The sequence below is a fragment of the Paracoccus cavernae genome (assembly GCF_042430175.1).
GTDB lineage: Bacteria > Pseudomonadota > Alphaproteobacteria > Rhodobacterales > Rhodobacteraceae > Paracoccus > Paracoccus cavernae.
This window is the reverse complement of sequence record NZ_JBHMDZ010000041.1, coordinates 1-43,670: the sequence shown is the minus strand read 5'-3', so window position 1 is coordinate 43,670 and position 43,670 is coordinate 1. Positions and strand designations below refer to the sequence as shown.

Below are 43,670 nucleotides of genomic sequence, written 5' to 3'. Positions count from 1 at the left end.
CCGCAACCAATATCCAAAAAAACAGCGCCCAAAATGGGCGCTTTTTGCGTTCATAAATGCCGAAGACGTGTGAATCCGTGAGGTTTTGACCTGCCACTGAACTTTCATCTCGGCAGTGGGGCGGGTTTTGGTTCGATTCAGCACCCGTTCGCGTTCATCGTCCGCACCCGTTCTGACCTGCCCCCCGTTGGTCCCTCATTCATAACGAGAGTCTGCCGGTTTGTGATTGGTAGCTGGGTCGGTGGTTCTGGGCAAGCGCGCCGGGCGCGGCGCCATCAGTTAGCGCAAGCGTCCGGCGCGCTTCGAGCGGCGTCAGGTTGCCGAGCGAGGAATGCGGTCTGACGGCGTTGTAGTCGTAGCGCCAAAGCGCGATCTTGCGGCGGGCGTCATCCAGGGTGTCGAAGATCTCCTCGTTCAGCAGTTCGTCGCGCAGCCTGCCGTTGAAGCTTTCGATGAGGGCATTCTGCTGTGGCTTGCCAGGGTCGATGTAGTGCCAGGCGACGTCATTCTTCTCGGCCCACTTCAGGATGGCGTGACTGGTAAACTCGGTGCCATTGTCGCTGACGATGCAGGCCGGCTTACCATAGATCCTGACCAGCGCGTTCGGCTCACGCGCGACCCTTGCGCCCGAGATGCTGGTGTCGGCGATCAGGCACAGGTTCTCTCGGCAGCAATCGTCGATCACGACCAGGGTCCGGAACTTGCGCGACGCCCCGAACGTGTCGGCAACAAAGTCCAGCGACCAGCGCTGGTTCGGCATCAGGGCGAGAGGCATCGGCGTGCGTGTGCCACGCGCCCGCTTGCGGCCGCGCCTGCGCCGGACCGACAGCCCTTCGTCGCTAGAGCCGATACAGCTTCTTTGGGTTCATCAGCATGTCTCTGCGCTCCAGCAGCAGACCGATCCGCCGATAACCGAACCGTCGGCGTAGCGCCGCAATCTCCTGCATAGCCTTGCGGATCTCCGGGTTGTCGGGCGGCCACTCGCGCCGCCCCGTCTTCGGATCGACACCGATCAGGAGGTAGGCCCGGCGCTGCGAGATATCATGATCCCGCATCGCCCTGAGCACCGCATCCCGCCGTGCTTTCGGTGTCGTCATGGCTTTCCCAGCAGGCGCTTCAGTTTGCCGTTCTCGTCTTCGAGCGCCCTCAGCCTTTGGGCATCGGACACGTCCATGCCCCCATACTTAGCCTTGAACTTGTAGAACGTCGCTGGACTCAGGCCATGACGGCGACAGACTTCCGCCGTCGCCATTCCGGCTTCCTGCTCCTTGATCATTCCGATGATCTGTGCCTCGGTGAAGCGGCTTTTCCTCATGTCGTTTGCTCCTTCGTGATGAAGCAAAATCTACATTAAACCGAGGGACGTTCTGGGGAGCAGGTCACTACGAGAAAACTCTACGTTTGAACCCCGCTAAATTTTGGGAGGATTACCCCGCCCAGCAATCGTCCTGTTCTGGCTATGAGCCACAATGGGTCCTGAGCCTAGTTAACGATGAAGTCTGCGTGGAGGGCGCCAGCAGCATGAATCGATTTGAGAATATCGATTAGATCTCGTGGTTTAACACCTAGGGAGTTGAGGCCAGCGACGACTTCGGAGAGTGATGCTTCGCCCCTCACTTCAGCTAAGCCAGTCCCAGGCTCATGTGCAATTTCTGCTTCAGTTCTGGGCTGGACTATCGTCTCCCCAAAAGCGAACGGATTGGGTTGGGATGTGAGCGGGGACTCTCGCACGCGGAGAGATAGATTTCCTTGGGAGATTGCTACTCTGGAAATGCGGACGTCATCCCCAAGCACAATTGTTCCGGATTTATGATCGACCACAACGCGTGCGATCGCTTCCGGTTCTACCTTGATACTCTCAATTCTGCCTATCAAACGGGCAGGATTCACGGAACCGAGCTGAGAAAGCTCTACTACAACGGTTCCTGAATCTATGAGAGTGGCTAACCCCGCATTGAAATCGTTGTTAATTGCTGCTTCAATACGCGCGGCCGTGGTAAAGTCAGGAGAGCGTAGAGCAAGCTTAATAGTTTTCATTTCTGAGAATGAAAAGCCTACTTCGCGTTCGACTCTTGCACCCAAAGGGATAGTGCCGGTGGTGGGAACACCGAGTACCACTGATGCCGCCTCCCCTGTGGCCTCTGCACCGCCCGAGAGAACCGCGCCTTGAGCGACGGCGTATACCTCTCCGTCAGCCGCATTGAGCGGTGTCATGACCAATGTCCCTCCAAGGAGGCTTTTCGCGTCTCCGATTGCCGCTACATTTACATCAATTTGTGAGCCGTTTCGCGAGAATGGGGGCAGTGAAGCTGTGACGATGACTGCTGCAACGTTCTTAGGTCTGGTGTTTTCGCCGGCTATGTTAATGCCCAGTCTTTCAAGGAGATTGGCCATTATCTCTTCTGTAAAGGGGCTGTTTCTGAGGCTATCACCAGACCCGCTTAGTCCGACGACTAAGCCATAACCTACGAGATCGTTACCTCGAACGCCTTCGATGTTCACGATATCTTTTATGCGAATGGGTGCGGAGAAAGATGAAAGTGGGAGGAGAATGCTAATTAAGAATAGAGTCACACACCTCATCTGAGATAGTCCGTCAGCCTAAGTGAAGAAAGTCGGGCTGTTAGTGTGTAAAGGTTATTTAGATTGCTTTCCGTTTCCTTCAAGGAAAGGGCCGTTTCAAATGGTTCAGCAGTGATCATGGTATTGCGACTAACAGAGAGTGCGGAGCTTTCGCTAGAATTTTGTGCAATTTCTTTTTTCAAGAGTTCCTCGCTGAAGCCTACGCGCGAGCGCTCGATGGACATCAGGTCATTGCCATGGATTAAAGCCTCTCCGGCAGCGATGAGAAGACCTCTTTGCAGGTTACCATCTTGGTTGGTCTGAGGTGATCCGGCTATTGTATAGAGCGCGAGACCTCTCAGGATCTCTCTTATAGCGGGGCTGGATGCATTGGTTGAAATGTTTATCGTTCGTCGCTCAGACGTGGGGAATTCATGAGAAGTATCGAGGTTTCCCTTGTATATGTTGTCGATGTATCCTGCGCCACCGGCGGGCGCATCGAACCAGTTCTTTATTGAGGTTTCGATATCTGCTAGACTGCTGAGGCCGGATATTTCAAATGATATTTCATCGATGAGCGCGTTAGCTGATGGTAGAGGAGCGGTATCTGTTCGGGATCCGGAAAAGAGGGACTTTCCGGCGAGCGTTGTGTTAAGCGCACGTATGGTCGATGCTAAATGCTCTTTGCTTTGGGCGTTTCGAATATCAATCTGTGCGTCGGAAGATAGACTTGCTTCGCTTATCAAGGCAGGGCCAAGGTCAACGATGGTGTCTTGTATTGATTGCATTGCAAGTTGCATCGCGTTTAGCGTGCCCTCGGCTTCAGTCGTGTTTTTCTTGAAGGCGTCGAGAAGAGCTAGTTTGTGCTCGACCTGATTGATGATTGCTGTATTGCCTCCAAGATGTTTCGCTAAGTCTTTCTTAATTCCGGTAGTCGCTTCGTAGCTCAACGTATTTATTTTACTTTTTGTTGACAGGTTGCTTTGACGTGTGTGATAGAGTCGAGCAAGGTCGCCAATAGATGATAGATTTTTCATGAAATCCTCAAGATGCTATCCAACATATCGTTGACTGCTTGAATAACTTTGGCGTTTGCCGCGTAGGAACGTTCGAGCTGAAGTAACGTTTCCATTTCTTTGTCGCTATCGACTCCGTGTGCGAGCAATGACGACTTTATCGTTGAAGCGTAGGTTGCATCATGGGCCTCGCTAGCTTCGGATTTGACCCGATTGTTTGCAACGAATGATTGTAGGTCGGAAACACTCGAGAAAAGCGACTTCAGAGCTCCAGATGTGCCGGATCCAGTGCTGTATTTTGGTGTCGAGATTGCATCGAGGATGTTCAGGATTCTTCCGCCTTCGCCTGGGGGGCCTGACTGCGTTGCATGCATGCCGTCGCGGATACGCCAAAGCTCACCACCTCCGTCGGGTATGATGGCGTTGTTTACGGCAATGCGGTTGGCGAAACCCAAGGTCGAGTGAGTATCGAGTGCACTTTGAGCATCGGTGAAGAGACCAGCTTCACCAAGAGCTAGGGTGTCGTCGACGGAAGGGTCCGACAAGCGATCGTAAAGGTTTTTTGCGAGTGTATCGAGTTGTTGTTGATATTGTGGCGCGAGGTTGTCACGGATATTAAAGTTCGCGGCCAAGCCGCCGCCTTTGAACATGTTCATCTGCGCCTGGGTGAGGGCGACCCCATCGACCGTGAGGGTGGAAAGTTGGCCACCACTGTTGCTCATTTGGTAACTGACTGTGCCTGCGGATGAGAACTCTATTTTTGCGGGTTTTAGTCCGTCGATGAGCGTCGCGCCGCCCTTTGTGAAGAGCGAGATCATGCCGTTGTCGCGCTGCACCTCTTTGATCGGGACGATATCTGAAATGCCGTCGATCGTGGCTTGTCGGGCGTCAATCAGTGCGGATGCATCTTGACCTTTGGCTTGCGCGATCGTGACGAGACGATTGAGGCGGGCGACTTCGGAAAGGGCAGTGTTAAGGCGACCGACATCGCCTTCGATCGACTTGTCGGCCATGGTTCGGGCTTTTTGCAGTTCGATCGCGATGTAGTTGATCTTGTTGCTCAGGCTGACGGCGCTTTCTGCAACGTTGCGCAGCTCTGCGTCGCTATCGGGAATGGCGGCTGCCGAGGTTAGTGCGGCTTGGAACTCGCTTAGGATCGCTGTGAGGGAGTCACTTTGATTGACGCTGCCCACGGCACTTTCCATGGCGACCTGAAAGCTAGCGAGCGTCGAAGATGATCCCAAGCTGGATTCGGCGATCCTGTGATCGGCGAGGATAGCGGCCGGAACGAGGCGATTTATGCCTTCTACCCGTACACCGCCGCCATTCCCGCCAAGGGTACGGGATGATAGTTGCAGCTCTCTGGCGCCATAGCCCGGTGTAAGGGCATTGGCGAGGTTAGAGGATACGACCTCTGTACCGCGGGAAACCGCGCCCAGGCCCGAAAGGGCGTTTGAAAGTGCGATTGATATGCTCATTCAGCTTCTCCTTGGATGGGCCCGGGGATGTCGGGCGTTAACGTTTGATATTGGTGGTTTCCTGCAGCATCTCGTCGACGGTCTGGATGACCTTGGCGTTCGACGAATAGGCGCGCTGGGTTTGGATCAGGTCGGTCAGTTCGGCTGCGACATCGGTGGTCGATCCTTCGCGGGCATAGCCGACCACGGCGCCGGTCGGGCCGTCACCTGCGTCCCACAGAAAAAACGAGCCCGAGCTGGGAGAGACCTTGTAGGTTTGGTTGTTCAGCGCGATCAGACCGTTGGGATTGGGGACATCGACCAAGGGGACCTGATAGATCGTGCGGATGAAGCCGGTGTCGTAGGTCGCGCGGATGAAGCCGTTTTCGTCAATCTCGACCGCTGTCAGGTTGCCCACAGGCGAGCCGTCTTTGGTGATGTTTGTCGGCGCGAAGTCGTCGCTGAGCTGGGTTAGCCCGTTCGGATCGCCGACACGGCCGATCGCAAGGGTCATCGGTCCACCCTCGACGTTCAGTGCAAGGGTGCCCGTTACGGGGTCATAGGCGCCGCCGGTCAGCATCGTGACTGAAGCGAGGGTGCCGCCGTTGGTCTGGCTGTCGTCAAAGACCAGCTCATAAGTGCCGATGATGTTGCTCGCCGGATCCATGGCGGAGTCGCGGATTTCCATGGTCCATGTATTCGACATGCCGTTTGTGGTGTTCACCATCGGCGTGAAGGTGAAGTTCAGCGATTCGGAAGTGCCGAGGTTGCCGAAATACTCGACCTTCAGCGGCCAAGGTGTGCCGCTCGCGCCCATCATCGTGTCGGTCGCGGGCAGGTTAACTCCGAGGTTCATGTTCTTCGTCGGATCGGCAGAAGTCTGGTTGGCGTTGATGACGACCGGTTGCAGGCCCGATGCCGTGTCGCGGGGCATGACGGGGATCGTGCCGTCGGCGCTGGCTGGCCATCCCATAAGGACAAGGCCGGATTCGGTGCGAAGCACGCCTTCTGCATCGGTCCGGAAGGAGCCGGTCGTGGTCATCATCAGGGGGCGGTCGCCATTCCCGAGCGATGCGAGCGCGACCGATTGGATCACGGGCAGCATGCCGCGGCCCGAAATTGCGATATCGAGCGCGTTTGCCGAGGAAACCAGCGCGCCGCGTTCGTCGATCAGCCGGTTGGTGGTCGCCCGAACGCCACCCGCCGAGTAAACACCGGCTCCGCGCGCCTGGTTGATCACCATGCTTTCGAATTCGGTATTGACGCGCTTGTAGCCGTAAGTCGCGGAGTTCGCGATATTGTCCGAAATACTCGCAAGGCGCGTGGCATTGGCGGCAAGCCCCGCGACACCGGCATTCAAGGCGGAAGAAATCGACATCCGTGGAGAACCTTTCCTGAAATCTACGCCCCAGTTGTGGGGCACGGCAGTTAAGATCGGGCTAACGCCCCAAAGAATTTTCGCCGGTCAGCGAAGCAAAATGACTTCAATGCGGTTGTTGCCCGGATCCATCGGGTTCATCGATCGGTTGCGGCGGTCGGCGAAGCTGGTGACGCGCTGGACGCGTTTGTCGGCGAAACCGGCCTCGCCAAGAAGGTTGCGCAGGGTATGGGCGCGGGCATCCGACAGCGACCAAACCGGCGATTGGATCAGCATTTCGGGATAGGCGCGGACATGGCCCGAGATCGCGACATCGTTTTTCACGCGGCCGAGAACACGGGTGAGGATGCCGGAAAGCTCGCGCAGCTCGGGGCCGGGTTGGGCGGTGTCGCCCACGAAAAGAGGCTCGTTGGTCAGATCGGTGAGCTCGATGACCAGCCCTTCATCGGTCATCCGCGTTACGACATGGCGCAGGATATTCGTCATCTGCATCGATTCGGCGCCACTTCCGGTCAGCTGGTCCTGAACCTCGCGGGCCATCGTCTCGAATTTGGCATCTTCGGAGGATTGCGACTGGCGCGTGTCCTTCGAGGCGCCCTGTCCCTCGCCCGAGCTTTCTTCGGCGGTTTCGTCCTTGCCGCCGAAGGTCGAGTCCGAGCCGCCGTTCTGGGTTTGGATAATGGTCGGATTGAAATATTCCGCGAGGCCCTTGCGCTGCTTTTCCGTAGTGGCATTGAGCAGCCACATCAGCAGGAAAAACGCCATCATCGCGGTCACGAAATCCGCATAGGCCACTTTCCAGGCACCACCATGATGGCCGCCTTCGCCGGATGCGACGACCCGTTTGATGATGATGGTGGAGTTTCCTGAATCTGCGGGCATGAGCCGACCTTGTACTTGGAGTGATCCATGCAGGCTCTCGCAGGGCGGCAGACAGGTCTAGTTAATGGCTCAAATGCGACGCATTTCCTCGAGGATCATGCGCGCACCTTTCTCGGCGATCATGATCGTGGGGCTGTTGGTATTGCCCGAGGTGATGGTCGGCATGATCGAGGCATCGATGACGCGAATCCCCTGAAATCCCCGCAAACGCAGGCGCGGATCGACGATTGCGGCCACGTCCGCCCCCATGCGGGCGGTGCCGACGGGGTGGAAAATCGTCGAGGCGATCTGGCCGGCGGCGCGGGCTAGGTCCTCGTCGCTTTCGCCGACCGGACCGGGCTTGAACTCTTCGGGGCGGTAGCGGGCCATGGGCTCTTGCGCCATGATTTTGCGCGTCAGGCGAATCGATCTCGCGGCGACGAGCTGGTCCGAGGTGGTCGACAGATAGTTCGGCGCGATCTCGGGATGGGCCAGCGGGTCGGGCGCGGTGATGCGGACATGGCCGCGGCTTTCGGGGCGCAGGTTGCACACGCTCGTGGTCATTGCAGGAAAATCGTGGAGGTTCTCGCCAAATGCCTCGAGGCTGAGCGGCTGGACGTGATATTCCAGATCCGGCGTCGCGACATCGGGCGAGGATTTCGCGAAAGCGCCGAGCTGGCTCGGGGCCATGCTCATCGGACCCGAACGGGTCAGGGCATATTGCAGGCCGATCAGCCCCTTGCCCCACCAATGTTTCACCATCTGGTTCAGAGTCTTTCCACCGGAGATCTTCCATGCGCCGCGGATTTGCAGATGGTCCTGAAGGTTCTCGCCGACCGCTGCATCGCGCAGAACCTCGATCCCCATGCGCTGCAACAGCGCGCCCGGCCCGATGCCCGAGAGTTGCAGGATTTGCGGCGTGCCGATCGCACCGGCCGACAAGATCACCTCGCGCGCGGTCAGGGTCTCGTTGCGGCCCTGATGCAGGATTTCGACGCCGGTGGCGCGGCGTCCTTCGAAGGTGACGCGGCGGACATGGCGGTCGGTCAGAACGGTCAGATTGGGGCGCTTGAGGGCGGGACGCAGAAAGGCCTTGGCGGTCGATACGCGCCAGCCGCCGCGCTGGTTGACCTTGAAGTAGCCTACGCCTTCGTTGTTGCCGGTGTTGAAATCATCGGTGGCGGGGATGCCCGCAGCCTCGGCCGCGCGGGCGAAATCATCGAGGATTTCCCAGCGGAGGCGCTGCTTTTCGACCCGCCATTCGCCGCCCGCGCCATGATGCTCGGAGGCGCCGTCGAAGTAATCCTCGGAGGCTTTGAAGAGCGGCCACACATCGTCCGCGCCCCAGCCGGTGCAGCCGAGTTGGCGCCAATGGTCGTAATCGGCGGCCTGACCGCGCAGATAGAGCATCCCGTTGATCGAGGAGCAGCCGCCCAACACCCGCCCGCGCGGATAAAGCAGCGCGCGGCCGTTCAGACCGGCCTCGGGGGCGGTTTTGAAGCCCCAATCGGTGCGGGGATTGCCGATACAGTAAAGGTAACCGATCGGGATGTGGATCCAGTGGTAATTGTCGCGACCGCCGGCCTCGATCAGAAGGACGCGGTTGGCGGGATCCTCGGAGAGGCGGTTGGCCAGAACGCAGCCCGCGCTGCCTGCGCCGACGATGATGAAATCGTAATCCATAGTGCCTCCTCCCGCGTTGGGGCAGATGTGGTCCGGCGCCTCCTCCGGGGTCGTGGTGATGCTTGCCCGCCTCGGCGCGGGGGCGAGCAGGGCGACCGGCATCTGCAAGGGCATAGATCCCGCCCTGTGGGCGAAGATCAAGGGCCGGCAAATGAAAGCACGACCTTGGCGGGGAGACAAAGGTATGTTTAATCTGCGCATATGATGCGCGAACCCAATTATGATCTCAGAACCGGCGAAGGGCTGATTGCTTGTCCGCGCTGCGACGCCTTGCTGATCGACGAGGAGTTGTCCTTTGGCGAGACCGCGCGTTGCATCCGCTGCAATACGGTTCTGGCGCGTCCGCGCGCCGGTGCTTTCTCGCGCATCATCGCCTTGTCGATGACCTCGCTGATCCTGATCGTCAGTGCGATCTTCTTTCCCTTCCTCGAGATTTCGCGGATGGGCTTCGGCAATACGACATCGCTTTTCGGCGTGGCTTTGGCTTTTTCGCATGGCTGGCTGATGCCGCTGACCATCGCGGTGCTTGCCATGATCGTGGCCTTGCCTGCGGCGCGGGCGATCCTTCTGGCCTATACCTTGATGCCTTTGTCGCGGGGCAGGGCGCCCTGGGCCCATGCCGTCGGGGCGTTCCGTCTGTGCGAGGCCCTGCGGCCCTGGTCCATGGCCGAGATTTTCGTGATCGGCACGGCGGTTGCGCTGGTGAAGGTGGCGGGGCTTGCGACGGTCAGTCTCGGGCCGGCCTTCTGGGCGTTCTGCTGCCTGATTCTCGTCAATATCGCCAGTGACGCCTTTACCAGCGCCGCGACCATCTGGGATGCGATCGAGGATGGCGGGCTGTCTACCGACGGCCGCGAGCTGGTCGAGGGGCAAAGCCTGTGAGCATCGAAGTCGCGCATCCGGCCGTTTCGGGCCGCGAGGGTCAGGACGGCTCGGGCCATGAGGGCGCGGACCACGGCGCAGCCGCGCAAAGCGCTGGCGAACTTCATGCCGGTCCGGTCATGACCGCCCACCGCGCGGGTCTTGTCGGCTGCCGCAGCTGCGGGCGGGTCTGGCCGCATGAAGAGACCGTTTGCGCCCGTTGCGGCAGCCATCTCGTGCCGCCCGACCGGCGCAGCCTGCAGGCGGTCTGGGCATGGCTTTTGGCCGGACTGATTTTCTATGTGCCCGCCAACCTGCTGCCGATGCTGCGGACGCAGACTCTGCTGAGCGCGCATGGCGGCACCAATTCCACCATTATCGGCGGCGTGATCGAGCTGATCCGTTACGGCAGCTGGGGCGTCGCGGTGATCGTTCTGGTGGCCTCGGTCCTCGTGCCGATCAGCAAGTTCATTGCCATCACATGGCTTGCACTCGCGGCAGGCCGACCCGCGACCTACGAGGATGCCCACCGGCGTCTGCGTGTCTACGAAGTCGTCGAGTTCATCGGCCGCTGGTCGATGGTCGACGTCTTCGTCGTCGCGATCCTTTCGGCATTGGTGCAACTGGGCTTTGTCGCCGCAATCCATCCGGGTTCGGCTGCGGTCTGTTTTGCGCTCTCTGTTGCTTTCACGATGCTTTCCGCACAAAGCTTCGACCCGAGATTGATTTGGCGGGGTCTTCCCCTGCGTAACCGCAAGAGCCGGAATTGACAGACAATCCTGACGCCCCCGCAAGCCCCATCCGCAAAACCGCCAAACGCGCCGCGCGTGCGGGGACCTCTCTCATCTGGATCGTGCCGATCCTCGCGCTGATCGTGGCGCTGGGGCTGGCATGGAACGCCTTCGCCGGTCGGGGCACGCTGATCAGCGTCGAGTTCTCGGACGCGACCGGCATCACCCCCGGCGAGACCGCGCTGAAGTTCCGCGAGATCACCGTCGGCAAGGTGGAAAGCGTACGCTTTACGACCAATCTGTCGAAGGTCGTGGTCAATATCCGCGTCGACAAGGATATTGCCGATTACATCGACAGCGAGGCGGAGTTCTGGATCGTGCGGCCTCAGGTTTCGACGCAGGGGATTTCGCGGCTTGATACCGTGCTCTCGGGCGCCTTCATCGAAGGGTTCTGGGACGATACGATCGATACGCCCAGGCGCAATTTCACCGGCATGGACCGCATGCCGCTGACCCGCATCGGTGAAAAGGGCACATGGATCGTGCTGTCCTCGGACAGTGCCAAGGGCCTGACCGAGGGCGCGCCGATCACCTTCCGCGGGGTGCAGGTCGGCACGATGCAGAACCTGCGTCTGGGTGAAGACGACGAGACGGTCCTGGCCGATGCCTTTATCGCCTCGCCCCATGACGACCGCATGACGACGGCCTCGGTTTTTTGGGATACGTCGGGCTTTTCGGTCTCGCTCGGCCCGCAGGGCGTGGCTTTGAACGTCAGCTCGGTGGCCTCGCTGCTTCAGGGCGGTGTTGAATTCGCGACCCTGACCAGCGGCGGCCGCGCCGTGCCGCAGGGCCATGTCTTCGCGCTCCAACCCAGCGAGGCGGTGGCGCGCGAGACGATCTTCGTCGATGAAGAGGATCTCGTCCGGCTGAGCGTGCTGATCGACGGCAATGTACGCGGTCTGGCGACCGGAGCGGATGTCAAGTTCCAGGGGCTGACCGTGGGCCGCGTCACCGAACTTTCGGTCAAGGTCGATCCCGATGCCGAAGGCGGCGCGGGCCGGATCGAGCAGCAGGTCGTGATCGCCCTGACGCCCTCGCGGCTTGGACTGCCGGCCGAAACCACGCCCGAAGAGACGCTCGAGTTCCTCAAGCGGCGGGTCGAGCACGGCCTGCGCGCGCGCCTCGCCAGCGCGGGGTTCTTCGGGACTTCGCTGATCATCGACATGATCGACGTGCCCGATGCGCCGCCCGCAACGCTTGATGTCGCGATGGAGCCCTTTCCTGTGCTGCCCTCGGTCGCGAGCGACATTTCCGATTTCCGCGACACCGCCCAAGGCTTTCTGGCGCGCGTGGGCGATCTGCCGATCGAGGAAGTGCTCAAATCTGCCAACGACATGATGAGCTCGATCACCGCGGTCGCCAGCAGCGAGGCGACCCGCGCCATCCCCGAATCCGTGCGCTCGGCGGTGGAGGAGATGAAGGCCACCTCGGCCGAGCTGCGCCTTGCCGTGACCGAGCTGCGCGAAAGCGGGGCTTTGGGTCAGGTACGCGGCTTTGTCGACGAGGCGACGGCTGCGGCCGAGGCCGTCAAGCTGGCCGCTGCCGACGTGCCGCAAATGGTCGAGAATATCGATGCGGCGGCCGTGTCCTTCGACGAGATCGACTTCCCCGGCATCAGCACCGAGGCCAAGGCGATTCTGGCCGATCTGCGCGCCATGCTGGGCTCGGAAGATGCCGAGGCCCTGCCGCGCAACCTCTCCGCGACGCTCGAAGCGGCTGCGGGTCTGCTCAACGATCTGCGTGACGGCAATGCCGCAGGCAGCCTGAACGACGCGCTGAAATCGGCCAAGACGGCGGCCGATCAGGTCGCGGCCTCGGTCTCCCGCATGCCGCAGCTTACCGCGCGGCTCGAGCGTCTGGTCGCAACCGCCGATCAGGTCGTGGGCGCCTATGGAGCCCGTTCCGATTTCAACAACGAGGCGATCAACATGATGCGCGAATTCCGCCGTGCGGCAGATGCTTTCGGCAATCTCGCGCGCTTGATCGAACGCAACCCCCGCGCCTTCATTTTGGGAAGATAACGATGACGCGTAACGCTTTGTTCGCTTTGGCCTGCCTTGCTGCCGTGGGTGCCTGCTCGAACCCGATGAAAACCGGCCGCTATCTGATCGACCCGCCGGTCACCGGCGAGCGCGTGCCCGACCGCATCGGCTCGGCCGAGCTCAAGGACGTGTCCTTGCCGGGCTATGCCTCGGGCGACGAGGTGGCGTGGCAGTCCGGCGATGGTGCCGTGCGTCTGGCCAACCGCAGCCTTTGGGCCGACCAGCCGCAACGCGCCTTTACCCAGACGCTGGCGCGCACGATCTCGGATCTCTCGGGCGCGACGGTGATTGCCGAGCCTTGGCCGCTCTCGGAGCCTCCGCGGAAGAAGCTCGAGGTGCGGGTCGAGAAGGCCTTGGCGCAGGCCGATGGCGTCTATCGTCTCTCGGGCCGCTATTTCGTGGCCGATGATGCCGCTGGCGGCAGCAACCAAGCGCGCAGCTTCGATATTTCGGTGCCGATGGCCTCGGACGAGCCGGCAGCCATTGCCGCCGCGCAATCGACCGCAATTTCCCAACTCGCGCGGCAGATCGCGACGCTGGGCGGGCCGGGCCAGTCGATCCGGACTTCGACCCCGCGCTCGAGTTCGATTTTCTCTGAGGCATTGCCGGGATTCGAGGGGCTCTGACCGGCCCCCCGCACACCGGCGGTCCCGCTTGGGAGGAGGAAAGATCCAGCCGCGCTTAAAGCGGCTGGAACGAGCCGTATTTTCCGGCGGCAAAGACCAGCGGATGATCGTTCGGACCGCCGGTGGTCACGCGGATGACGCGCCCGACCATGATCGAGTGGTCGCCCGCCTCGTGAACCGCGTGGGTGACGCAATCGAACCGCGCGGCGACCCCCGGAATGACCGGCGTGCCTTCGGGGGTGGTCTCGACCGCCAGCCCGTCAAATTGCGGGCCGCTGCGCACGAAACGTCTGCTGATCTCGGTCTGCTCGCAGCCCAGAATATGGACCGACCAGCTGCGCGCATGGGTGAACAGCTCGTAGCGCAGCGACGAGCGGGCAGGGCACCACATCACCAGAGGCGGCTCGAGCGAGACGCTGGAAAAGCTGTTGGCGGTCATGCCTTCGGCGCGTTCCTGACCCGCAGTGGTGATGACGGTCACGCCGGTCGCAAAGCGGCCGAGCGCGTCACGCAGCAGGCGGGCTTCGACGGCCGAAGGGTGGAAGCTGATGGTATCGACAAGGCGGTCGAAGTCGTGTGGAGGCAACCCGGACATGTTTACCCTTCATACTAAGGCCGCATTCGAACGGCAGGCATTCGCGCAGAGATAAATCAATTGCGCCTTAATCGGCAAGCCGCGCCAGAATTTCGCCGTGAAGCCGCGGCGGCGCAATGACCAGCCCGTCGAGTTTCGCGCCCGCCGAGTTGAAGGCCATCGTGCGTCCCTTGCGGTCGGTCACCGCACAGCCCGCCCGCTCGGCGATCAGGCTGCCCGCCGCGATATCCCACTCCCATGCGCCGCGCAGCGAAACCGCCGCGTTGAAGGCCCCTTCGGCGGCAAGGCACAGCCGCCACGCGAGCGAGGGGCGGAAGTCGCGCTTGAAGGGAGGCAGGACCCCGTCCCGCCACAAGGCGGGGTTCAGCGTTGGCTTGTTGGCCAAAACCGTTGCGGCGGCGATATCGGCCTCTTTCGGGGCGATGGGCTGGCCGTTGCGCGTCGCCGGCCCCTGCGCCGAGGCGGCATAGGTCACCTGACGCGCGGGCAAATGGACGACGCCCGCAAGGATGCGTTCACCTTCGGCAATCGCCAGAGAGTGCGAGAAACCTTCCTGACCATCGAGGAACGCTCGGGTTCCGTCGATCGGATCAATGATGAAGACCCGTTTGGCATCCAGCCGCGACGCGTCGTCGGTGCTTTCCTCCGAGAGCCAACCGTAATCGGGACGGGTCGCGCGCAGACGCGCCTCGAGATGGCGGTTCACCTCGAGATCGGCCTCGCTGACCGGACCCTGATCATCGCCCTTGTCCCAAAAGCGCGGCTCGTTGCGCCAATAGCGCATGGCGATTTCGCCCGCTTCGGTGGCGGCGGCCAGCAGGAGGGCGAGATCGTCCTCAGGCGCCGGCAACGGTCATTCCTTCGACAAGCAGGCTCGGGACGACCATCTGGCGCCATTCTGGCAGGTCGTCGGCGGCGGTCACGCGCATCAGCATCTCGCGCAGATTGCCCGCGATGGTGCATTCGTTGACGGCATAGGCGACCTCGCCGTTTTCGACCCAAAGACCGGCCGCGCCGCGCGAATAATCGCCCGTCGTGCCGTTGATCGAGGCGCCGAGCATCGAGGTGACGATCAGCCCGCGACCCATGTCGCGGATCAGATCCTGCGGCGTGTTGCTGCCCGCATTCAGCGTGATATTCGTCAGGCCGGGCGAGGGCGGCGAGGATGTCCCGCGCGAGGCATTGGCCGTCGATTCCATCCCGAGTTTGCGCGCGCTCGACAGATCGAGCGTCCAGCCTTCCAGCCTTCCGCCGTCGACGATCACGCGGCTGGCGGTGGGCAGACCCTCGCCGTCGAAAAGCCGCGAGGCGCCCATGCGGCGGATATGGGGATCTTCGCGCAGATCGAAGCCCTCGGGCAGGACCTGCTCGCCCAGATCATTGCGCAGCCAGCTTGCGCCGCGCGCAATGGCCGCGCCGTTCACCGCGCCCAGAAGATGGCCGATCAGACCGCCCGAGACGCGCTGGTCGTAGAGGATCGGGAATGTGCCGGTCGGGGGCTTGCGCGCCCCGAGCCGCGCCACCGTACGCTCGCCCGCAAGCCGACCGATGACCTCGGGGCTGGGCAGATCGCTGCGGAAGACCCGCGATTCGCCCGCCCAATCGCGTTCCATGCCGAGGCCTTCGCCGGCAATGGCGACGCTCGAGACCGAGAAACCGCTGCGGGCATAGCCTGCCGAAAAGCCGTTGCTGGCCTGCATCCACATCTCACGCCGCGATTGCGAGGCGCTGGACGATTCGATCTGGGTGATGCCTGCGACCGAAAGGGCGGCGGCCTCTGCCCGCAGTGCGAGATCGCGCAGCTCTTCGGGCGAGGGGGCAGGGCTCTCGTCGCAAAGCTCGAGCACGCTGCTGTCGGTCTGTCGGGTCAGTTGGCCGGGATCGGCAAGGCCGAGCGTATCGTCGCTCGGGGCCTCGCGCGCCATCGCGACCGCGCGGAGAGCGAGCTCGGAAATGGTGCGGTCGGAATGGTCGGAGGCCGCGACGATCGCCTGCCTGCCGCCGATCAGGACGCGCAAACCGATTTCGACGCCCTCGGCACGTTCGGCCTGTTCAAGCCGCCCCTCGCGGACATCGACGGAAACGGCCGTGGCCGAAAGCGCGACGGCATCGGCTTCGGTGGCTCCGGCGCGTTTGGCCTCGGCCAGAAGTTTTCCGGTCAATTCGCGCAGCATCTCTGATCCAGCCATTCCCACCTCATATGAAAAAGGGCCGGGACTAGGCCCGGCCCCCTGTGTTCAAGGAACAGTCTTACTTCACCTGCTGGCCATTCGCAAAGACGGAGCCGTCGTCTTTGAATTCCAGATCGGTGGTCAGCACGTCCTCGCCGTCACCCGGACGGGCGAACATCGCCATCATCATGCGGATGCCGCCAAGCTGGTCCTGCGGAACCAGACCCATGGCGCCGAGCTTGTCGAGCAGTCCGTTCACGCCTTCGTAACGCGCATTGATGGTGCCGACCGGCGTATCCATGCTGCCGTCTTCCGAGGGCTTGAGCGTGCCCGAAGCCGAGAGTTTCGCGCCGACGGCGGAAACCGCGAACTGGTTGATGGTCACTTCCACCGGCTCGATCGGGGTCGGCTCGGGGGTGTATTCGGCCATGTCCTCGCCGTCGGCGATCGCCTCGTCATCCATCTCGGCCGAAGCATCCATCACTGCCGGATCCAGCAGATCCTTGAGGACCTTCAGCGTGCCGGTCACGTCGAGATCCAGCGAAGCCGGATCGCGCGGCAATTGCTTGCTCGGATCGAAGAGATCCCAGATCGCATCGCCGAAGGCCAGACCGTCGATCGAATAGGACAGTTTGAACGGCGCCGGCGTGTCGGATTGCGACACGGGGAACTGCACGTCGAAGCTGGAGCCGTCCATGCTGTAGGAGATCGGCATGGGCAGCTCGCTGGTGGTGAGCTCCATGTTGGTTTTGTCGGAGTTGACCTGATAGCCCAGGCCGTCCTTCGACATCGCGAAAGTCAGGTCGATGCCCGCGAGCGAGGCATTGCCCTTCGATGCCTGTGCAGGCGTTCCGTCCTCTGCCGAGGCGGGAACGTCGAAGTCGAACGCGATGTCCCACTGACCGGCCTTGAGCGCGCCGTTCATGGCGAGGCCCTTGTTCAGCGCCGCCGCCAGATTGGTCTGGGCTTCGGCCATATGTGCGAAACCGATCACTTCGCCATTGGCTTCGATGTCGTTCAGCACGCCCGAAAACGCCATTTTGCCTTCGGTCTCGCCATCGGCATTCACCATGAACTCGGCTTTTTCCAAGGACATGGTGGTGTCGTATTTGGCATCGCTGCCCGTGACGCTATGCATCGTGGCGGTGGTGTTGGTGGCCACGACCGAAGCGGTCATGGCGGGCATGTCCTCGCCTTCGGCCTCGATATTGTCGAGCGTCGCGGTCATCGAGGGCAGGGTCATGACATGGGTCATGTCCTCTTTGGAACCCGAGGAGACGGTTTCGTTGCCCGGCATCTTGATGGTGGCCTGCATCGCGAAGCCGTCGATATCCTCGTTGCCCTCGCTGGAGGAGGTCACGATCATATCGCCTTCGTAAACCGTGCGGACCTTGCCGTCGCCGGTCGCCTGAAGCGTGATCTGCGGGATGGCGACCGCCGTCGCGGCACCTTCGGCATCCAGCGCGAGTTTGACGTCTTTGAGCGTCAGCGTCTCTCCGGCGAGATCGCGGCTGCCTTCGGTGACGGTGTAGCCGCTGGCTTGATAATAATCCAACCAGGTCTGCCAGACCTCGTCAGGGGTTACATCTGCAAGCGCAGGCATGGCGAAAGCCATCAACGCCACTGCGGAGCTTGTCAGTCGGAGAGACATGATTGTACCTTTCAAGATCGGCGAGCACATATTCGCATGGCTGGGTTTTGCCATATCATTTTGACGCATCCAAGGAGCTATTCCGTGATTTTGAACGAATATTCTAGCGGATTAGCGACAATTACCCTGGCGAGGCCGGAAAAAGCCAACTCCTTGACTGCGGCAATGCTGACCGAATTGAAGTCGATTATCGCGGACATTGCAAAGAATTCCGATGTTCGTGCCCTGATTGTGACCGGCGCGGGTCGGGTCTTTTCCGCGGGTGCCGATATCGACGAAGCCAAAGCCGGCCTTGCGGTCTCGCCTTTGTGGGAAGAGCTTTCCTCGGCGGTGGCGGCGCTACCCTGCCTCACGATCGCCGCGCTCAACGGGACATTGGCGGGCGGGGCTTTCGGCATGGCGCTGGCATGCGACCTTCGGCTCGCGGTGCCTGAGGCGCGGTTTTTCTATCCGGTGATGCGTTTGGGCTTTCTGCCCCAACCCAGCGATCCGGCCCGTTTGACGGCGCTTGTCGGTCCCGCACGGGCTAAAATGATCCTGATGGCCGGCCAAAAGATAGCCGCAGACGAGGCCTTGTCCTGGGGGCTGGTGGACCGGCTGGTTGCGTCGGACGATCTTTTGACCCACGCGCGCACCCTGACCGAAGACGTCTTGGCCGCGCGCGACGGGTTGGCCGGTGCGATCAAGCGGATGATCTGAGGCGGGCGACCGCGGCCCGAACCTCAGCGTGAACCGGTCGCCGCAGGGGTGGCACCCGTCACGCCGAGGCAATGAAAAAGCGGCCCGCAGATCGGGGCCGCTTTAAGGAGCGTGCGGTCGGGAATTAGCCGTAGACCGACTGCTTTTTGAAATGCACCGCCAGCATATAATAGAACACCGGGCGGAATTTATTGCGGTTGGAGCTGCCGTATTTCTCGGCCACGTCCTTGATGGCAGCCATCAAATCGGGACCGTCGGGAAGACCCAGTTTCTTCTTGAGGTAATTGTCGCGGATCCGCTCGAGCTCGGTGGTGTCGGATGCCGCGACGGTTTCGCCATCGGCATTATAGATCGAGGGGCCGCAACCGATCGTGACCTTGGTCAGCAGATCCATGTCCGGCGTTACGCCGAACTTGTCTTTCATGTCGGCAGCGTATTTCGCAATCAGTTCGTCACGTTTGCTCATGTCTCAACCATATGGAATTATTGCCATCCCAAGACTGCGCCAGCAGGCTCGGGATAGCAACTTATTCCTGACGGCAGATGCCGCGAAGCGGATCAGTAACGATAGTGTTCCGCCTTGAACGGACCTTCGGGCGTGACGCCGATGTAATCCGCTTGCTCTTTGGACAAGGTCGTCAGCTTCACGCCGATCTTGTCGAGGTGCAGACGCGCGACTTTTTCGTCGAGGTGTTTGGGCAGGATATAGACGCCCGGCGCGTATTCCTCGCCCTTGGTCCACAGCTCGATCTGGGCCAGCACCTGGTTGGTGAAGCTTGCCGACATCACGAAGCTCGGGTGGCCGGTGGCATTGCCGAGGTTCAAAAGGCGGCCCTGGCTCAGCAGGATGATGCGGTTGCCCGAGGGCATCTCGATCATGTCCACCTGATCCTTGATGTTGGTCCATTTGTGGTTGCGCAGGCTGGCGACCTGAATTTCGTTGTCGAAATGGCCGATGTTGCCGACGATCGCCATGTTCTTCATCTCGCGCATGTGCTCGATGCGGATGACGTCCTTGTTGCCGGTGGTGGTGACGAAGATATCGGCCGAGGCGACGACCTCTTCGAGCAGCACGACCTCGAAGCCGTCCATTGCGGCTTGCAGCGCGCAGATCGGATCGACCTCGGTGACCTTGACGCGGGCACCCGCGCCCTGCAGCGATGCGGCGCAGCCTTTGCCGACATCGCCGTAGCCGCAGACGACCGCGACTTTACCGGCCATCATCACGTCGGTTGCGCGGCGGATGCCGTCGACCAGCGATTCCTTGCAGCCGTATTTGTTGTCGAACTTCGACTTGGTGACGCTGTCGTTCACGTTGATCGCGGGGAAGGGAAGCAGGCTGTTCTTGTGCAGATCGTATAGACGGTGGACGCCGGTGGTGGTTTCCTCGGAAACGCCCTGAAGCGCAGCGCGCTGTTGGGTGAACCAGCCGGGGCTTTGGGCCAGACGCTTTTTGATCTGGGCAAAGAGGCATACTTCCTCTTCGCTGGTCGGCGTTTCGATCAGGCCGGTCTCGCCCGCTTCGACGCGCGCGCCGAGCAGGATGTACATCGTGGCATCGCCGCCGTCATCGAGGATGAGGTTCGCGCCGCCCTCGCCGAACTGGAAGATCTGGTCGGTATAGGACCAGTATTCCTCGAGCGTTTCGCCCTTGATCGCAAAGACCGGAACGCCGGTCGCGGCAATCGCCGCCGCGGCGTGGTCTTGCGTCGAATAGATGTTGCACGATGCCCAACGCACTTCGGCGCCGAGGGCGGTCAGCGTCTCGATCAGGACGGCGGTCTGTACGGTCATATGCAGCGAACCCGCGATCCGCGCGCCCTTGAGCGGCTGCGCCGCGCCATATTCGCTGCGCAAAGCCATCAGGCCCGGCATCTCGGTTTCCGCGATGTCCAGTTCCTTGCGGCCATAATCGGCCAGAGAAATGTCACGGATGATATAGTCGGTCATGAGGGGCCCCGGCATGGAAAAATCAGCGCTGGATGTAGCACTACAGAGCTTAAGATACAATCAAAGCCCGCAGTCCGGAGCCCGACATGCGGCAAGCGCCGTCACGCAATGTCGGGCGTTCAGCCCTTCATGCCCGCCTGATGGTAGAACCGCATCGGATTGGTGTTCGGGCTATAGCCGATCCCCGAGGCCACCACGCAACTGGTCTGGTCCGGACGGTTCAGCGTCAGCGTCCATGTTCCCATCGCGCGCGATCCCCAAAGCGAGGTCTCCTGCGTGCCGTGCGAGACCAGAGTCTCGTCGAAATCCTGATGCAGGATATCGGTGAGATCGCCGGTCGGGGCGCAGAAGGGTTCGTCGGGCTCGTTCGAGGTGACGCTGGGCAGGCGATGGGCCAAATCGATCACCGCCTGAACGTCCATGCCCGAAACGGCCGACCAGCCGCGCGGATTCGCCAGATTGTCCGACCGTGACGTGATGGCTGCTAATGTCGGGCCGCCGCTCAGGGCGATCGCCGTAGCACAGGCCGAAGCGATCGCAAGCCGGCGGAGGTTATGCACATGCATGGCGTCCTCGCTTGCCGTTTTGGTCAATCACAGGGTCAACGCGACGAAAGGGCGAGGGTTCCGGTTGCTTTACGTCAGGGCAGCCAAAATGGCCGCGCGAGGTACTTGGCACGGAATGGGGCGACGGCGCTGCGGCGGTTCACGGCCTCTCGATCCGGACGCGATAATCGCGTAGATAACGGGCAAAAGATATGCGGGGACGATATGGCGATCTTGCTGGCGGATGTGGGCGGAACCAATGCGCGACTGGCACTGGCTCGAGAAGGGGCGGATGGCAGCACTGCGGTCGATCCCGCCTCGGTGACGCGGTTTCGCGGCGATGATTACGCCTCCTTCGATGCGGTGGTCGCCGAATATCTTGCCGGCCGTCCTGCGGATGCGATGTCCTCGGTCTGCGTTGCGGTCGCTGGGCCGGTTGCCGGCGGTGTCGCGCGGCTGACCAACCGCGATTGGGATTTCAGCGAGGCGCGTCTGCGCGATCTGACCGGCGCAAGCCGCGCGCGGCTGATCAACGACCTGACGGCGCTGGGCTATGCCACGCCCGTTTTGGGCGGCGAGGGGATTGCGGTCTTGCGTGCCGCCCCCGAGGATCGCGCCCGCAACGGGCAGGCTTTGGTGGTCAATGCCGGTACCGGCTTCAACGTCTGCGCGGTCAAGGTGCTTGATGACGGCGGCATCATCTGCCTCGAGGCCGAAGAGGGCCATACCCGTTTGCCCGCAAACATCGCCGAGCGCCTGCGCGCCGAGATCGGGGCGGAGGCGGCGCAGTTCCCCTCGACCGAAGAGCTTTTCGCCGGTCGCGGTCTGGCGCGGCTTCATGCCCTGCGCAGCGGCACCCCTCTCGTGCGGGCAGAAGAGGTCGCGGCGGCGGCGGCGGCGGGTGATGATGCGGCCCAAGCGAGCTATGCCTTTTACGCCGAGATCTTCGGGCTCTTGTGCCGCGAGCTCGCGATGCGCTTCATGCCTTTCGACGGGCTCTATCTTGCGGGCAGCGTCGCGCGCTCCAGCGCCGAGCGCATGGATCTTTTCGGGCCGGCCTTCCTTTCGGATGCGCTGATGCGCCAGATACCCGAGGCGACGCCTATCCTGATGATCCGTGACGATATGGCCGCACTGCACGGCTGTCTTGCCGCATTGCGCTGAAAATCCGGTCTTTCGACGTTCTCGGGTTGGATTCCTGCCGGAATTTCTGCAACATTCGCGGTAAAACCAACAAATGAGCAGAGCAGGGCATGAAACGGGTCATTACGATCGGAGCGGCGGCGGCCTTGGGGCTGGGTGCTGCGACAGCGACGGCTTTCGCGCAATCCTCTTCGTCGATGTCGCCTGCATCGTCACCCTTTTCGGGCCTTTTCGGCGGCAAGCGCGGCAACGAGGGCTCTCCGGTCGATCTGCATTTCAAAGTCTCGGGGGACGAAGATCTCGAATCGGTGATTCGCAACGGCTCGCTCATGGTCGCGGCGCAAGACGAGGGCCGCGTGACCGGTCAGGACATGCTGGCGGCGGCTCGCGGCGATTATGCCCGCATCCTCGGCGCGCTGTATGATGCCGGCTATTACGACGGCGTGATCAGCATCACGCTCGACGGCGTCGAGGCGGCGCAGGTGGCACCGCTCGATGCGCCCAAAGTGGTCCATACGATCAATGTCTCGGTCCAGACCGGCTCGAAATTCCGCTTCAGCCGCGCGCAGGTCGCGCCGGTCGCGCCGGGGACGGTCATCTCCAAGGATTATGCGGTCGGCAAGACCGCCGGCACCGGCACCATGAAAAGCGCGGCCAATGCGGCGGTCGACGGCTGGCGCAATGTCGGCCATGCGAAAGCCGATATCGCCGAAACCCAGATCACCGCCAACCATGCCGACAAGCAGGTCGACAGCCGCATCGCCGTCGCGCCAGGCCCCGCGCTGACCTTCGGCCAGCTGACGATTCGCGGCTATGACCGGCTCGACCCGCGCCGCCTCCGCAAGATCGCGGGCTTTCCCGAGGGCGAGCGTTTCGACCCCGAAAAGATCGAGGACATGCGCAAGCGCCTGCGGCGGTCGGGGGTTTTCTCGTCGATCACCCTGACCGAGACCGACGGCATCGGGCCGAACAATACCCAGGACGTCGACCTTCTGGTCATGGAGCAAAAGCCGCGCCGCATCGGGGGCGGCTTCGAGGTGTCGAGCAACGAGGGCCTGATGGTCTCGGGCTACTGGATGCACCGCAACCTGCTCCATGGTGGCGAGCGTCTGCGCGTCGATGCGCAGATCGCCGATATCGGGGCGCAAACCTCGGCCGAAGATTATTCGCTTGGCGTGCGGCTCGACCGGCCCGCGACGCTGGGGGCCGATACGACCGGCTATCTGCAGTTCCAGCTGCAACGGACCCGCGACGAGGATTACGACCTCGACGGCGCGACCTTCGGTCTGGGCTTTACCTATATGCCCAACGACCGCCTGACCGCCGATATCGCTTTGCTCTATTCGGCGCAGCGCGTGAACGACGAAGGCAACGAGACCGACTTCAACTTCTTCTCGCTGCCGATTTCGGTGATGCTCGACCGGCGCGACAACGATACCGACGCCAAGCGCGGCTATTGGCTCAAGGCTGATGTAACGCCTTTCCTCGGGCTCAAGGATACCGGCTCCGGCGCGCGGATTCTGGGCGAGGGGCGGCAGTATTTCAGCTTCATGGAAGACGACAAGCTGACCTTTGCGGGGCGCGCGCGGCTCGGGACGATCCTTGGTCCCGATATTGCGGATACGCCGCGCGACTATCTCTTTTATTCGGGCGGCGGCGGCAGCGTTCGGGGGCAACCCTACGAATCCCTTGGTGTCGAGGTCATTCCCGGGCCGGACGGCACCATCAAGACCGGCGGCATGAGCATGGCGATCCTTTCGACCGAGCTGCGCTACCAGATCCGCGACAAGATCGGCCTTGCCGCCTTTGCCGATGCCGGCCGCATCTGGGCCGAGAGCGGTTTTGACGGCGAGACCGACTGGCAGGCGGGGGCGGGGCTCGGCGTGCGCTACAAGACGCCGATCGGGCCGATGCGTTTCGATGTCGCGGGGCCGGTCGGCGGCGATACCGGCAATGGTGTGCAGGTTTATCTCGGTTTGGGGCAGGCGTTCTGATGACTTATTCGACCAGCCTTGCGGTCCGGACGCCTGACGATGCCCCCCTCCGCTTCGCCCTTGCGCGGCGCATGGCGCGGTTTTGCGCCTTTCTGTTGCTGTGCCTGATGATCACCGGCTTTGCGCTGCAGCAGGCGCAGGCGCAAGACGGCGATGCCGCGGCAACGTCCGAGACCGAGGCCGACAAGGGCTATATCACCCGTTTCCTTCAGGAGAAGCTGTCGGGCGCGGGGCGTCAGGTGCAGATCGACGGCTTTGCCGGCGCTTTGTCCTCGCGCGCGACCTTCACGCGCATGACCATCGCCGATGACGACGGGGTCTGGATCACGCTTGAAAACGGCTCGATCCAATGGACCCGCTCGGCGCTGCTGGCGGGCCGCGTTTCGGTGCAGGAGCTGACGGCCGAAAAGATCATTCTGCCGCGCCTGCCGGGCACGGATCCCGCCGCGCCCAAAGCCGAGACCCGCGAATTCGCTTTGCCGGTTCTGCCGGTCGGCATCAATATCCAGCATATCAATGTCGGCCGCGTCGAGCTGGGCGAGCCGATCATCGGGACCGCGGCGGTCTTTTCGATCGACGGCAGCCTGCAGCTCTCGGGTGGCGAGGGCGAGGCCAAGCTGGCGATCAACCGCGTCGACGGCCCGCGCGGGCAATTCGCGCTGGATGCGGCTTTCTCCAACGAGACCCGCGATCTGCGGCTCAATCTCGATCTGGACGAGGACCGCAACGGAATTTTCGTCAATCTGGTCAAGCTGGACGGACGCCCCTCGGTCAAGGCCGAGATCAAGGGCGAGGGGCCGCTTGGCGAATATGCCGCCAATCTGGCGCTGGCGACCGACGGCAAGCCGCGCGTGACCGGCAAGCTGGCGCTGCACCCCGAGGCGCAAAACGGCATCGAGGGCAACGGCTTCCGCCTCGAGATGGGCGGCGATATCGCGGCGCTGGTGCCGCCCGAACACAAGGAATTCTTCGGGCCGAGCTCGCAGCTTCTGGCCGAGGGCTGGCGCGGGCAGAACGGTCAGCTTCGCGTGCCGGTGCTGATGGTCGATACCGATGCGCTCAACCTTTCGGGCTCGGTCACGACCACCGACAAGGGCGCGCCGGAAAGCGCGGTTTTGTTGCTCAATCTGGGCGAGGATGCCGATGCGAGCAGCCTGCCGGTGCGTCTGCCCTGGCAGGCGATTCCCACGACGGTTCAATCGGGCAGCCTACAGCTCTCCTACGACAAGGCGCAGGATTCGCGCTGGACGCTCAAGGGGCGGGTCGGCGATATTCGCCGTGCCGAAGGCACGCTTTCCGAGCTGCGCCTCGACGGTCGCGGCAGCGTCGATCTGACCGACAACGCGCTGCAATCGGTCCACGGCTGGGTCGCTTTCGGGATCGACGGGCTGGTGCCTGTCGACGAGGCGCTGGCGCGTGCGGTGGGCGATGTGGTGAACGGCGGTCTGAATTTCGACCTGCGTCCGGGCAATGCGATCGAATTTACCGGCGTCAACATCAACGGCGCGCATTACGGGCTGCGCGGCGATGCGACGCTTGACGGTCTCGCCAGCGGGATCACGCTTTCTGCAGATATGATGGCCAATTACCGTGACCTCTCGAGCCTTTCCGGTCTCGCGGGGCGCGAGCTGGGCGGCGAGGGGACGGCCAATGTGAGGGGCTACTATCAGGTCCTGACCCACTCCTTCGATGCCGAAGTCCAGATTCGCGGTCAGGATATCGCGGTCTCCCAACCCCATGCCGACCGGCTTTTGTCGGGGCAGTCGCGGATTTTCGTCAGCGCGCGGCGCGACGATACCGGCATCGAGCTGCGCGACCTTTCGGTCAATGCGCGGAATTTGACGGTCAAAGGGCAGGGCTATCTCAACAGCCGTGCGGCGGATGTACAGGCGCAGATCGACATGCCGGACCTTTCGGCGGCCGACCCCGCCTTTGCGGGTCTGATCAATGCGCAGGCGCAGCTGACCGGCCCGACCGGCGCGCGCAAGCTTGAGGTGAACGGCAAGGCGGTCGATCTGGTGACGGGGATTGCCGATCTCGATGCGGCCCTGAAAGGCGAGACCGATCTTCATGTCGCGGCAGCCCTGACCGGCGATTCTTTCGAGCTGCAGCAATTGGTGCTCAGCAACCCCCAGCTCAAGATCGACGGGGGCGGCCGCTTCGCCGAAGGGCTTGTGGATGCGGAACTCGACCTCGATGTGCCCGATCTGGCGGTTTTCGAGCGCGGACTTGCGGGCGGATTGACCGCGACCGCAAAGGCCACCGAAGAGGCGGGTCTGCGCAAGATCACCGTGACCGGCCTTGGTCAGGATCTGAGGCTGGGCCAAAGCGATGTCGAGGGCGCACTGCCCGGCGAGACCCGTCTGGATCTGAGCGCCGAGCAGCAGGGCGAGGCCTTTACGATCAAGACATTCACGCTGAAAAACGCCCAGATGGATGCGACGGCCTCGGGCGTGATCAGCCCGCAGACGACCGATGTGGCGGCAAAGCTTGATCTGCGCTCGCTGGCCTCTTTCGGGCGCGGCTGGCGCGGGGCGCTTCAGGCCGATGCGCGCTTTGCCGATGATGCGGGCGGCGGGCGTCGGCTGGAGGTGACGGGGCTTGGCCACGACCTCTCCTTCGGGCAGTCGCAGGTCGATGGCGCTTTGGCGGGCGAGACCCGTCTGACCCTGAACGGCATCGAACGCGGGGGCATTTTCGAGATCGGGACCGCGACGATCGACAACCCCCGCCTGCGGCTGGGCGCGACCGGCAAGGTCGGCAAGGGCGTGACCGATCTGGCCGCCGATCTGCGCGCGCAGGATCTGCGCTTCCTCGGGCGCGGCTTTCGCGGTGCGCTCGACGCAAGCGGCACACTGGTCGAGACAAACGGCAATCGGCATGTCACGCTGAAGGGCTCGGCCAACGGGCTGGCGGTCGGCAATGCGCAGGCCGATGCGGTTTTGCGCGGCACGACGACTTTCGATACGGCGGCGACCATCGACGGGCAGAACCGCCTTTCGATCCAGAGCCTGCATGCCCGTAACGGCCAGATCCAGATCTCGGCCGACGGCAGCCCCAGTCAGGGCGTCAATCTTGATGCGCGGCTCTCGGATCTCGCGCTGCTGGTGACCGGCTTCCCCGGTCCTGTGCAGCTGACCGGCACTTTCGCCGACAACCCCCAGAATTTCGAGATGAACCTGAACGGCACCGGTCCGGGCGGCACGCGCGTGCGGGTTGACGGGACGGTCGCGCGCGACTTCTCGACCGCCAATCTTCAGGTCGCGGGCAATACCGATTCCGCGGCGGTGAACCCGCTTCTGCGGACCCGCAGCATCGAAGGGCCGGTGACCTTTGACCTGCGCCTGAACGGGCGGCCCTCGCTCGAGGCGCTGAGCGGGCGGGTCGAATTGCGCGGCGGACGTCTGGCGGAGCCCAAGCTGGGCCTGTCGATCGACGATCTGAATGCCGTGGCCGATCTGGCTGGCGGGCGGATCAATCTCGATGTGCAAGGTGCGGTCGAGGCGGGGGGCAACCTGACCCTGAGCGGGCCGATTTCGCTGGTCGGCGGGCGCGAGATCAATCTTGATGTCGGCCTGCGCCGCGTCGTTCTGCGCGACCCGACCCTTTACGAGACCGAAGCCAACGGCCGCCTCACGGTGAGCGGCTCGCTGAGCAGCGGCGTCGTCATTGCCGGTCGTGTCGATGTCGGCGAGACCGAGCTGCGCATTCCTTCGACCGGTTTCGGGGGCGCGGCTTCGATCCCTGCGATCAAGCATCTCTACGACCGCCCGCCGGTGCGCGCGACCCGCGCCAAAGCGGGGCTGATCGGCTATCCCAGCCCCGAATCCGCAGCTGCGGGCATGACCGGCCCCGCAGCGACGCCCGGAAACAACCCGCCGCGTCTGGATCTGGTGATCTCGGCCCCGCGCCAGATCTTCGTGCGCGGGCGCGGCGTCGATGCCGAGCTTGGAGGCGAGATCCGCGTGACCGGCACCAGCCGTCAGGTCATTCCCGTCGGCCAGCTCGAATTGATCCGCGGCCGTGTCGACCTGCTCGGCAAGCGTTTCGATCTGACCGAAGGGCTGATCGAGCTTCAGGGTTCGATGATTCCGGTCATTCGGCTTGTGGCCGAAACCGATCAGGACGGGATTACGACGCGGATCATCATCGACGGCGAGGCACGCGATCCCGAGATCCAGTTCCAGTCCGATCCCGACATGCCCGAAGAAGAGGTGCTCTCGCATCTGCTGTTCGGGCGCGGCCTCGACAATATCTCGGCGCTGCAGGCGGCTCAGCTGGCCAATGCCATCGCGGTCCTCGCGGGCAAGGGCGGCGAGGGAATCGTCGGACGTCTGCGTGCGGCGACGGGTCTCGACGACCTCGATCTCGCGACGGATGATCAGGGCAATGTCTCGGTTCGGGCGGGTAAATACCTGTCGAAGAACCTTTATACCGACGTTCAGGTCGGGGGTGACGGCACGACGCAGATCAACCTCAACCTCGATCTGTCGCGCAGCCTGACGGCGCGGGGATCGGTGAATTCGGAAGGCGACAGCACGCTCGGGATCTATTACGAGCGCGATTACTGAGCCGCCGTCTGCGCGAGACAGCACAAGGGGGCCAAGCGGCCCCCTTTTTCGTGTCAGACCGGGGCAACGGTCCGGTTCAAAGCGGTGGGCGCAGGGCGATCGGTGCGATCTCGATCTTGCGGACCTGCGGTTTCGTCTCTTCCATGACGGCAAAAAGAGTTTGCAGCATGGTCTCGACATCCTGCCGGATCATGACGATGCCCTTTCCCAGCATTTCCGCAAAAGGGTCCCAGTCGAAACAGCCCAGATCGATCTGGCTTGCCTCGGGCCGGTCCGAGCGCAGGATCCAGCGCATCACCCCCTCGAGCGAAATCGTCGAGTTGACGAACATCCCCGGCGGCAGCGGCGCACCGGAAGCCGCCAAAGCCGACAGCGCCTCCGAGGCCTTGCCCGCCGCATAGCCGCAGGTCAGCACATCATCCTCGCCAAGCGCGATTCCTGCCGCCTGATGGGCCGCGCGAAAGCCGCGCAGACGCTCGCGGGTGTTGTGGTCGGTGCCGCGACCGCCGATGAAAAGCAGCGGCTCGCCGGCATGGCCCTTGGCGGCACAGCGCGCCAGAATGTCCTGCGTAAGCGCCATTGCCCCCGCGAAATTGTCCGAAATCACCGAGGGCGCGAGCGAGCCCGGCAGGTCGAGATTGATGGTCGGTACGCCCGCCTTGCTGCAAAGCCGCGTGATCCGGTCGGGATCGGTCGTGCCGGTGCAGACCAGATATTCGACCTGATAGGCCAAAAGCGACCGCGCCGCCGCGAGCTCGAGCCGCGGGTCGCGCTGGGTGCAGGTCACGATGGGAAACAGCCCGCGCGCCCGCGCCATATCCTCGAAGGTCTGCGCGATCGAGCTGAAATAGCGGTTGTCGTACATCGGCAGGATCATCCCGATGATCCCCGACCGCGCCCGTCTGAGCGCGCGCGCCTGCATGTTCAGCGCATAGCCCTGTTCTTCGGCGATGCGACTGACCTCGTCGGCCAAACGCTTGCTGATGCGGCGCTTTTCCCAGCTCCCGTTCAACACGGCGCTGACCGTGCTGGCCGAAGTCCCTGCCAGTGCAGCGAGGTCATGGACGGTCGGTTTTTTGATCGGAGGCGGGGTTCTCACGCTGCGTCTGCCCTTTTGGATATATTGCGCTGGCTTGACAAAATAACTGTCATATCTTCTACATGCACCATCGATTGCGCAAGAGTGCACAATCGATGGTGGCGAGGATAGGGCAGGCGGATGCGAGTGGCCGGCACCAGCGGGGACGCTTTGTCCGCGCGCTGGGGCGGAGGGCTCGAAGCCGCAACCCGAGGGCCGTCACGGGCTTGAAGGGCGACAATTGTCGTCGCGGCACCGAAGCATTGCGGCACAGACCGCAGGCCGGCCGTGGCGGCGCAGAGACGAGGACATATCCGGTCAACGGATGTCGGAGACAATTTGGTGGAGGAAACACGGATGAAACTCAAAGCAACGATGATGGCGGGCGCCGCTATCCTCTCGGCGGCCTTTGCAACGGGCGCGATGGCGCAAGAAGCGGCGACCGTCGCTTTCCTTATGCCCGACCAGGCATCGACCCGCTATGAAGAACACGATTTCCCCGGCTTCAAGGCCGAGATGGAAAAGCTCTGTGCCGATTGCACGGTCATCTATCAAAACGCCAACGGCGATGTCGCCCTGCAGCAGCAGCAGTTCAACTCGGTGATCACGCAGGGCGCGAAAGTCATCGTGCTCGATCCGGTCGATTCGGCAGCGGCAGGCGGTCTGGTGACGCTGGCACAGTCGCAGGGTGTCAAGGTTATCGCCTATGACCGCCCGATTCCGGACACGCCGGCAGACTTCTACGTCTCCTTCGACAACGAAGGCATCGGCAAGGCGATCGCGGAATCGCTGGTCGCGCATATGAAAGCATCGGGCGTTGCGGAAGGCGCGGGCGTTCTGCAGATCAACGGCTCGCCCACCGATGCGGCGGCCGGCCTGATCCGTGACGGCATTCACAAGGGTCTCGAGACCTCGGGCTACAAGACGCTCGCGGAATTCGACACGCCCCAGTGGGCTCCGCCGAAAGCGCAGGAATGGGCTGCAGGCCAGATCACGCGCTTCGGCGACGAGATCAAAGGCGTGGTTGCCGCCAATGACGGCACCGGCGGCGGTGCGGTTGCGGCCTTCAAGGCGGCAGGCGTGAACCCGGTTCCGCCGGTCACCGGCAACGACGCGACCATTGCGGCGCTGCAGCTGATCATCGCGGGCGACCAGTACAACACCATCTCGAAGCCTTCGGAAATCGTGGCGGCGGCTGCGGCCAACATCACCGTCCAGTTCCTGAAGGGCGAGACGCCGGAAGCCAAGGCGACGCTGTACAACACCCCGTCCGAACTGTTCGTTCCGGCGGTCATCACGGCCGAGAACATCAAAGCCGAGATCTTCGACAAAGGCATCCAGACCACGGACGAAGTCTGCACCGGCGAATATGCCGAGGGCTGCAAGACGCTGGGTCTGATCCAGTAACCCTCTGATATCACGCCACCCGACCAGAGTTTTCCGGTCGGGTGGCGCTTTCATTTCAAAACAGGCGCAAACGGTATGTCCGATATTTCTTCCGCACCTCCGGCACGGGGCGAGCGCATTCTGAGCCTGAGAGGCGTCACCAAGAAATTCGGGGCCGTTTCCGCCCTGACCGATATCGACCTCGATATCCATGCGGGCGAAGTCGTCGCCCTTGTGGGCGACAACGGCGCGGGCAAATCCACGCTGGTCAAGGTTTTGGCGGGTGTCCACCAGCCGAGCTCTGGCACGATCGAGTTTCAGGGCAAGGAAGTCTCGCTTGCCGATCCCGGTGCCGCGCTGAACATGGGAATTGCGACCGTGTTTCAGGATCTCGCGCTGTGCGAGAACCTCGATGTTGTCTCGAACCTGTTTCTGGGCCACGAGCTGAACCCGCTGCGTCTCGACGAGGTGCAGATGGAGGTTCGCGCATGGACCCTTCTCAAAGAGCTTGCGGCCCGCATCCCTTCGGTGCGCGAACCCGTCGCCTCGTTGTCGGGCGGCCAGCGCCAGACCGTCGCGATCGCGCGTTCGCTGCTGCTCAATCCCAAGATCATCATGCTGGACGAGCCGACCGCCGCTTTGGGCGTCGCGCAGACCGCCGAGGTTCTCAACCTGATCGAGCGTGTCCGCGACCGTGGTCTGGGCGTCATCATCATCTCGCATAACATGGAAGACGTTCGCGCCGTCGCGGACCGGATCGTCGTTCTGCGCCTCGGCAAGAACAACGGCATTTTCACCCCCGATTCGAGCAATCACGAACTGGTCGCCGCCATCACCGGCGCCAGCGAAAACTCGGTTTCGCGCCGTCAGGAACGCAAGGCCGCCGAGGCCTCGACACAGGAGCAAGGCGCATGAGCCAGAACACCAAACCTTCTGCGCTGGACCGCAGCGACGAGCGCGTGCGCCACGACGATACGATCGGCGGCGCGATCCGCGCCTTTTTCGATCGCGTCAAAGCGGGTGATCTCGGCGTTCTGCCGGTGGTCATCGGTCTGGTCGTGATCTCGGTCGTCTTCACCAGCCTCAATCCGGTGTTTCTGGCGCCGAACAACCTTGTGAACCTGCTGTTCGATTGCGCGACGGTGGGGGTGATCTCGCTCGGCATCGTCTGCGTCCTGCTTTTGGGCGAGATCGACCTTTCGGCCGGTTCGGTCAGCGGTTTCGCCGCCGCCGTTGTCGGTGTCGTCTGGATCAACATGGGCTGGCCGGTCGCCGCGGCGATCTTTTTCGCCATCCTTGCCGGTGCTGCCGTGGGGATGATCTACTCGTTCCTGTTCAACAAGATCGGGATGCCGAGCTTCATCATCTCGCTGTCCGGCTTGCTCGCCATTCTCGGCATGCAGCTTTACATTCTCGGGCCGACCGGCTCGATCAACCTGCCCTATGCCTCGCCTTTGGTGAAGTTCGGCCAGATCCTGATCATGCCGGCATGGCTCTCGCATTTGCTGGCGCTGTTGCCGGGCGTGGTGATCGTGCTTTCGGGCCTTTCGGTCGCGCGTCGCCGCGTTGCTGCCGGCCTGACCGCGCGTCCGTCTTCGATCCTGCTGATCAAGGCGGCTGCCATCACCATCGGTCTGGAATTCGCCGTCTGGTATCTGAACCTCGGCCGCGGCGTGCCCTATATGTTCGGCTTTTTCGTCCTGCTCGTGCTGGCACTGCAATATGCGCTGACCCGCACCAAATGGGGCCGCTCGATGTTTGCCGTCGGTGGCAACCGCGAAGCCGCGCGCCGCGCAGGCATCAACGTCAAGGGCATCTACATGTCGGCCTTCGTGCTGTGTTCGAGCCTTGCGGCGCTTGGCGGCGTGTTGTCGGCCTCGCGTCTGGCCTCGTCGAGCCAGCAGGCCGGTACGGGTGACGTGAACCTGAACGCGATCGCGGCAGCCGTGATCGGCGGCACCAGCCTGTTTGGCGGTCGCGGCAGCGCCTATTCCGCGCTTTTGGGCATCATCGTCATCCAGGCGATCTCGAACGGGCTCACGCTGCTGAACCTGTCGTCCTCGCTGCGCTACATGATCACCGGCGCGGTTCTGGCCATCGCGGTCATCGTCGATTCGCTTGCGCGTCAGTCGCGCGTGAGCCACGGGCGCGCCTAAGGCGCGCCGCACTCAGGAGCTTGAGAAATGGCTGAAGAACTCAAAGGCAAAGTCGCCGCGATTACCGGTGCGGCTTCGGGTATCGGTCTGGCCTGCGCCAAGGCCATGCTGGAGGCCGGCGCGAAAGTCGTGCTGATCGACCGCGCCGAGGACCGTCTGCGCGCGCTTTGCGACGAGCTGGGCCCGAATGCCTTCCCGCTGGTCATCGACCTGATGGACCCCAAAAGCGTGGCGACCATGCTCGACGGTATCAAATCGGTTGCGGGCGGCCTGGACATTTTCCACGCCAATGCCGGTGCCTATATCGGCGGCCCGCTGGTCGAAGGCGATCCCGACGCCTGGGACCGCATGCTCAACCTCAACATCAATGCGGCCTTCCGTTCGGTCCATGCCGTGCTCGGCCACATGATCGAACAGAAATCCGGCGACATCCTGATGACCTCTTCGGTCGCGGGCGTGGTGCCGGTGATCTGGGAGCCGATCTATACCGCCTCGAAACATGCGGTGCAGGCTTTCACCCATACCGTGCGCCGTCAGGTGTCCGAACATGGCGTGCGCGTCGGTGCGGTTCTGCCGGGTCCGGTCGTGACCGCGCTTCTGGATGATTGGCCGCAGGCCAAGATGGACGAGGCGCTCGCCAACGGTTCGCTGATGCAGCCCAAAGAAGTCGCCGATTGCGTGGTTTTCATGCTGTCGCGCCCGCGCAATGTCGTGATCCGGGATCTGGTGATCCTTCCCAATAGCGTCGACCTCTAAGGTCGCGCGCTGCCCTCTTTGTCTCCTCCCCGACAAAGAGGGCGACTTTCCATCTGTCGAAAGGCCCCCCGCATGAGCAAGAGCGGCACATATCTGATTGGCGTTGATGTCGGTACGGGCAGCGCCCGCGCGGGGGTCTTCGACCTTGCCGGCCGGATGCTCGGCGTCGCCAAGGCCGATATCACCATGTGGCGCGAGGCCGGTTCGGTGGTCGAGCAATCGGGCAACCAGATCTGGGAGGCCGTCTGCCATTCCGTCAAAGGCGCAGTTGAAGCGGCCCATATCGCCCCCGAGGACGTCGCGGGCATCAGCTTCGATGCGACCTGTTCGCTGGTCGTGGTCGATGAAGCCGGTGCGCCGCTGGCCGTCGGCCCCTCGGATGATCCCGAGCGCAACATCATCGTCTGGATGGACCACCGCGCCATCGGCCAGGCCGAGCGCATCAATGCCCAAGGCCATGACGTCCTGAAATATGTCGGCGGTGTCATCTCGCCCGAGATGGAAACGCCCAAGCTTTTGTGGCTCGCCGAGAACAAGCCCGAGACCTTTGCCGCCGCATGGCAGTTCTTCGATCTGGCCGATTACCTGACATGGCGCGCCTCGGGCAGCCTTGCGCGCTCGACCTGTACCGTGACCTGCAAATGGACCTATCTCGCGCATGAGCGCCGTTGGGACGACAGCTATTTCCGCCAGATCGGGCTGGGCGCCTTGGCGGATGAGGGCTTCACGCGCATCGGCACAGAAATCGTCGAGCCGGGCACCCGCCTTGCCGAAGGTCTGACCACGAAGGCGGCATCGGATCTGGGGCTGGTCGCGGGAACGGCGGTCGGTGCCGGTCTGATCGACGCTCATGCGGGCGGCGTGGGTACCGTGGGGGCCGAGGGCTCTCCGACCGACAGCCTCGCCTATGTCTTCGGGACGTCTTCCTGCACCATGACCACGACGCAAAATCCGGTCTTTGTGCCGGGTGTCTGGGGGCCCTATTTCGAGGCGATGGTCCCCGATATGTGGCTCAACGAGGGCGGCCAGTCCGCTGCTGGTGCGGCCATCGACCAGCTCGTGGCCTTCCATCCCGCCACCGCCGAAGCGGCAGCCGAGGCCGCAAAGGCCGGTCTGCCGCTGCCGGTCTGGCTGGCTGATCGCGCATTGGAAAAGACCACGGCCTCGGATGCGATTTCTCTGGTGGGCGAGATCCATGTCGTGCCGGAATTTCTCGGCAACCGCGCGCCCTTCGCCGACCCCCATGCCCGCGCCGTCATTGCCGGCCTCGGGATGGAGCGTGACCTCGACAGCCTGATCGCGCTTTATGTCGCGGGAGTCGCGGCCATCGGCTACGGCCTGCGTCAGATCATTGAAACCCAAGCGAAAAACGGCGCTGTGGTCAAACAGGTGGTGATCTCGGGCGGGGCGGGCGCGCATGAGTTGACGCGCCAGATCCTCGCCGATGCGGCGGGCCTGCCGCTGGTCGCGACCGAGGCCGAAGAGCCGGTCCTGCTCGGCTCGGCCATTCTCGCGGGTGTGGCCTCGGGCCGTCACCCCGACATGACCGGAGCGATGAAGGCCATGACGCGTATCCGGCAAAGCTATACGCCCACGCCCGAAACCGCCGCGCTCCACGCCTGCCGTTTCGCCGGATTCGAGGCATTGCAGCAGGCCGGCCGCGCGCTGCGCGCCTATAGCTGAGCCTGCCATAAGAGCGGCGCGGGGCCCCTGTCTTCGCGCCGCCGACGGGCGGATCGACATCACGGCAAGTTCGTTTGCCCGTCTTTGGACGCGGGAATAGCCTCCGCCCGCAGTCGCACCGGTTTCCGGCAAAGCGGCTGGCGAAATCCCCAACAGGATGACGAGGCCCGCAATGCTTTTCAGATATCTCGCCGCCGCCGCTGTGGCGATCGCCTATTTTCTGCCGATGGCTTTCCCCGCCGCGGCACAAGAAAACGCGCCTCAGGTCGCGCCTTCGCTGGCCGATCTGCGCACGGATATGCGGATGGCTGCGGCTTTCGCGACCATGGTGGGCGAAAGCGAGATCCCCGAATGGATCCATGACAAAGCGGTCACCTCGCCGGGTGATCGGGTCAGCTTCGGCGGGCGCGACTACCTCGCGATGTCGGCCTGCGAAGAGCATCTCTGCGGCCCCCATCGCATGGCGGTGCTATATGACGAGGGAAAAGGCGTCATGTATGGCGTAATCGCGACCAGCGACGACGAGGCAGGGACCGAGGCGCTCACCTGGCTCAATATCGGCGGCGGGCCGGAAGGGATCGACGGCAAGAGCCTGCTCTACGCGACCCTGAGCGGCAGCGTGACCAACCATCCGCAGGACTTCCGCTACCTTCCCGAGACCGAGGAATAGGCCGCGTCGCAGGGGCGCGGCTGTCACAATCGAGTGTGCGGCAGGTACCGGCCCGCGACCAAGGCAGTACCTTCAAGTCCCGTTTCGGCCATTTTGCGATATCGGACGATGAGTGGAAGCCGGCGCTTTTCAACCGCCGGTTTTCGCGTTGCCCAATTCGGCGGCAGCTTTGCCCGAAACGGTGCAGAGGGTGATTTTCCGACAGGGATTTCGCGTCCGGATGCTTGCGTGACCGACGGAACCATGGCTGCATTTATATATTAAATGTCTGACATGGCGCGACGCAGCTTTCTGCAAACGGTAGCCTTACATGATTGGTTTTCATAGGCATTTCACGACGCGGCGACATCGCTGGGGCCTCGGCTTCTCTCCTGGCCGGCAAGGTTCTGGCACAGAATGCGGCGGATGGGGTGGCTGGAGATCTTTATCACACCGGTATCGCGGGCGGCCCCGAGGCGCGTCCCTTTACCACCGCCTATCCCCAGAAGGGGCGGATGATCCTCCAGCGCACCTCGCCGCCTTGGCTCGAGACGCCGCCCAGGGTCTTCGATCAGGGCGTTTTCACCCCCAAACAACCGCTTTTTCGTCAGCTGGCACTGGGCGACTTTGCCCGAAGATATCGACGTGGGCAGTTTCCGCCTTGCGATCCGCGACAATGTGGAGACGCCGCTCAGCCTGACGGTCGACAATATCCTCAAGGATTACGAACGGGTCGAGATTGCGGCCGTCTGCCTCTGCGCGGGTTCGGGGCGCAGCTATTTCCAGCCACGCGTGCTGGGGCCGCAATGGGGCAATGGCGCGATGGGCAATGCGCGCTGGGCCGGCGTGCGTCTGCGCGACGTGCTCGATGGGGCGGGGACCAAGGCGGGCTCGGTGCAGGTTCGCTTTGCCGGACTCGATCAGGCGATCTTCCCCGAGGCACCGCAATTCATCGCCTCGCTCGACCTCGATCATGCCCGCGACGGCGAGGTGATGATCGCTTTCGGCATGAATGACGAGGAGATTCCCTATCTCAACGGTTTCCCCTTGCGTCTGATCGTTCCGGGCTGGAGCTCGGTCTATTGGATCAAGATGCTCAGCGATATCGAGGTCCTGACCAAGCCCGACGACACCTATTGGACCGCGAGGGGCTACCATGTGCCGACCGAGCCCTTTGCCTCGGTGGGGGCGGGCGTGCGCGAGGGTTTCCAGCTGGAAAAGGTCACCGCGATCTTTCCGCGCTCGATCGTGACCAATCTTCAGGACGGGGCGCAGGTCGCTTCTGGCAAGCCCATCGAGTTGCGCGGAATTGCCCTTGGCGGTGATGCGGGGGTGAAGTCGGTCGATTACTCGCTCGACGGCGGCAAAAGCTGGCGTCCGGCGCGTTTGGGCGCGGATTACGGCAAATATAGTTTCCGAGGCTGGAGCGCGAATGTGACCTTCGACACCAAGGGGCCGGCGGGGGTGATGCTGCGCTGTACCAACCTCGATGGCGTGGCCCAGCCGATGCAACGCACATGGAATCCGGCAGGCTATATGTGGAGCTCGGTCGAGACGCGGACACTCGATGTTGTGTAATTTCTGATCCGGAAACTCTGCTGAAAGGTGAAATGATGGCGCTTCGTATTTTCGCCACGATGGCGGTTCTTCTGGCGGGTGCCGGTTCCGCTTTTGCCCAAGGCGCACCCGCGCCGACCCCGACCCCAGCCGAGGGCGCGCCCGCCGCTGCGCCGGTCGGAGGGGATACGGACAAGATCCAGTCACTGACGACCGTGCATTTCGAATTGCCGCTGAGCGACGGGGTGATGCCCGAGGGCGGCGACGGCACGGACGAGACCAATTACACCTGTCTCGCCTGCCATTCCGCCGACCATCTGCTCTATCAGCCCGAAGTCCACGAGGCGCAGTGGAGGGAGGTCGTGGACAAGATGGGCTGGGCCGATCATGCCCGTATCGACGAGGCCGACGCGCCGAAGATCGTCGAATATCTGACCAATCTGCGCGGGCTGAAGTAGCGCCGCGCTTGGCGGTTGCAAGGCATGGCGGCGATTGCCGGTCCAAAGTGGTCAAGCTGCGTGCCTGATGCCGGAGCGGAACTTTTTCGCGCAAAACGTTAAAAATCTGTAAAAAATCTGCGCTTTTCGCCTTGACCCCTCGGACGGATGTCCCTAGTCAACACTTCTCATATGTGGGCCCATAGCTCAGTTGGTAGAGCAACTGACTTTTAATCAGTGGGTCACAGGTTCGAATCCTGTTGGGCTCACCATATTTTTCCTGCGAAGATAACCTCTTGCGATAAAGCGCCTTCGAGGCGTTTGCGCGTCTAGAGCGGGCCGGCGAAGGCTGTTCGGCAGGATCCCCCAAGTCAATCATCGGCACACCGCTTGCCACTGCGTTCGGGCGCCATCGCGCCGCGCGGCGAGGCTTCTTGCTCCTTGCAGCCGTGACCAGTATCCCTGAGGGCAGGAACAACCACCGGCAAGGATCAGGATGCAGAGCAAGGCAAAGCGCAGGGCGGGGCTATTCGGCCGGATGTGGGCGGATTATCTGCGTCCCTACTGGGCGCCGATCGGTTTCGCGCTGATCCTGCTGATTATCGAGGGCTCGACGCTCGGGATGCTGAGCTGGCTGCTCAAGCCCTTGTTCGACCATGTTTTCGTCGGCGGAAATACCGATGCGATCTGGTGGGTGGGCGGCGCGATCTTCTCGCTTTTCGTGATCCGCGCGGTGACTTATGTGCTCAACCGCAGCTTGATGACCTCGGTCTCGCTGTCGGTCTCGAGCCATATCCAGAAGGACCTTCTGCGCCATATCATGACGCTGGACGGGAGCTTCTTTCAGGCCAATCCCCCCGGCGCGCTGATCGAGCGGGTCCAGGGCGACAGTCAAGCGGTACAAGGCGTCTGGCAGACCTTCATTTCGGGGATGGGGCGCGACATCGTTTCGCTGGTGGCGCTTTTCGCGGTGGCTTTGGCAATCGACCCGATGTGGACGCTGACCGCTTTGGTGGGCGTGCCGCTTCTGGTCACGCCGATGATGCTGGTGCAGCGCTACATCCGGCGCAAAATGCGCCAGAACCGCCAGATAGCCAGCCTGCGCACGACGCGGATCGACGAGGTTATCCACGGCATCAATGCGGTCAAGCTCAACCGGATGGAGGATTACCAGTCCGAGCGCTTTGGCCGGATCGTCGATTCGATCCGCAAGGGCCAGATCAAAATGGCGGCGATGGGGGCGGTCATTCCCGCTTTGGTCGACATCATCACCGGCCTCGGCTTTGTCGGCGTGCTGGCGCTTGGCGGGACCGAAGTGACCGAGGGCACGCGCTCGATCGGCGACTTCATGTCCTTTTTCACCGCGATTGCGCTGGCCTTCCAGCCGCTGCGCCGCTTGGGCGGGCTTGCGGGGACATGGCAGACGGCGGCGGCCTCGCTCGAGCGGATCTACGAAATCCTCGATATGAGGCCCGCGATCGTCTCGGGCGCGCGGATCGAGCCTCCGGCCTCGACCGAGATCGAGCTGCGCGACGTGCGCCTTGCCTATGACGGCCATCCTGTGCTGCAGGGCCTGAGCTTTACCGCCGAAGCCGGCAAGACCACGGCGTTGGTCGGGCCTTCGGGGGCGGGGAAATCGACGGTTTTCAACCTGCTGACGCGCATGGTCGATCCGGCCTCGGGGCAGGTGCTTCTGGGCGGTCTGCCGGTGAGCGACTACGCCTTGCCTGTGTTGCGCGACCAGTTTTCGACCGTGTCGCAGGATGCCGCACTTTTCGACGAGACCCTGCGCGAGAATATCCTTTTGGGACAGGTTGCCGAAGAGGCCGCGGTGCGTCGCGCGATCTCGGCCGCCCATGTCGTCGATTTCGTCGATGTGCTGCCGCAGGGGCTGGATACGCCCGCCGGCCCGCGGGGCTCGGCGCTTTCGGGTGGCCAGCGTCAGCGCATCGCCATCGCCCGCGCCATTCTGCGCGACGCACCGATCCTGCTTCTGGACGAGGCGACCTCGGCGCTGGATGCGGCCTCGGAGCGGCTGGTGCAGCAGGCACTCGATACACTTTCGGCGGGGCGTACCACGCTTGTGATCGCGCATCGCTTGTCCACCATCCGTCAGGCCGACAAGATTGTCGTGATCGAGGCGGGCAGGGTTGTCGAAGAGGGCACCCATGACCAGTTGATGGAAAAGGGCGGCGCCTATGCCGCGCTTGTCCGGCTGCAATTCGGAAAGTGAGATCACCATGCGACGCATCATTTCGGTCGCCGGACCGGACAGGGTCGAGTTTCTGCAAGGGCTGGTCAGCAATGACGTGGCCCGTGCGCCGGTCTGGGCGGCAATGCTGACGCCCCAAGGCAAATATCTGGCCGATTTCCTGATCGTGCCGCATGTCCTGCCCGACGGGACCGAGGCGCTTTTGATCGATGTCGATGCCCGTCTGGCCGACGACCTGATGCGCCGCCTGTCGATGTACAAGCTGCGCTCGAAGGTCGAACTCGCGGATAGCGGCCTCGATGTTGCACGTGGAACGGGCGATATGCCCGAAGGCGCGATCACCGATCCGCGCGATGCAGCGCTTGGTTGGCGGCTTTATGGCGAGAAGGGCGGCGATGACGGCAGCGATTTCGACGCGATCCGCGTGGCCCGTGTCATCCCCGAGACTCTGGTCGAGCTGATCCCCAACGAGACCTTCATCCTCGAGGCCGGATTCGACCGCCTGAACGGCGTCGATTTCCGCAAGGGCTGCTATGTCGGGCAGGAAGTGACGGCGCGGATGAAGCACAAGACCGAGCTGCGCAAAGGGCTGATCTCGGTGGGCATCGAAGGCGAGGCCCCCGCGGGCACGCCGATCCTGATGGCGGACGGCCGCGAGGCGGGCACGCTCTTCACCCGCTCGGGCGGCCGCGCGATCGCCTATATGCGCTTCGACCGCATGGGCGAGGGGCTTCGCGCCGGCGAGGCCCGCATCCTGCCATGAGCACCGAAGGATCCGGCGAGGCGCCCGTGCCCATCCGCCGGATCATCCATATCGACATGGATGCCTTCTATGCCTCGGTCGAGCAGCGCGACAATCCGGAGCTGCGCGGCAAGCCGGTGGCGGTCGGCGGGATCGAGCGCGGCGTAGTTGCAGCCGCCAGCTACGAGGCGCGTGTCTTCGGCGTGCGCTCGGCCATTCCCTCCAGCCGCGCGCTGAGGCTTTGTCCCGCGCTGGTCTTCGTGCGGCCGCGTTTCGACGTATACCGCAGCGTCAGCCAGCAAATCCGCGCGATTTTCGCCGAATATACCCCGCAGATCGAACCTTTGTCGCTGGACGAGGCCTATCTCGATGTGACCGACCATCTCGAGGGGCGCACCGCCACCCGCATCGCCCAGGAGATCCGCGCCAAGATCCGCGAGGTGACGGCGCTGACCGCCTCGGCGGGAGTGAGCTACAACAAGTTTCTGGCCAAAATGGCCTCGGACCAGCGCAAGCCCGACGGGCTTTTCGTGATCCCGCCCGAGGCGGGCGCGGATTTCGTGGCCAGCCTGCCGATCGGCAAATTCCACGGCATCGGCCCCGCGACGGCCGCGCGGATGGAAGAGCATGGCATCCGCAACGGCGCCGATCTGCGCCGCCAGTCGCAAGAATTCCTGACCGCGCGTTTCGGGAAGTCCGGCACCCATTACTGGAACATCGCGCGCGGTATCGACAACCGCGAGGTCAGGCCCGACCGCATCCGCAAATCCATCGGTGCCGAGAATACCTTCATGAGCGATCTGCGCGATCTTGAACTGGCGCGGGCCGAGTTGCGGCCTTTGGCCGACAAGGTTTGGGCCCATGCCGAAAAAACGAAAAGCCGCGGCAAAACTGTGACGGTAAAGGTGAAATACGGCGATTTCCGCCAGATCACCCGCGCGAAATCCCTGCCGCGTCCGGTCGAAGGGCCTGCCGAATTGCTGGCTTTGGCCGGAGATCTGCTCGCGCCGGTCTTTGCCGATCCGCGCGGCGTGCGTCTGCTGGGCATCACGCTTTCGGGGCTGGAAAGCGCGGCACCCGACGAAGGGGCGCCGCGCCAATTGGGGCTGTTCGATCAGGAATAGAGGTTCTGCACGCCCACTTCCTGATGGATCTGGTTGATTTGGGTCTGGTCGAGCTTGAGCGCCTGCGCCAGCGCATGGAGATAGCGCGCTTCGGCTTCGTTGTCGAAATCGATGGCCATGAGCGACATCAGATAGACCTGCGGCGCAAGACCCTGCGGCGTCTCGCGGGCGAGGGCCTCGGGGTCGACGGGGGCGGCCATTTGCTCGCGGATGAAACCGCGCTCGGCATCGTCGAGATCGCCCATTTCCGCCAGCAGGCGCTGCTTTTCGCTATCGTCGATCTTGCCGTCCGATTTGGCGGCCTGAATCATCGCCTTGAGCAAAAGTCCCGCAACCGCATTCTGTTCGGGAGTGGGGGCGACGGCGGGTTCTGCTCCGGTCGAGAGGCTGTCGTTGAAGACCTCGCCGAAGCTTGCGTCATTGCTGGGCTGGGAGTCGCGATAGGCCAGCCCGTCGTCGGCAGGCTGCTGGCTTTGCTGCGCACCGCGTCCGCCAAGCAGGCCGCCCAGAAGACCGCCGAGGCCGCCCGCTGCCGCCGCGTTGCCCAGACCGCCCAAAAGATCGCCGAGCCCGCCACCCGCGCCGGCCTGGGTCGTGCCGCTCCGGCTGGTGGTGCCGGTTGCGCTTCCGGTGCGGCCGGTGACCTGACCCGTGATCTGGTCGAAAAGCCCGCCCAAACCGCCGCTTGCACCCGCGCTGCGCGGACCGCCGTAACGCTGGCCGCTTCCGGCCCCGCGATTGGCGGCCTGACCCGAGGACTGGCCGCCGGACTGGCCACCGAGAATCCCGCCCAGAAGATCACCCAAGCCGCCCCCCTGCGAGGGGCTGCGGCCGGAACTGCCTCTCTTTTGCAACAGGTCGCCGAGAATCCCGCCGCCGGTTTGGCGCGAACTGCCGCCCGAAGCGTTTGCATCGCGGGCATTGTTTTGGCTGTTGCGCATGACCGCGCCGACCCCTTTGGCGATCATGACGCCCGCTGCAACGCGGGCCAATGTCTTAACGAGGCTCATGGTCTTCTCCCTGATGGGCGGGGCCCGAAAAGCGGGCTCCGTTCCTGCAAGCAGAACGTGAGCTGGCCCAAGCGGTTCCCGCCTCGCTCCTTGGTGTGGCGGAGGCATGCCGACCCTTGATTTTTTCTGGCGGCGACTATAAATCGCGGCGGATGATTCATGGGACCACCGTGCGCAGGGTCCCCTCGACAGGAGGCCATGATGGCAAAGGCAAAGTTTGAACGGAACAAACCGCACGTCAACATCGGCACGATCGGCCACGTTGACCACGGCAAGACGACGCT

At 63.0% G+C, this 43,670-nt stretch carries 35 protein-coding genes, 1 tRNA gene and 1 pseudogene; 21 read left to right on the top strand and 16 right to left on the bottom strand.

The features are described 5' to 3' along the window. Positions 1 to 199: 199 nt before the first annotated feature. The 7 genes and pseudogenes from ACFFUC_RS13605 to ACFFUC_RS13575 all read right to left on the bottom strand — a co-directional run bounded on the left by ACFFUC_RS13605 (position 200) and on the right by ACFFUC_RS13575 (position 8,957). Positions 200 to 1,315, bottom strand: a pseudogene (locus tag ACFFUC_RS13605) (IS3 family transposase). A gap of 167 nt (positions 1,316 to 1,482) precedes the next feature. Next, positions 1,483 to 2,583: a flagellar basal body P-ring protein FlgI gene (locus ACFFUC_RS13600; protein ID WP_377687075.1), complete on the bottom strand. Its 1,101-nt coding sequence runs from the start codon at positions 2,581 to 2,583 to the stop codon at positions 1,483 to 1,485. Continuing rightward, the gene (locus ACFFUC_RS13595; RefSeq protein WP_377687073.1) at positions 2,580 to 3,599 is read right to left on the bottom strand and encodes a flagellin family protein; all 1,020 of its coding nucleotides are present in this window, start codon (positions 3,597 to 3,599) and stop codon (positions 2,580 to 2,582) included. Before ACFFUC_RS13595 ends, ACFFUC_RS13600 begins: the two co-directional genes overlap by 4 nt. After that, entirely contained in the window at positions 3,596 to 5,056 is a 1,461-nt protein-coding gene (flgK, locus tag ACFFUC_RS13590) for a flagellar hook-associated protein FlgK (RefSeq protein WP_377687071.1), read from the bottom strand. The genes ACFFUC_RS13595 and flgK overlap by 4 nt, the downstream gene beginning before the upstream one ends. Before the next feature lie 37 nt (positions 5,057 to 5,093). Next, a complete protein-coding gene (locus ACFFUC_RS13585) occupies positions 5,094 to 6,413 on the bottom strand; it encodes a flagellar hook protein FlgE (RefSeq protein WP_377687068.1) in 1,320 nt (439 codons plus the stop codon). An 87-nt stretch (positions 6,414 to 6,500) separates the two neighbouring features. Continuing rightward, positions 6,501 to 7,295, bottom strand: coding sequence for a flagellar motor protein MotB (locus tag ACFFUC_RS13580; RefSeq protein WP_377687066.1), 795 nt, complete (start codon positions 7,293 to 7,295; stop codon positions 6,501 to 6,503). Between the two features lie 69 nt (positions 7,296 to 7,364). Next, positions 7,365 to 8,957 carry a GMC family oxidoreductase gene (locus ACFFUC_RS13575; protein WP_377687064.1) on the bottom strand — a complete coding sequence of 531 codons (1,593 nt, stop codon included), beginning with the start codon at positions 8,955 to 8,957 and terminating at the stop codon, positions 7,365 to 7,367. A gap of 201 nt (positions 8,958 to 9,158) precedes the next feature. Here ACFFUC_RS13575 and ACFFUC_RS13570 point away from each other — a divergent pair, with 201 nt between their 5' ends. From ACFFUC_RS13570 to ACFFUC_RS13555, 4 genes are all read left to right on the top strand, one after another. Next, complete coding sequence (locus tag ACFFUC_RS13570) at positions 9,159 to 9,839, top strand: paraquat-inducible protein A (protein ID WP_377687062.1); 681 nt, start codon at positions 9,159 to 9,161, stop codon at positions 9,837 to 9,839. Positions 9,840 to 9,958: 119 nt separating this feature from the next. Beyond that, entirely contained in the window at positions 9,959 to 10,588 is a 630-nt protein-coding gene (locus tag ACFFUC_RS13565) for a paraquat-inducible protein A (protein ID WP_377687077.1), read from the top strand. Continuing rightward, positions 10,585 to 12,630, top strand: a complete 2,046-nt coding sequence (locus ACFFUC_RS13560; RefSeq protein WP_377687060.1) for a PqiB family protein — start codon at positions 10,585 to 10,587, stop codon at positions 12,628 to 12,630. The genes ACFFUC_RS13565 and ACFFUC_RS13560 overlap by 4 nt, the downstream gene beginning before the upstream one ends. A 2-nt stretch (positions 12,631 to 12,632) precedes the next feature. Continuing rightward, complete coding sequence (locus tag ACFFUC_RS13555) at positions 12,633 to 13,277, top strand: PqiC family protein (RefSeq protein ID WP_377687058.1); 645 nt, start codon at positions 12,633 to 12,635, stop codon at positions 13,275 to 13,277. Positions 13,278 to 13,332: 55 nt separating this feature from the next. On the opposite strand, the gene ferA is transcribed toward ACFFUC_RS13555, so the two are convergent. From ferA to ACFFUC_RS13535, 4 genes are all read right to left on the bottom strand, one after another. After that, on the bottom strand, positions 13,333 to 13,872 hold the full coding sequence (ferA, locus tag ACFFUC_RS13550) for a flavin reductase FerA (RefSeq protein WP_377687056.1): 540 nt from the start codon (positions 13,870 to 13,872) through the stop codon (positions 13,333 to 13,335). 67 nt (positions 13,873 to 13,939) lie between these two features. Beyond that, positions 13,940 to 14,722 carry a 3'(2'),5'-bisphosphate nucleotidase CysQ gene (locus ACFFUC_RS13545; protein ID WP_377687054.1) on the bottom strand — a complete coding sequence of 261 codons (783 nt, stop codon included), beginning with the start codon at positions 14,720 to 14,722 and terminating at the stop codon, positions 13,940 to 13,942. Continuing rightward, entirely contained in the window at positions 14,709 to 16,061 is a 1,353-nt protein-coding gene (locus ACFFUC_RS13540) for a TldD/PmbA family protein (protein WP_377687052.1), read from the bottom strand. The genes ACFFUC_RS13545 and ACFFUC_RS13540 overlap by 14 nt, the downstream gene beginning before the upstream one ends. 61 nt (positions 16,062 to 16,122) lie before the next feature. Then, positions 16,123 to 17,694 (bottom strand): DUF2125 domain-containing protein, encoded by a 1,572-nt coding sequence (locus tag ACFFUC_RS13535; protein ID WP_377687050.1) that lies wholly within the window; start codon positions 17,692 to 17,694, stop codon positions 16,123 to 16,125. A gap of 84 nt (positions 17,695 to 17,778) precedes the next feature. On the opposite strand from ACFFUC_RS13535, the gene ACFFUC_RS13530 reads away from it, so the two are divergent. Next, positions 17,779 to 18,393, top strand: a complete 615-nt coding sequence (locus ACFFUC_RS13530) for an enoyl-CoA hydratase/isomerase family protein (RefSeq protein ID WP_377687048.1) — start codon at positions 17,779 to 17,781, stop codon at positions 18,391 to 18,393. A 124-nt stretch (positions 18,394 to 18,517) separates the two neighbouring features. On the opposite strand, the gene ACFFUC_RS13525 is transcribed toward ACFFUC_RS13530, so the two are convergent. From ACFFUC_RS13525 to ACFFUC_RS13515, 3 genes are all read right to left on the bottom strand, one after another. Further along, positions 18,518 to 18,859 carry a DUF2853 family protein gene (locus tag ACFFUC_RS13525; RefSeq protein WP_377687046.1) on the bottom strand — a complete coding sequence of 114 codons (342 nt, stop codon included), beginning with the start codon at positions 18,857 to 18,859 and terminating at the stop codon, positions 18,518 to 18,520. A gap of 92 nt (positions 18,860 to 18,951) precedes the next feature. After that, positions 18,952 to 20,343, bottom strand: a complete 1,392-nt coding sequence (gene ahcY / locus ACFFUC_RS13520) for an adenosylhomocysteinase (RefSeq protein ID WP_377687043.1) — start codon at positions 20,341 to 20,343, stop codon at positions 18,952 to 18,954. 119 nt (positions 20,344 to 20,462) lie between these two features. Beyond that, entirely contained in the window at positions 20,463 to 20,909 is a 447-nt protein-coding gene (locus ACFFUC_RS13515; RefSeq protein WP_377687041.1) for a hypothetical protein, read from the bottom strand. A 204-nt stretch (positions 20,910 to 21,113) separates the two neighbouring features. Here ACFFUC_RS13515 and ACFFUC_RS13510 point away from each other — a divergent pair, with 204 nt between their 5' ends. From ACFFUC_RS13510 to ACFFUC_RS13500, 3 genes are all read left to right on the top strand, one after another. Then, positions 21,114 to 22,052, top strand: a complete 939-nt coding sequence (locus ACFFUC_RS13510; protein ID WP_377687039.1) for a glucokinase — start codon at positions 21,114 to 21,116, stop codon at positions 22,050 to 22,052. 89 nt (positions 22,053 to 22,141) lie between these two features. After that, entirely contained in the window at positions 22,142 to 24,025 is a 1,884-nt protein-coding gene (locus ACFFUC_RS13505; protein ID WP_377687037.1) for an autotransporter assembly complex protein TamA, read from the top strand. Continuing rightward, positions 24,025 to 28,596, top strand: a complete 4,572-nt coding sequence (locus tag ACFFUC_RS13500; RefSeq protein WP_377687035.1) for a translocation/assembly module TamB domain-containing protein — start codon at positions 24,025 to 24,027, stop codon at positions 28,594 to 28,596. The genes ACFFUC_RS13505 and ACFFUC_RS13500 overlap by 1 nt, the downstream gene beginning before the upstream one ends. A 76-nt stretch (positions 28,597 to 28,672) precedes the next feature. Here ACFFUC_RS13500 and ACFFUC_RS13495 read toward each other — a convergent pair whose 3' ends face one another. Beyond that, positions 28,673 to 29,695 carry a substrate-binding domain-containing protein gene (locus ACFFUC_RS13495; RefSeq protein ID WP_377687034.1) on the bottom strand — a complete coding sequence of 341 codons (1,023 nt, stop codon included), beginning with the start codon at positions 29,693 to 29,695 and terminating at the stop codon, positions 28,673 to 28,675. A 336-nt stretch (positions 29,696 to 30,031) separates the two neighbouring features. Here ACFFUC_RS13495 and ACFFUC_RS13490 point away from each other — a divergent pair, with 336 nt between their 5' ends. The 12 genes from ACFFUC_RS13490 to dinB all read left to right on the top strand — a co-directional run bounded on the left by ACFFUC_RS13490 (position 30,032) and on the right by dinB (position 42,376). Next, positions 30,032 to 31,081: an ABC transporter substrate-binding protein gene (locus ACFFUC_RS13490; protein ID WP_377687032.1), complete on the top strand. Its 1,050-nt coding sequence runs from the start codon at positions 30,032 to 30,034 to the stop codon at positions 31,079 to 31,081. Between the two features lie 75 nt (positions 31,082 to 31,156). Next, positions 31,157 to 31,975 (top strand): ATP-binding cassette domain-containing protein, encoded by an 819-nt coding sequence (locus ACFFUC_RS13485; protein ID WP_377687030.1) that lies wholly within the window; start codon positions 31,157 to 31,159, stop codon positions 31,973 to 31,975. After that, entirely contained in the window at positions 31,972 to 33,216 is a 1,245-nt protein-coding gene (locus ACFFUC_RS13480) for a sugar ABC transporter permease (protein WP_377687027.1), read from the top strand. Before ACFFUC_RS13485 ends, ACFFUC_RS13480 begins: the two co-directional genes overlap by 4 nt. Before the next feature lie 27 nt (positions 33,217 to 33,243). Beyond that, positions 33,244 to 33,972 carry an SDR family oxidoreductase gene (locus tag ACFFUC_RS13475; RefSeq protein WP_377687026.1) on the top strand — a complete coding sequence of 243 codons (729 nt, stop codon included), beginning with the start codon at positions 33,244 to 33,246 and terminating at the stop codon, positions 33,970 to 33,972. Positions 33,973 to 34,044: 72 nt separating this feature from the next. Further along, complete coding sequence (locus ACFFUC_RS13470) at positions 34,045 to 35,655, top strand: FGGY-family carbohydrate kinase (protein ID WP_377687024.1); 1,611 nt, start codon at positions 34,045 to 34,047, stop codon at positions 35,653 to 35,655. A gap of 172 nt (positions 35,656 to 35,827) precedes the next feature. After that, on the top strand, positions 35,828 to 36,325 hold the full coding sequence (locus ACFFUC_RS13465; RefSeq protein ID WP_377687022.1) for an Ivy family c-type lysozyme inhibitor: 498 nt from the start codon (positions 35,828 to 35,830) through the stop codon (positions 36,323 to 36,325). Between the two features lie 606 nt (positions 36,326 to 36,931). Continuing rightward, complete coding sequence (locus ACFFUC_RS13460; protein ID WP_377687020.1) at positions 36,932 to 37,882, top strand: molybdopterin-dependent oxidoreductase; 951 nt, start codon at positions 36,932 to 36,934, stop codon at positions 37,880 to 37,882. A gap of 35 nt (positions 37,883 to 37,917) precedes the next feature. Beyond that, complete coding sequence (locus tag ACFFUC_RS13455) at positions 37,918 to 38,319, top strand: hypothetical protein (RefSeq protein WP_377687018.1); 402 nt, start codon at positions 37,918 to 37,920, stop codon at positions 38,317 to 38,319. 175 nt (positions 38,320 to 38,494) lie between these two features. Then, positions 38,495 to 38,570 (top strand) — tRNA-Lys (locus ACFFUC_RS13450). A gap of 224 nt (positions 38,571 to 38,794) precedes the next feature. Further along, the gene (locus ACFFUC_RS13445) at positions 38,795 to 40,531 is read left to right on the top strand and encodes an ABC transporter ATP-binding protein (protein WP_377687016.1); all 1,737 of its coding nucleotides are present in this window, start codon (positions 38,795 to 38,797) and stop codon (positions 40,529 to 40,531) included. Between the two features lie 7 nt (positions 40,532 to 40,538). Beyond that, positions 40,539 to 41,273, top strand: coding sequence for a CAF17-like 4Fe-4S cluster assembly/insertion protein YgfZ (gene ygfZ, locus ACFFUC_RS13440; protein ID WP_377687014.1), 735 nt, complete (start codon positions 40,539 to 40,541; stop codon positions 41,271 to 41,273). Next, positions 41,270 to 42,376 carry a DNA polymerase IV gene (gene dinB / locus ACFFUC_RS13435; RefSeq protein WP_377687012.1) on the top strand — a complete coding sequence of 369 codons (1,107 nt, stop codon included), beginning with the start codon at positions 41,270 to 41,272 and terminating at the stop codon, positions 42,374 to 42,376. Before ygfZ ends, dinB begins: the two co-directional genes overlap by 4 nt. Here dinB and ACFFUC_RS13430 read toward each other — a convergent pair. Continuing rightward, positions 42,367 to 43,386, bottom strand: a complete 1,020-nt coding sequence (locus ACFFUC_RS13430; RefSeq protein ID WP_377687010.1) for a tellurite resistance TerB family protein — start codon at positions 43,384 to 43,386, stop codon at positions 42,367 to 42,369. The genes dinB and ACFFUC_RS13430 overlap by 10 nt on opposite strands. 201 nt (positions 43,387 to 43,587) lie before the next feature. Here ACFFUC_RS13430 and ACFFUC_RS13425 point away from each other — a divergent pair. Further along, a partial coding sequence (locus ACFFUC_RS13425) for a GTP-binding protein (protein WP_236549664.1) occupies positions 43,588 to 43,670 on the top strand: 83 nt, incomplete at its 3' end.

What these genes read in the sequence shown, in the direction of transcription:
- ACFFUC_RS13490 (WP_377687032.1), top strand. Translation starts at nt 30,032, where the DNA reads ATGAAACTCAAAGCAACGATGATGGCGGGCGCCGCTATCCTCTCGGCG.
- ACFFUC_RS13500 (WP_377687035.1), top strand. Translation starts at nt 24,025, where the DNA reads ATGACTTATTCGACCAGCCTTGCGGTCCGGACGCCTGACGATGCCCCC.
- ygfZ (WP_377687014.1), top strand. Translation starts at nt 40,539, where the DNA reads ATGCGACGCATCATTTCGGTCGCCGGACCGGACAGGGTCGAGTTTCTG.
- ACFFUC_RS13445 (WP_377687016.1), top strand. Translation starts at nt 38,795, where the DNA reads ATGCAGAGCAAGGCAAAGCGCAGGGCGGGGCTATTCGGCCGGATGTGG.
- ACFFUC_RS13430 (WP_377687010.1), bottom strand. Translation starts at nt 43,386, where the DNA reads ATGAGCCTCGTTAAGACATTGGCCCGCGTTGCAGCGGGCGTCATGATC.
- ahcY (WP_377687043.1), bottom strand. Translation starts at nt 20,343, where the DNA reads ATGACCGACTATATCATCCGTGACATTTCTCTGGCCGATTATGGCCGC.
- ACFFUC_RS13455 (WP_377687018.1), top strand. Translation starts at nt 37,918, where the DNA reads ATGGCGCTTCGTATTTTCGCCACGATGGCGGTTCTTCTGGCGGGTGCC.
- ACFFUC_RS13510 (WP_377687039.1), top strand. Translation starts at nt 21,114, where the DNA reads ATGGCGATCTTGCTGGCGGATGTGGGCGGAACCAATGCGCGACTGGCA.
- ACFFUC_RS13595 (WP_377687073.1), bottom strand. Translation starts at nt 3,599, where the DNA reads ATGAAAAATCTATCATCTATTGGCGACCTTGCTCGACTCTATCACACA.
- ACFFUC_RS13505 (WP_377687037.1), top strand. Translation starts at nt 22,142, where the DNA reads ATGAAACGGGTCATTACGATCGGAGCGGCGGCGGCCTTGGGGCTGGGT.
- flgK (WP_377687071.1), bottom strand. Translation starts at nt 5,056, where the DNA reads ATGAGCATATCAATCGCACTTTCAAACGCCCTTTCGGGCCTGGGCGCG.
- ACFFUC_RS13470 (WP_377687024.1), top strand. Translation starts at nt 34,045, where the DNA reads ATGAGCAAGAGCGGCACATATCTGATTGGCGTTGATGTCGGTACGGGC.
- ACFFUC_RS13480 (WP_377687027.1), top strand. Translation starts at nt 31,972, where the DNA reads ATGAGCCAGAACACCAAACCTTCTGCGCTGGACCGCAGCGACGAGCGC.
- ACFFUC_RS13465 (WP_377687022.1), top strand. Translation starts at nt 35,828, where the DNA reads ATGCTTTTCAGATATCTCGCCGCCGCCGCTGTGGCGATCGCCTATTTT.
- ferA (WP_377687056.1), bottom strand. Translation starts at nt 13,872, where the DNA reads ATGTCCGGGTTGCCTCCACACGACTTCGACCGCCTTGTCGATACCATC.
- ACFFUC_RS13515 (WP_377687041.1), bottom strand. Translation starts at nt 20,909, where the DNA reads ATGCATGTGCATAACCTCCGCCGGCTTGCGATCGCTTCGGCCTGTGCT.
- ACFFUC_RS13600 (WP_377687075.1), bottom strand. Translation starts at nt 2,583, where the DNA reads ATGAGGTGTGTGACTCTATTCTTAATTAGCATTCTCCTCCCACTTTCA.
- ACFFUC_RS13540 (WP_377687052.1), bottom strand. Translation starts at nt 16,061, where the DNA reads ATGGCTGGATCAGAGATGCTGCGCGAATTGACCGGAAAACTTCTGGCC.
- ACFFUC_RS13555 (WP_377687058.1), top strand. Translation starts at nt 12,633, where the DNA reads ATGACGCGTAACGCTTTGTTCGCTTTGGCCTGCCTTGCTGCCGTGGGT.
- ACFFUC_RS13535 (WP_377687050.1), bottom strand. Translation starts at nt 17,694, where the DNA reads ATGTCTCTCCGACTGACAAGCTCCGCAGTGGCGTTGATGGCTTTCGCC.
- ACFFUC_RS13580 (WP_377687066.1), bottom strand. Translation starts at nt 7,295, where the DNA reads ATGCCCGCAGATTCAGGAAACTCCACCATCATCATCAAACGGGTCGTC.
- ACFFUC_RS13475 (WP_377687026.1), top strand. Translation starts at nt 33,244, where the DNA reads ATGGCTGAAGAACTCAAAGGCAAAGTCGCCGCGATTACCGGTGCGGCT.
- ACFFUC_RS13570 (WP_377687062.1), top strand. Translation starts at nt 9,159, where the DNA reads ATGATGCGCGAACCCAATTATGATCTCAGAACCGGCGAAGGGCTGATT.
- dinB (WP_377687012.1), top strand. Translation starts at nt 41,270, where the DNA reads ATGAGCACCGAAGGATCCGGCGAGGCGCCCGTGCCCATCCGCCGGATC.
- ACFFUC_RS13565 (WP_377687077.1), top strand. Translation starts at nt 9,959, where the DNA reads ATGACCGCCCACCGCGCGGGTCTTGTCGGCTGCCGCAGCTGCGGGCGG.
- ACFFUC_RS13585 (WP_377687068.1), bottom strand. Translation starts at nt 6,413, where the DNA reads ATGTCGATTTCTTCCGCCTTGAATGCCGGTGTCGCGGGGCTTGCCGCC.
- ACFFUC_RS13485 (WP_377687030.1), top strand. Translation starts at nt 31,157, where the DNA reads ATGTCCGATATTTCTTCCGCACCTCCGGCACGGGGCGAGCGCATTCTG.
- ACFFUC_RS13575 (WP_377687064.1), bottom strand. Translation starts at nt 8,957, where the DNA reads ATGGATTACGATTTCATCATCGTCGGCGCAGGCAGCGCGGGCTGCGTT.
- ACFFUC_RS13525 (WP_377687046.1), bottom strand. Translation starts at nt 18,859, where the DNA reads ATGAGCAAACGTGACGAACTGATTGCGAAATACGCTGCCGACATGAAA.